At 67.5% G+C, this 54,750-nt stretch carries 57 protein-coding genes, 2 tRNA genes and 1 pseudogene (1 of these 60 only partly in view); 31 read left to right on the top strand and 29 right to left on the bottom strand.

Translation table 11 applies throughout. The features are described from left to right. From LK10_RS05325 to LK10_RS05310, 5 genes are all read left to right on the top strand, one after another. Nucleotides 1-461: the 3' portion of a DUF3566 domain-containing protein gene (locus tag LK10_RS05325; protein ID WP_052206986.1), read on the top strand. Its footprint begins 163 nt before the window's first position; only the last 461 of its 624 coding nucleotides appear in the window; the start codon falls outside the window, past its left edge; the stop codon is at nt 459-461. Between the two features lie 87 nt (nt 462-548). Then, nucleotides 549-622, top strand: a tRNA-Ile gene (locus LK10_RS05320). A 33-nt stretch (nt 623-655) separates the two neighbouring features. Then, nucleotides 656-775 (top strand): DLW-39 family protein, encoded by a 120-nt coding sequence (locus tag LK10_RS22550; RefSeq protein ID WP_231567618.1) that lies wholly within the window; start codon nt 656-658, stop codon nt 773-775. 21 nt (nt 776-796) lie between these two features. Further along, nucleotides 797-869 (top strand) — tRNA-Ala (locus LK10_RS05315). Between the two features lie 222 nt (nt 870-1,091). Next, nucleotides 1,092-1,997: a DMT family transporter gene (locus LK10_RS05310; protein WP_043120762.1), complete on the top strand. Its 906-nt coding sequence runs from the start codon at nt 1,092-1,094 to the stop codon at nt 1,995-1,997. On the opposite strand, the gene LK10_RS05305 is transcribed toward LK10_RS05310, so the two are convergent. Both LK10_RS05305 and LK10_RS05300 read right to left on the bottom strand, forming a co-directional pair. Continuing rightward, entirely contained in the window at nt 1,994-2,866 is an 873-nt protein-coding gene (locus tag LK10_RS05305; protein WP_052206985.1) for a glycosyltransferase, read from the bottom strand. The two genes, LK10_RS05310 and LK10_RS05305, sit on opposite strands and share 4 nt — an antisense overlap. Before the next feature lie 98 nt (nt 2,867-2,964). After that, complete coding sequence (locus tag LK10_RS05300) at nt 2,965-3,918, bottom strand: hypothetical protein (RefSeq protein WP_043120760.1); 954 nt, start codon at nt 3,916-3,918, stop codon at nt 2,965-2,967. 165 nt (nt 3,919-4,083) lie between these two features. Here LK10_RS05300 and LK10_RS05295 point away from each other — a divergent pair, with 165 nt between their 5' ends. After that, nucleotides 4,084-4,629 (top strand): peptidylprolyl isomerase, encoded by a 546-nt coding sequence (locus LK10_RS05295; protein ID WP_043120758.1) that lies wholly within the window; start codon nt 4,084-4,086, stop codon nt 4,627-4,629. An 8-nt stretch (nt 4,630-4,637) separates the two neighbouring features. Further along, nucleotides 4,638-5,513, top strand: coding sequence for a rhomboid family intramembrane serine protease (locus tag LK10_RS05290; RefSeq protein WP_052206984.1), 876 nt, complete (start codon nt 4,638-4,640; stop codon nt 5,511-5,513). Nucleotides 5,514-5,733: 220 nt separating this feature from the next. Here LK10_RS05290 and LK10_RS05285 read toward each other — a convergent pair whose 3' ends face one another. Both LK10_RS05285 and LK10_RS21190 read right to left on the bottom strand, forming a co-directional pair. Next, complete coding sequence (locus LK10_RS05285; protein ID WP_043120755.1) at nt 5,734-6,219, bottom strand: SRPBCC family protein; 486 nt, start codon at nt 6,217-6,219, stop codon at nt 5,734-5,736. Next, nucleotides 6,185-6,574, bottom strand: a complete 390-nt coding sequence (locus LK10_RS21190; protein ID WP_081998295.1) for an ArsR/SmtB family transcription factor — start codon at nt 6,572-6,574, stop codon at nt 6,185-6,187. The genes LK10_RS05285 and LK10_RS21190 overlap by 35 nt, the downstream gene beginning before the upstream one ends. Nucleotides 6,575-6,897: 323 nt before the next feature. On the opposite strand from LK10_RS21190, the gene LK10_RS05275 reads away from it, so the two are divergent. From LK10_RS05275 to LK10_RS05260, 4 genes are all read left to right on the top strand, one after another. After that, nucleotides 6,898-7,956 carry a pirin family protein gene (locus LK10_RS05275; protein ID WP_043120750.1) on the top strand — a complete coding sequence of 353 codons (1,059 nt, stop codon included), beginning with the start codon at nt 6,898-6,900 and terminating at the stop codon, nt 7,954-7,956. Continuing rightward, on the top strand, nt 7,953-8,267 hold the full coding sequence (locus LK10_RS05270; RefSeq protein WP_043120747.1) for a GNAT family N-acetyltransferase: 315 nt from the start codon (nt 7,953-7,955) through the stop codon (nt 8,265-8,267). Before LK10_RS05275 ends, LK10_RS05270 begins: the two co-directional genes overlap by 4 nt. Nucleotides 8,268-8,561: 294 nt before the next feature. Then, nucleotides 8,562-9,170, top strand: coding sequence for a hypothetical protein (locus LK10_RS05265; RefSeq protein ID WP_052206983.1), 609 nt, complete (start codon nt 8,562-8,564; stop codon nt 9,168-9,170). Nucleotides 9,171-9,213: 43 nt separating this feature from the next. Next, nucleotides 9,214-10,008 carry an SDR family oxidoreductase gene (locus LK10_RS05260; protein WP_052206982.1) on the top strand — a complete coding sequence of 265 codons (795 nt, stop codon included), beginning with the start codon at nt 9,214-9,216 and terminating at the stop codon, nt 10,006-10,008. Here the strand turns inward: LK10_RS05260 and LK10_RS05255 are convergent. Continuing rightward, nucleotides 9,976-11,505 carry an MDR family MFS transporter gene (locus LK10_RS05255; protein ID WP_081998294.1) on the bottom strand — a complete coding sequence of 510 codons (1,530 nt, stop codon included), beginning with the start codon at nt 11,503-11,505 and terminating at the stop codon, nt 9,976-9,978. The genes LK10_RS05260 and LK10_RS05255 overlap by 33 nt on opposite strands. 1,014 nt (nt 11,506-12,519) lie before the next feature. On the opposite strand from LK10_RS05255, the gene LK10_RS05250 reads away from it, so the two are divergent. Next, complete coding sequence (locus LK10_RS05250) at nt 12,520-13,107, top strand: uracil-DNA glycosylase (RefSeq protein WP_408021437.1); 588 nt, start codon at nt 12,520-12,522, stop codon at nt 13,105-13,107. Between the two features lie 42 nt (nt 13,108-13,149). On the opposite strand, the gene LK10_RS22215 is transcribed toward LK10_RS05250, so the two are convergent. Next, nucleotides 13,150-13,293, bottom strand: coding sequence for a hypothetical protein (locus tag LK10_RS22215; protein WP_197061860.1), 144 nt, complete (start codon nt 13,291-13,293; stop codon nt 13,150-13,152). A 61-nt stretch (nt 13,294-13,354) separates the two neighbouring features. On the opposite strand from LK10_RS22215, the gene LK10_RS05245 reads away from it, so the two are divergent. Beyond that, nucleotides 13,355-13,762: an RNA-binding S4 domain-containing protein gene (locus tag LK10_RS05245; protein WP_043120744.1), complete on the top strand. Its 408-nt coding sequence runs from the start codon at nt 13,355-13,357 to the stop codon at nt 13,760-13,762. Here LK10_RS05245 and LK10_RS05240 read toward each other — a convergent pair. Beyond that, on the bottom strand, nt 13,759-14,988 hold the full coding sequence (locus tag LK10_RS05240) for an aminotransferase class I/II-fold pyridoxal phosphate-dependent enzyme (RefSeq protein WP_043120742.1): 1,230 nt from the start codon (nt 14,986-14,988) through the stop codon (nt 13,759-13,761). The two genes, LK10_RS05245 and LK10_RS05240, sit on opposite strands and share 4 nt — an antisense overlap. A gap of 60 nt (nt 14,989-15,048) precedes the next feature. Between LK10_RS05240 and LK10_RS05235 the strand changes: the two genes are divergently transcribed. Both LK10_RS05235 and LK10_RS05230 read left to right on the top strand, forming a co-directional pair. Continuing rightward, nucleotides 15,049-15,870 (top strand): oxidoreductase, encoded by an 822-nt coding sequence (locus LK10_RS05235; RefSeq protein ID WP_043120740.1) that lies wholly within the window; start codon nt 15,049-15,051, stop codon nt 15,868-15,870. A gap of 52 nt (nt 15,871-15,922) precedes the next feature. Beyond that, the gene (locus tag LK10_RS05230; RefSeq protein WP_043120738.1) at nt 15,923-16,432 is read left to right on the top strand and encodes an SRPBCC domain-containing protein; all 510 of its coding nucleotides are present in this window, start codon (nt 15,923-15,925) and stop codon (nt 16,430-16,432) included. 158 nt (nt 16,433-16,590) lie between these two features. Here the strand turns inward: LK10_RS05230 and LK10_RS05225 are convergent, their stop codons facing one another. From LK10_RS05225 to LK10_RS05200, 6 genes are all read right to left on the bottom strand, one after another. Further along, entirely contained in the window at nt 16,591-17,010 is a 420-nt protein-coding gene (locus LK10_RS05225; protein ID WP_043120735.1) for a hypothetical protein, read from the bottom strand. Beyond that, on the bottom strand, nt 17,007-18,212 hold the full coding sequence (locus tag LK10_RS05220; RefSeq protein ID WP_052206981.1) for a serine/threonine-protein kinase: 1,206 nt from the start codon (nt 18,210-18,212) through the stop codon (nt 17,007-17,009). Before LK10_RS05220 ends, LK10_RS05225 begins: the two co-directional genes overlap by 4 nt. 27 nt (nt 18,213-18,239) lie before the next feature. Then, nucleotides 18,240-18,653: a hypothetical protein gene (locus LK10_RS05215; RefSeq protein WP_043120734.1), complete on the bottom strand. Its 414-nt coding sequence runs from the start codon at nt 18,651-18,653 to the stop codon at nt 18,240-18,242. An 86-nt stretch (nt 18,654-18,739) separates the two neighbouring features. Next, nucleotides 18,740-19,216, bottom strand: coding sequence for a DUF6789 family protein (locus LK10_RS05210; RefSeq protein WP_052206980.1), 477 nt, complete (start codon nt 19,214-19,216; stop codon nt 18,740-18,742). Between the two features lie 244 nt (nt 19,217-19,460). Further along, nucleotides 19,461-20,810 carry an aldehyde dehydrogenase family protein gene (locus LK10_RS05205; protein ID WP_408021436.1) on the bottom strand — a complete coding sequence of 450 codons (1,350 nt, stop codon included), beginning with the start codon at nt 20,808-20,810 and terminating at the stop codon, nt 19,461-19,463. A gap of 184 nt (nt 20,811-20,994) precedes the next feature. Beyond that, a complete protein-coding gene (locus LK10_RS05200) occupies nt 20,995-21,561 on the bottom strand; it encodes a TetR/AcrR family transcriptional regulator (RefSeq protein WP_043120731.1) in 567 nt (188 codons plus the stop codon). A gap of 350 nt (nt 21,562-21,911) precedes the next feature. On the opposite strand from LK10_RS05200, the gene LK10_RS05195 reads away from it, so the two are divergent. The 3 genes from LK10_RS05195 to LK10_RS05185 are packed head-to-tail and all read left to right on the top strand — an operon-like array spanning nt 21,912 to nt 23,715. Then, nucleotides 21,912-22,637 carry a GAF and ANTAR domain-containing protein gene (locus LK10_RS05195; RefSeq protein ID WP_043120727.1) on the top strand — a complete coding sequence of 242 codons (726 nt, stop codon included), beginning with the start codon at nt 21,912-21,914 and terminating at the stop codon, nt 22,635-22,637. Between the two features lie 44 nt (nt 22,638-22,681). After that, nucleotides 22,682-23,398, top strand: coding sequence for a GAF and ANTAR domain-containing protein (locus LK10_RS05190; protein WP_043120959.1), 717 nt, complete (start codon nt 22,682-22,684; stop codon nt 23,396-23,398). Nucleotides 23,399-23,406: 8 nt separating this feature from the next. Next, the gene (locus tag LK10_RS05185; protein ID WP_043120725.1) at nt 23,407-23,715 is read left to right on the top strand and encodes a hypothetical protein; all 309 of its coding nucleotides are present in this window, start codon (nt 23,407-23,409) and stop codon (nt 23,713-23,715) included. Between the two features lie 24 nt (nt 23,716-23,739). Here LK10_RS05185 and LK10_RS05180 read toward each other — a convergent pair whose 3' ends face one another. The 3 genes from LK10_RS05180 to LK10_RS05170 all read right to left on the bottom strand — a co-directional run bounded on the left by LK10_RS05180 (nt 23,740) and on the right by LK10_RS05170 (nt 25,891). Further along, on the bottom strand, nt 23,740-24,531 hold the full coding sequence (locus LK10_RS05180; protein ID WP_043120722.1) for an anti-sigma factor: 792 nt from the start codon (nt 24,529-24,531) through the stop codon (nt 23,740-23,742). Next, nucleotides 24,524-25,102 (bottom strand): ECF RNA polymerase sigma factor SigK, encoded by a 579-nt coding sequence (gene sigK, locus LK10_RS05175; RefSeq protein ID WP_043120719.1) that lies wholly within the window; start codon nt 25,100-25,102, stop codon nt 24,524-24,526. Before sigK ends, LK10_RS05180 begins: the two co-directional genes overlap by 8 nt. A gap of 108 nt (nt 25,103-25,210) precedes the next feature. Continuing rightward, nucleotides 25,211-25,891 carry a fasciclin domain-containing protein gene (locus LK10_RS05170; protein ID WP_043120716.1) on the bottom strand — a complete coding sequence of 227 codons (681 nt, stop codon included), beginning with the start codon at nt 25,889-25,891 and terminating at the stop codon, nt 25,211-25,213. A gap of 130 nt (nt 25,892-26,021) precedes the next feature. Between LK10_RS05170 and LK10_RS05165 the strand changes: the two genes are divergently transcribed. Further along, entirely contained in the window at nt 26,022-27,749 is a 1,728-nt protein-coding gene (locus tag LK10_RS05165) for a cytochrome c biogenesis protein CcdA (RefSeq protein WP_043120714.1), read from the top strand. Nucleotides 27,750-27,767: 18 nt separating this feature from the next. Here LK10_RS05165 and LK10_RS05160 read toward each other — a convergent pair whose 3' ends face one another. Continuing rightward, the gene (locus LK10_RS05160; RefSeq protein ID WP_043120713.1) at nt 27,768-28,481 is read right to left on the bottom strand and encodes a FadR/GntR family transcriptional regulator; all 714 of its coding nucleotides are present in this window, start codon (nt 28,479-28,481) and stop codon (nt 27,768-27,770) included. A 114-nt stretch (nt 28,482-28,595) separates the two neighbouring features. Here LK10_RS05160 and LK10_RS05155 point away from each other — a divergent pair, with 114 nt between their 5' ends. From LK10_RS05155 to LK10_RS05145, 3 genes are all read left to right on the top strand, one after another. Beyond that, a complete protein-coding gene (locus LK10_RS05155; protein WP_231567615.1) occupies nt 28,596-29,450 on the top strand; it encodes a carbon-nitrogen hydrolase family protein in 855 nt (284 codons plus the stop codon). 68 nt (nt 29,451-29,518) lie between these two features. Continuing rightward, nucleotides 29,519-30,865: an APC family permease gene (locus LK10_RS05150; protein ID WP_043120711.1), complete on the top strand. Its 1,347-nt coding sequence runs from the start codon at nt 29,519-29,521 to the stop codon at nt 30,863-30,865. A gap of 17 nt (nt 30,866-30,882) precedes the next feature. Beyond that, on the top strand, nt 30,883-31,677 hold the full coding sequence (locus LK10_RS05145) for a carbon-nitrogen hydrolase family protein (protein ID WP_043120709.1): 795 nt from the start codon (nt 30,883-30,885) through the stop codon (nt 31,675-31,677). A gap of 8 nt (nt 31,678-31,685) precedes the next feature. Here the strand turns inward: LK10_RS05145 and LK10_RS05140 are convergent, their stop codons facing one another. Continuing rightward, nucleotides 31,686-31,892, bottom strand: coding sequence for a twin-arginine translocase TatA/TatE family subunit (locus LK10_RS05140; RefSeq protein WP_043120707.1), 207 nt, complete (start codon nt 31,890-31,892; stop codon nt 31,686-31,688). 208 nt (nt 31,893-32,100) lie between these two features. Between LK10_RS05140 and LK10_RS05135 the strand changes: the two genes are divergently transcribed. Further along, nucleotides 32,101-33,189, top strand: a complete 1,089-nt coding sequence (locus tag LK10_RS05135; protein WP_052206978.1) for a lactonase family protein — start codon at nt 32,101-32,103, stop codon at nt 33,187-33,189. Here the strand turns inward: LK10_RS05135 and LK10_RS05130 are convergent. The 3 genes from LK10_RS05130 to LK10_RS05120 all read right to left on the bottom strand — a co-directional run bounded on the left by LK10_RS05130 (nt 33,174) and on the right by LK10_RS05120 (nt 36,829). Next, entirely contained in the window at nt 33,174-34,181 is a 1,008-nt protein-coding gene (locus LK10_RS05130; RefSeq protein ID WP_043120706.1) for an acetamidase/formamidase family protein, read from the bottom strand. The two genes, LK10_RS05135 and LK10_RS05130, sit on opposite strands and share 16 nt — an antisense overlap. 1 nt (nt 34,182) lies before the next feature. Beyond that, the gene (locus tag LK10_RS05125) at nt 34,183-35,655 is read right to left on the bottom strand and encodes an APC family permease (protein WP_081998307.1); all 1,473 of its coding nucleotides are present in this window, start codon (nt 35,653-35,655) and stop codon (nt 34,183-34,185) included. Between the two features lie 82 nt (nt 35,656-35,737). Continuing rightward, on the bottom strand, nt 35,738-36,829 hold the full coding sequence (locus LK10_RS05120) for a substrate-binding domain-containing protein (protein ID WP_156144047.1): 1,092 nt from the start codon (nt 36,827-36,829) through the stop codon (nt 35,738-35,740). 47 nt (nt 36,830-36,876) lie between these two features. Between LK10_RS05120 and LK10_RS05115 the strand changes: the two genes are divergently transcribed. Together LK10_RS05115 and LK10_RS05110 are read left to right on the top strand one after the other, a co-directional pair. After that, entirely contained in the window at nt 36,877-37,347 is a 471-nt protein-coding gene (locus LK10_RS05115) for a MarR family transcriptional regulator (protein WP_197061859.1), read from the top strand. A 113-nt stretch (nt 37,348-37,460) separates the two neighbouring features. Next, on the top strand, nt 37,461-38,252 hold the full coding sequence (locus LK10_RS05110; RefSeq protein WP_043120703.1) for a carbon-nitrogen hydrolase family protein: 792 nt from the start codon (nt 37,461-37,463) through the stop codon (nt 38,250-38,252). Between the two features lie 9 nt (nt 38,253-38,261). Here LK10_RS05110 and LK10_RS05105 read toward each other — a convergent pair whose 3' ends face one another. Continuing rightward, the gene (locus LK10_RS05105) at nt 38,262-39,887 is read right to left on the bottom strand and encodes a PucR family transcriptional regulator (protein ID WP_043120946.1); all 1,626 of its coding nucleotides are present in this window, start codon (nt 39,885-39,887) and stop codon (nt 38,262-38,264) included. 96 nt (nt 39,888-39,983) lie between these two features. Here LK10_RS05105 and LK10_RS05100 point away from each other — a divergent pair, with 96 nt between their 5' ends. Together LK10_RS05100 and LK10_RS05095 are read left to right on the top strand one after the other, a co-directional pair. Then, entirely contained in the window at nt 39,984-41,456 is a 1,473-nt protein-coding gene (locus LK10_RS05100) for an APC family permease (protein WP_043120700.1), read from the top strand. Continuing rightward, on the top strand, nt 41,453-43,174 hold the full coding sequence (locus tag LK10_RS05095; protein ID WP_408021432.1) for a flavin monoamine oxidase family protein: 1,722 nt from the start codon (nt 41,453-41,455) through the stop codon (nt 43,172-43,174). Before LK10_RS05100 ends, LK10_RS05095 begins: the two co-directional genes overlap by 4 nt. A gap of 9 nt (nt 43,175-43,183) precedes the next feature. Here the strand turns inward: LK10_RS05095 and LK10_RS05090 are convergent, their stop codons facing one another. Then, complete coding sequence (locus tag LK10_RS05090; RefSeq protein ID WP_231567613.1) at nt 43,184-44,455, bottom strand: chloride channel protein; 1,272 nt, start codon at nt 44,453-44,455, stop codon at nt 43,184-43,186. 81 nt (nt 44,456-44,536) lie between these two features. Then, on the bottom strand, nt 44,537-46,663 hold the full coding sequence (locus LK10_RS05085) for a transglycosylase domain-containing protein (RefSeq protein ID WP_231567612.1): 2,127 nt from the start codon (nt 46,661-46,663) through the stop codon (nt 44,537-44,539). 121 nt (nt 46,664-46,784) lie between these two features. Between LK10_RS05085 and LK10_RS05080 the strand changes: the two genes are divergently transcribed. After that, nucleotides 46,785-47,267 carry a MarR family winged helix-turn-helix transcriptional regulator gene (locus tag LK10_RS05080; RefSeq protein ID WP_043120698.1) on the top strand — a complete coding sequence of 161 codons (483 nt, stop codon included), beginning with the start codon at nt 46,785-46,787 and terminating at the stop codon, nt 47,265-47,267. Nucleotides 47,268-47,360: 93 nt separating this feature from the next. Next, on the top strand, nt 47,361-47,846 hold the full coding sequence (locus LK10_RS05075) for a hypothetical protein (RefSeq protein WP_156144045.1): 486 nt from the start codon (nt 47,361-47,363) through the stop codon (nt 47,844-47,846). A gap of 8 nt (nt 47,847-47,854) precedes the next feature. On the opposite strand, the gene LK10_RS05070 is transcribed toward LK10_RS05075, so the two are convergent. After that, a complete protein-coding gene (locus LK10_RS05070; protein WP_043120696.1) occupies nt 47,855-49,069 on the bottom strand; it encodes a zinc-dependent alcohol dehydrogenase in 1,215 nt (404 codons plus the stop codon). 36 nt (nt 49,070-49,105) lie between these two features. Further along, nucleotides 49,106-49,711: a LysE/ArgO family amino acid transporter gene (locus tag LK10_RS05065; RefSeq protein WP_043120695.1), complete on the bottom strand. Its 606-nt coding sequence runs from the start codon at nt 49,709-49,711 to the stop codon at nt 49,106-49,108. 69 nt (nt 49,712-49,780) lie between these two features. On the opposite strand from LK10_RS05065, the gene LK10_RS05060 reads away from it, so the two are divergent. Further along, nucleotides 49,781-50,695 (top strand): ArgP/LysG family DNA-binding transcriptional regulator, encoded by a 915-nt coding sequence (locus LK10_RS05060; protein ID WP_043120694.1) that lies wholly within the window; start codon nt 49,781-49,783, stop codon nt 50,693-50,695. Nucleotides 50,696-50,961: 266 nt separating this feature from the next. Here the strand turns inward: LK10_RS05060 and LK10_RS05055 are convergent, their stop codons facing one another. Next, on the bottom strand, nt 50,962-51,651 hold the full coding sequence (locus tag LK10_RS05055; RefSeq protein WP_043120693.1) for a histidine phosphatase family protein: 690 nt from the start codon (nt 51,649-51,651) through the stop codon (nt 50,962-50,964). 35 nt (nt 51,652-51,686) lie between these two features. On the opposite strand from LK10_RS05055, the gene LK10_RS21185 reads away from it, so the two are divergent. Continuing rightward, entirely contained in the window at nt 51,687-52,571 is an 885-nt protein-coding gene (locus LK10_RS21185) for a ribonuclease Z (protein ID WP_081998291.1), read from the top strand. A gap of 1 nt (nt 52,572) precedes the next feature. Here LK10_RS21185 and LK10_RS05045 read toward each other — a convergent pair. Next, nucleotides 52,573-54,168: pseudogene (locus LK10_RS05045) on the bottom strand (DHA2 family efflux MFS transporter permease subunit); the annotation flags it as partial. Next, entirely contained in the window at nt 54,165-54,695 is a 531-nt protein-coding gene (gene idi / locus LK10_RS05040) for an isopentenyl-diphosphate Delta-isomerase (RefSeq protein WP_043120691.1), read from the bottom strand. The pseudogene LK10_RS05045 and the gene idi, both read right to left, overlap by 4 nt. Nucleotides 54,696-54,750: the final 55 nt, after the last annotated feature.

Raw genomic sequence — 54,750 nt, 5'->3', positions numbered from 1 at the left:
CGGCAGCGGGTCAGCGCCCGGCGGCCCGTCCGGCTCAGCGGCCGCCTCTCGGCGGTGCCCCGACTCAGGGCCTCGTTCGCCCTGCGCCCAAGGCCAAGCAGCGGCGCGCTCGACTCCTGGTGAGCAAGGTCGACCCGTGGTCGGTCCTCAAGATGGCGTTCCTCCTCTCGGTGGCCCTCGGGATCGTGACCGTTGTCGCCTCGATCGTCCTGTGGACCGTCCTCGACATCACCGGCATCTTCGACAAGATCAATGGTCTCCTCGGGCAGGTTGCCGGGTCGGAGAGCGGTGGCTTCGACCTCAAGAAGGTTGCCTCGCTGGGCCAAGTGGCCTCGTTCGCGACGATCATCGCAGTGGTCAACGTTGTGCTGCTCACTGCCCTGTCGATGCTCACGGCAGTGCTCTACAACCTCGCTTCGGCGCTCGTCGGTGGCATTGGAGTCACCCTCACTGACGACTAGTCCGGATTTGGCCGGGCTGCCCTCGGTGCTGTAGAGTCTTATCTCGGCCCGAGGGCGATACGGACCTTAGTGTCGTACGGTCGATCGGGGCGTATAGCTCAGGCGGTTAGAGCGCTTCGCTGATAACGAAGAGGTCCCAGGTTCAAGTCCTGGTACGCCCACGGAACCTGCTTTTCCACCTTCGGAGGTGCCTGTTGAAGAAGCTGATTGCACTCGCGATCGCTGCTGCTGCGGGCGCCTTTGTTGTCAAGAAGATGCAGGAATCCGAAGCCCAAAAGAAGGTCTGGAGCACCACGACGGACAACGTCGAGTAGCTCGAGTCCTGCGGGTACCGCGGGGGCATGGCGCAATTGGTAGCGCACCTGCTTTGCAAGCAGGGGGTTAGGGGTTCGAGTCCCCTTGCCTCCACCGCACGGTCCCGGTTCCACTTGAAGAGAGTGGAGCCGGGACCTTTTTTCGTGCCGTCACCCGCGCTCCCGCCCGGTTGTGAACTCCCAATCAGTCTCGCATCCGCGTGTCTAGCGGAGACACGGAACCCGAGCGGGCACAAGCGGGCCGGAGCGTTGAGCCGACCCTGACGGGCGCATGACGGGCGCACGGCTTGAGCTGGCCAGAGCCTAGAGTGGTCGGGTGACCCTCCTTCTCGCGGCCCTTGGCGTGCTCGGCGTCTCTTCTTCCGGCCCCCTCATAGCAGCCACGATGGCTGGCAGCTCGGTCACGGCGCTCGCCATCGCGTTCTGGCGCAACGCTCTCGCAGCCGTCGTAATGGCCGCGCCGGTGGCGATCCGCGAGCCGCGCCAGTTCCGCCTGCTCGGGCGGCGCGAGTACCTGTGGTCCTCTCTTGCCGGCACCGCCCTCGCGTTCCATTTCGTGTGCTTCATCCTCTCGTTGACGCTGACCTCGGTCGCGGCCGCCACCGCCCTCGTCTGCCTCCAATCGGGGTGGATTGCCGTCTTCTCGCTACTGCGCGGCCGGCGGCTCCCGCGGGCGGTGGTCGTCGGCCTGGGCATCTCCTTCCTCGGAGTCGTAGCCATCACCGGATTGGACGTCGGCGGCACGCACGAGGCCCTGCTCGGAGATCTGCTCGCCGTGGCAGGCGGAATCCTGGCAGGCCTCTACACAATGGCCGGAGGCCAAGCGCGGCGGACCATGGGCACGGGGACCTACACAACCCTTTGCTATGGCGTGTGCGCGGCCATCGTCGCGGTGCTCGCGCTCATCTCCGGGCAACGCTTGGGTGGGTTCGAGCCGATCGGCTGGGCCGGGATCTTCGCGATCACGATCGCAGCGCAGATCGTGGGGCACACGGCCTTCAACCATCTGGTCGCGATGCTGAGCCCGCTTGTCGTCTCGATGATCATCCTGCTCGAGATCCCCGGCGCGGCTATTCTCGCAGGGGTCTTTCTCCATCAGGTGCTGCCAGCCGGGACCTACGCGGGGCTCGCCTGCATTCTGGCCGGGCTAGCCGTTGTCGTCCTCGGACAGCGCAGGGCCAGGCGCGAGCGCCCGGTCGAGCCGGAGCTCGGCGCGGACTAGCCGATTCCCGCCCGCTTGGCCGCCGCCGTGTTCGCCGTGTGCACTGCACGGAGCAGCTTCGCCGGGAAGTAGATGGAGAAGAAGACGACCATGGGCGCCTTGAGTGCAATCTTCTTGACGTTGTGCGCCTTGTAGGTTCTGTCGAAGCGGGTCACGTAGTAGCGGTAGTCCCGCGGCGAGTCCTCGAGCCGCCGGGCGGACATGCCGGAGACCATCTCGGGCCAGTACTGGATGCGCATGCCGCGCTCGGCGAGGTGAAGGGAGAGATCGATGTCCTCGTGCATCTCGTCGTTCTCGTCCAGGCAGACCTCCCCGCGAATGGCCTCCCATGCGCTCTTGCGCAACGCCATGTTCGAGCCGAAGAGGAAATGGTACTGGTGCCTCGCGAGCCTAAGCATGAGCTGCCGCACCTTGTCGTCGGCCTTGAGCCCGAAGCGACGCATCGGCATGTCGTAGTAAACGACGGGACCCGTAGCAGCCTGCACTGAGGGGTCAGCAAACGCCCAGATGACCTCCTCGACCCAGTCAGGTTCGAGGACGGAATCCGCGTCGATGCGACCGATGATGTCACCGCGTGCGGCATCGAGCCCGAAATTCCGGGTGGGGATCAGCCCCTGCTCGGCGTCCTGGGAGAGGAGACGGACTCCCGCTTCGGGGTACTCCTGTTGCAGTTGGTCGACGATCTTCGCGGTGGCATCGGTGCTGAGGTTGTCGACGACGATGATCTCGAGGGCGGGCACCGACTGGTAGATCGCCGCAGTGACGCACTGCCGGATCACGCTCTCCTCGTTGTACGCGGGGATCACGATCGACACGCTCGGGCGTCCGATCGCGTAGGTCGACGCGGAGAGGGCGGGTCTGGGTGCCATCACTGGCCAATCTAGCAAAGGCAAGGAGGGGACCCGCCCGTGTGAGCGGATCCCCTCCGTGTCAGCACGGAAGTCCTCCGTGCCTGCGTGCGAGGTGTTTAGGACTCCCCGTCCTGGCTGGCGTTGTGGATGTCGCGCATCGCCGCCGTGGCATCCTTCGCGACGTGCTTGGCTTCGCCCTTGGCATCGCTTTCCTCGCCTTCTGCGGCCTCCGGGCCCATCGAGGTGTCGACGGCGGAGACAGGGGCGGGCTCGGCGGCGGCACCGGAGGCGTCGGTGGCCTCGGATACGACGGTGTCCTCAGCCGTCTCCTTCGTCGGAGTGGAGGCCGTAGGAGCCGAGGTGCTTCCTTGAGGCGCCGAGGCCACAGACTGCGACGAAGATGACGACGGCGGCGTCACCGGGACGGGCTTGACCGGAACGGGCGTCTTCCACGGGTCCTCGACCGGCTTCGCCGCGCGCCAGGCAGCGACGCCCGCGGCGACCGCGGCTGCCACCACACCGAACACGAGGAAGCCGCGCCCCTTCTTCTTCCCGGGCTGGCTCGTTGCCTGATGAGCGGCTTCTTGCGCCGCGGCAACTGCCTGCTTCGTGGCGGCGTCGGCCTGGCGCACGATGCCGGACTCTGCGAGCTTCTGAGCAACGGCGTCGACCTGCCCCGGAGCCGAGGAAAGACTGCGGTTCACCGTCTCTGCCGCGGTCGCGAGGCCCTCCGAGATGCGGGGAAGCATCTGGTCAGCAGCGTCCTTGATCACGGGACCGGCCTTGTCCACAGCCTCATGAATGCGCGGCGAGGTGGTGTCGACGAGTTCGCTGATCTTCGGGCCGAGGTGCGAAAGGCCCTCCTGGATCCTTGGGGTCACGACTGCCACGCCCTCAGCCAGGCTGTTCGCGGCGGTTTTGAGGCCCTCTTGGACCTTCGGGGAGGCGGCATCGAGACCCTGCTGGATCTTCGGGACGGCCCACTCCACGGCCGCGTCGACGCGGGGCTGGGCCCAATCGCGCGCGTTCTCGACGCTGGTCGTGACGGTCTTCTCCAATGATTTCTTCACAGCTACCTCCAGATATCTGCTAGGTCCATCGCCAGCCTACGAGAGCGAGACGCCGTATGCTACGAAAACGAGGCATTCCGTGCCATGGGGTTCCCGGATTTCACCCACCGCAGAACGCCCGAGGGTGCCCCGCAACCTCTGACGTGCCCGTGGAACAATGGCGGCATGAGTGCTAATGCAACCGCCAAGGCCACCATCCACACGAACCACGGCGACATCGTGGTCAACCTCTTCGGCAATCACGCGCCGAAGACCGTGAAGAACTTCGTGGGACTCGCGACGGGCGAGCAGTCCTGGACCCACCCGGAGACCGGCGAGGACAAGACGGGGACCCCTCTCTACAACGGCACGATCTTCCACCGCATCATCAAGGACTTCATGATCCAGGGCGGCGACCCGCTCGGCAAGGGCATCGGAGGCCCCGGCTACCGGTTCGACGACGAGATCCATCCGGAGCTGAACTTCAAGGAACCGTACAAGCTCGCCATGGCGAACGCGGGCGTCCAGGGCGGCAAGGGAACCAACGGCTCCCAGTTCTTCATCACGACCGTCGACACGAGCTGGCTCTACGGCAAGCACACGATCTTCGGCGAGGTTGCGGACGAGCAGTCGAAGAAGGTTGTGGACGAGATCGAGGGTGTCCGCACGGGCCTTCAGGACCGCCCGGTCGAGGACGTCGTCATCAGCTCGATCGACGTCGAGCAGCTCTAACCCTCCGCATGAGCTACGGAATGCCCCCCGCTGAGCCGGCCGCTCCCCCGGTTTGCCCACGCCATCCGGACCGCGTCTCCTATGTGAGGTGCCAGCGGTGCGGGCGTCCGGCATGCCCGGACTGCCAGCGGCCGGCCGCGGTGGGCATTCAATGCGTCGACTGCGTGCGCGAACTCGCGGCGCAGGGGCCTCGTGGTCCGTACGGAGGAAACCTCCGGCGGTCGGGCCAGCCCGTCGTGACCTGGGCGATCATCGGCCTGTGCGTGCTGGTCTACGTTCTCGAGTGGCTGTTGCCGAACGACGTCGTCTTCCAGGACTTCGCGTACGCGACCGTCCTCACCGGCACCGAGCCGTGGCGCATGCTCACGAGCGCCTTCCTGCACTCGCAGAGCTTCATCCTTCACATCGGGCTCAACATGTACACCCTGTGGATCTTCGGGCGGGTGCTCGAGCCGGTGCTCGGACGATGGCGCTATCTCTTGGTCTACCTGATTTCCGCGCTCGGCGGCTCGGTCGGATTCTTCCTCCTGACCCCGGTCTCCATGACCGCTGTGATCGGGGCTTCGGGCGCGATCTTCGGGCTCTTCGGGGCGCTCTTCGTCGTCGTTCGCCAGCGGGGAGGCAGCGTCCGCCAGCTCCTCGTCCTCATCGCCCTCAATGCGGTGTTGGGGTTTGTGGTCCCGGGAATCGCCTGGCAGGCGCACCTCGGCGGACTTGTCACCGGAGGGGTGACGACGGCGATCATTGCCTACGCGCCCCGCGGCCGGTACCGCCTCGCAGTCCAGATCGGCGGAATGGTCGCGGTGGTGGCGATCCTCGTGATCGTGACCGCCGTCCGAGCCGGAGGCCTGGGCCTCACGCAGCCCTCTACCGTCGGCACGTAGTCCCGCTGTGGACACTTGGTCCCGGTTTTCCACAGTGGCTATCCACAGTGTGCACAACTTACAGATCTGTAGTTAGACCACGGGGATCCCAGTGCTGACGGGAGCTGGAGCTCCTTGTGAGAGCCCAGCTCCCACCGCGCATTCCCCAGCTGTGGATATCGCTCCTGGAGTGGCTGTGGACTCAGCAGGCTAGGGACTGATTGGGGCTCAGACCCCGCGCTCAGGCCTCGCGGCTCAGGAGTTCGTCGAGGCGCTCGTAGCCCTCGTTCATTCCGTCCGTCATTCCAGCCTCGAGCATCGCATCGCGCGCGGCGACGGACTGGAACGTCGAGTGCACCGTGAGGCGGCAGCGCCCGTCTTCGAGCGGCTCGATCTCGGCTGCGTCGAGTGAAACGTGGCCCGGCGCCCCTTCGAACTCGAACGTCTGCACCATCCGGCGCGGCTCCGTCAGTTCATGGAAGGACCCGTGGAAGGCGAAGGAAAGCCCGTCGTCGTCGGATTGGACGAAGCGGTACGAACCGCCGCTCCGGGCGTCGAAGCGGTCGATCGTCGTCGCGTATCTGCGGGGCCCGATCCACTGGCTGAACAGTTCCGGATCGACGTGCGCCCGGTAGACGCGCTCTGCGGGGGCGTCGAACTCGCGGATCACATCCACAAACGGGAGTCCGGGCTCAGCGCTGACCTGGGTGGTCTTGGTCGTGGTCATGATGGTGTTCCTCCGATGCGAGAAGGGCGTCGAGGCGTTCATAGCGCTCCTCGACCAATTGGCGGTAGCCGTCCAGCCAAGCCGTGAGGCGGCCCAATGCGGCGGCGTCCAGATGGCAGGGGCGGCGTTGGGCGTCGCGACTGCGCGTGATCAGGCCGGCTTCTTCGAGCACCTTGAGGTGCTTCGAGACGGCCTGCAGGGTGACGGCGAACGGTTCGGCAAGTTCGTTCACCGTGGCGTCTCCCTGGGCCAGACGTGCTACAAGGCGCCGGCGCAGGGGATCCGAGAGAGCAGCGAAAGCGCGGTTGAGTCGGGTTTCCTCGGCGGTTTTGGGATTAGCGGTTGCAGTCTCCACAGGATGCCTTTCGGATGGACCATCAGGTAATCAACCGCTCTGTTTATCAACGATTTGGTTGAATAAAACCAGCTTAGGTCGCCGTATCGCGAAGGTCAAGAGGCTCTCGCCGCCCCTTGTCCACACGGGTTTTCCACAGTGTGGGTAACTTACAGCGCTGTAGTTTTCCCAGCTTTTCCCGCTCTGTAGGGCCTTCCAGGCGCCCAACCCCCTTAATGCAGCGGCTAATCCACACCTGTGGATAACTTTGGGGATACGGCCTGTTGGAAAGTGCACAACCCGAGCCCACTTCGGATTAGGCTCGGGCGGAGGAGGCCAGTGCCATGAGCAATCTCGAACTCGAGCCCCAGGAAACACTGTGCGGGGCGGACAACGTGGATAGCGCCGCGGTCGAACTGATCGTTCCCCGCGATGTGCCCCTCGGCGGCCCGCGGGCCATGGCCGTCCGGCGGACCCTGCCTTCGAAGGAGCGGAGCCTCATCGGCGCGTGGTGCTTTCTGGACCATTACGGCCCAGACGATGTCTCGCGCACAGGAGGGATGCGTGTTCCCCCTCATCCGCATACTGGGCTCCAGACGGTGAGTTGGCTGTTCACGGGCGAGATCGAGCACAGAGACAGTGCGGGTCACCAGGCGCTCGTCCGGCCGGGGGAGCTCAATCTGATGACGGCCGGCCGTGGAATCAATCACTCCGAGTATTCGACGTCTGGAACCACCGTTCTGCACGGCGCCCAGCTCTGGACAGCCTTGCCCGATGCCTCCCGCCACACCGACCCGGGATTCGAGCGCTATGTGCCGGAACCAGTCGCACTCGTGGACGTCCGAGGCGGACACGGAGGCGAGGCGCGCGTGTTCCTCGGATCCCTCCTCGGGTCCGTCTCCCCTGTGCGGACCTATTCGCCCCTCCTCGGCGCAGAGCTCACGCTCGAGCCGCACACCGCCGTCGTGCTTGATGTCGACCCCACCTACGAACATGGCGTCCTCGCTGACAACGGCGACGTCACCGTGGAGGGGACGAGGGTGCCGCAGGGCGTGCTTGCCTATCTGGCCCCTGATCGGGCCGCCCTTCGGCTCGCCAATGAGGGCGACGAGCCGCTGCGTCTTCTCGTTCTCGGCGGGACTCCCTTCGGGGAGGAGATCACGATGTGGTGGAACTTCGTCGGCCGGGACCACGACGAGATCGTTGGATACCGCGCGGCATGGCAGCGCGAAATCGGGGCCGAGACAGCGAGCAGGGGCGAGGAAGAGAGCGCGGCGCACGACGACGCGCGGTTCGGACCCGTCGTCGAGCTCGCCCGCGGGGAGGGCCCCCTTCCAGCTCCCGCGCTCCCCCACGTCCGCCTTCGCCCCCGCAGAGGCGCACGAGAAAGGAATCACGGATGACCGACCAGATCGACATCGTTCACGTGCCGGAGCGGCATCGCTACGAGCTTCGCGACGCGGACAAGCGCATCGGCATGGAGCTCTACCGGATCCAGGACGAGGGGTCCGTCTACGCGTTCGACCACACTGAGGTCGACGAAGGCTACTCCGGCCTCGGCCTGGCGAGTCGCCTTGTGAAGTTCGCCCTAGACGACATCCGATCGAAGGGCGCGCGGATCCGGCCGTACTGCCCCTACGTCCGAGCGTTTCTGCGGCGCCACCCCGAGTACCGCGACCTTGTGGTCGACGGCTTCGTGGAGCCTGAGGACTGAACTTCTCCACAAAGTTGTCCACATGAGTGGATAACTTACAGAGTTGTCATTCCTACCTCCTCTTCGGGCTTTCCCCCGCAATGGCGAGTGAGAGAGCCAGCTGAGCTGAGTTCGTCCGCTCTCTCCTCCACAGCCTGTGGATAATTTGCCACGCAAGACTCACATGCTGTGGACTCTTGTGAGGGCCTATGGGGTTAGGGGAACCCGAACCGGGAAATGGACTCGTAGTTTTGGAAAGGCAAATCGCAGCGCTTCGCTGCAGCAGGTATCAGCCATCACCGGAAGGCAGGACCGATGAGCCCCGAACATCGCAAGCCGGATAACGAGCACGATCCCGGTTGGGAGACCGACGAACAGGCGATTGTCAGCGAGCAGAGGCGGCGCTTCGGCGGGATGAAGGCCGGATCGGCCTTCTTCGGCTGGCTGAGCGCCACGGGCATGTCCGTGCTCCTGACCGCTCTTCTCACAGGCGCCGGCGCAGGAATCGGCATCGGCACCCAGACGGACCCGACGAAGCTCGCCGGGCAGGCGGCACCGACCGTTGGAATCGTCGGTGCCATCGCCGTAGCGGTGATCCTGTTCGTCTCCTACTACTGCGGAGGATATGTTGCGGGCCGAATGGCGCGCTTCGACGGAGCAAGGCAGGGCGTGGCCGTGTGGCTCTGGGCTGTTGTCATCGCCATCGTCATCGCCCTCCTGGCCCTGGCAGCTGGAGCCCGGTTCAACGTCCTCTCCAGCCTCAACAGCTTCCCCCGCATCCCAGTCGACGAAGGCACCCTGACCACGGGTGGAATCATCGTCCTGATCGTCGGAGCGCTCATAACCCTTGCTGGCGCCGTCCTCGGCGGGGCGGCGGGGATGCGCTACCACCGAAGGATCGACCGCACAGCTATCGACCTCTGAACGGGGCGGGAGCAGGCCCGGCGAGGGACTACGCTCGGGGAGCATGACCGCCATACCTCAGCCCCCGCCGTCGTCCGTCTCCGAGGAGCGTCCCCTCGCCCTCCTGACGGGCGTTGGACGCCGCGTTGGGATCGCTGCGGGCATCGCCCGTGTGCTCGCGTCCCAAGGATGGGACTTGGCGCTTTCGCACTGGTCCGCCTACGACGCACGCCTCCACGGCCAGGCTCGCCCCCAGGAGGTCGAGGAGATCGCAAGCGAGCTCCGCGCGCGGGGTGCGACGGTCGAGGTCTTCGAGGCCGACCTTGCGCACCCCGATGTCCCGGGCCAGCTTCTTGCATCGGCTGGCCGGCGCTCGCCGGTTCGCGCGCTCATCCTGAGCCACGCCGAATCGGTCGACTCCTCGATCCTCGACACGAGTCTGGACTCGTTCGACCGTCACTTCGCCGTGAACGCCCGTGCCTCGTGGCTGCTTGTGAAAGCCTTCGCCGAGCAGTTCCCCGAGAGCCTGCGGGGGCTCGGGCGCATCGTCGCGCTCACAAGCGACCACACCGTCCACAACCTTCCCTACGGTGCGAGCAAGGGGGCCTTGGATCGAATGGTCCTCGCGGCTGCCCGCGAATTCGGCGATTTGGGAATCAGCTCGAACGTCCTCAATCCCGGGCCGATCGATACGGGCTGGATGGACGATTCAACTCGTGCGGCCCTCACCGCCCGCCAACCGGGAGGCCGCCTCGGCACGCCGGAGGACGTCGCCGCCGTCGTCGCCTTCCTCGTGAGCGGGCCTGGGGGTTGGATCAACGGACAGTTAGTGAAGGCCGACGGCGGGTTCTCGGCCTGAGGCGACTTCGGGTGCTTCGGCCGCCGGGCGATTGCGGAGGAAGGCGGCGAGGACTATCGACGCGATCGCTACGAACGCGGCAACGAGGAACGCCGCGCGGAAGCCAGCCATCTGGGCCTCAATCGCGCCCGTAGCCGCGCCGGAAGTCGCAGCCGCCTGCGCCTGCGAAGCCATGACGCCCACGAGCAGCGCGGTGCCCGCGGCGCCTGCGACCTGCTGGAGGGTGCTGAGGATCGCCGAGCCGTGGCTGTAGAGGTGCGGCGGGAGTGGGTTCAGCCCGCTCGTGAAGGCCGGCGTGAACAGAAGCGCGAGGCCGAGCGATAGCCCGACGTGGAGCGCGAGGACCGCCCAGATCGGAGTCCCGGCGGCGAGGAACGCAAAGAAGAAGAGGACCGCCGTCATCAGCGCCGTTCCGGCGAGGGTGAGCGGCAGCGGACCCACACGATCGAACCATCTGCCCACGAACGGTGCGAGCAGGCCCATGACGAGCCCGCCCGGGAGGAGCAAGAGGCCGGTCGAGAGGGTATCGAGCCCGCGGACTTCCTGCAGGTAGATCGGCAAGAGGATCACGACGCCGAACAGCGCGATCATGCCGACGACAAGAAGGGCGGTGGCCACCGTGAACATCGGGTGCAGGAACGCCCGGAGGTCGAGCAGGGGCGATCCCGAGCGCTGGAGGCCGAGCTGCCGGAGGACGAAGAGCGCGAGGCACACAAGGCCGACGGCGAGCGGCACCCCTGGCCCGAGGCCGTTTCCCTGACCGCCGAGCTGGCTCAAGCCGTACACGAGGCCCCCGAACGCCGGAACCGTGAGCACCACGGAGATGGCGTCGAGGCGCGGGCGCTCCTGCTCGGACGCACCGCCCAGCTTGCGCGCACCGAAGACGAGCGCAGCGAGGGCAATCGGCAGGACCGTGAGGAACATGAAGCGCCATGAGAAGAACTGCAGGATGAGTCCCGAGATCGTGGGCCCGATCGCCGGCGCGACCGAGATCACGATGCTCACGACGCCCATAACCTGGCCACGGCGCGCGATCGGAACGAGCGAGAGGACGCTCGTCATGAGCAACGGCAGCATGACGGCGGTACCGCAGGCCTGGACGACCCGGGCGAGGAGCAGGACCGGAAAGCCGGGCGCGAGGGCAGCGAGCAGCGTTCCCGCGCTGAAGAAGCCCATTGCGAGGATGAAGACGGTCCGGCGCGTGAGCCTCTGAAGGAGAAAGCCCGTGGTCGGGATGACGACGGACATGGTGAGCATGAAGGCGGTTGCGAGCCACTGCACCGTAGGGGCATCGATGTGCAGTTCGGCCATGAGTCGCGGCAGGGCGACGTTCATGATCGTCTCATTGAGGATCACGACGAACGTAGCCGTGACGAGCGCGGTGATCACGAGACGGTTCTCGCGGGAGATCGGATGGTTGGACGCGGGCGTCACGGCTGCTCCTGAGGAGGTCGGGCGCGGAACTGGGAGAGGCGAGCCCTTGAAGGGCGACGACAAGGCACTGTGTGCAACATCAAGTCTGCCCGAAAATTCCCTGACAGACCGCGAGTTGCTGGAACGCGGGGGTTGCGTTGAACGCCGAGCGAACCGGAGGCGAACCCGAGCTTGCTAAGCTCTTAAAGCCCGACCGCCCCCAACGGCCGGCCCATCCCCCTCTTCCGTTCGAGTCGGACGCCTTCTGGCGCGCCGTCGGACACTCGCGCTGACCTCGAGGAGATCCTGCAACAGATGACAGTCTTGGCCTCGCGCTTCGCCTATGACGACTACGACGAGGACTACCGGTCCGACCTCGACGCCAAGTACGAAGAGGGCTTCGGCCAGAGTCCCGAGCCTGCCTACGACGACGAGGATGAGTTCGACGACCTGTTCGCCAACCTCTTCGACGAGGACGACGACGATGACGCACCTTCTGCGACACGGAGCGCGACGCGCGCGTCACGGAAGTCCCCCGCGAGCAAGATGTCGACTTCGAAGGCTTCGACCAGCAAGGTCGCACCCGCCCGCACCCCGGAGGTGGCCGTTGTGGCCGCTCCTCAGGGCGATCCGGTGATCGGCGCACTGGCCGAGGCAGCGACCCGTGCTCGGGTCGCGGCGGAGTCTGCGGGGAAGGCAGCCAAGCGCGCGGTTTCCGAGGCGGTTGCAAAGGCAGCAGCGGCGAAGGCGGCGGCCGCGGAGGCTTCCGCGGCCGAGGAGGCCGCCCAGCTTGCGCTCGCCCGTTCGACGGAGGCCGAGGAGCTCGCCCGGGCCGCTGCCGAGCGTCTCGCTCAGGCGAAGGAGGCCGAGGCGAAGGAGGCTGCGCGGCAGACGGCCGAGGATGCCCTCGCGCAGACAGAAGCCGGGCTCGCGGTCGCAGAAGCGGAGACCGAGACCGAACCCGCCCTGGCAGAGGAGGCGGACCCCGAGGAGGCGGACCCCGAGGTGGCGGACCCCGAGGAGACGATCACCCCGGCGACGAACGCGCCCGAGCCGGCGCTCGCCGTCGTCCGTGATGCCCTCGAGGTGACTGACCCGCTGCGGGCGCCCGCGATCGTATCCGTGACGGAGCACGTCGAGTTCTTGCGCAAGCTCCGCCCGGGCTTCGAGGTCCCCTACGTCGACCCGATGCACTCAGCCGAGGAGTGCCGAATAGTAAGCCTCTTCTCGAACACCGGTGAGGCCAGCCCCCAGGGCTTCGTGTGGGCGGGGGACGACGCTGCAGCGACCCGGCTCCTAGGGCTTCAGTACCAGCTCGGCCTGCGTCCGGAGTGGATCATGCCTTGGAACACCCACCCTTGGTTCACGCCAGGCGAGGCAAACGGAAAGCTGACGCCGGATCAGGTTCAGGCCGGGCTCAAGCCGCTCCTCGCGCTCCTCAAGCTGCTGCCGCGCGCCTCGGCGATCGTCGCGCACGGCCCCGAGGCGAACCGGCTCGCCCAGATGCTCCTGAAGACGAGCAACCCGCTCATCTGGCGCCGTGGCCTGAAGGTCTACAAGGCGCGTTCGCTCCACGGCCGCGCGTTCGCTGGGTCGAAGGAGCGCCAGACGGAGTGGCTCATCGAGATGGGCAAGGCGTATGCCGACGCGATGGCGCGCGCCGGCCTTCAGCTCCGCAAGGCATAGAAAAAGGCCCGCCCTCCGGGCTGAGGCTGGAGGGCGGGTCGGTCAGCGGGTCCGCGGCTTGCGCAGATGCGCGACGGGGTCGGAATCGAGAGCTACTTGGCGTTTAGCCTTCTTGACTGCGCGCTGCTCCTTGATCGACTTCGACGGCTTCTTGTGTTCGTTCTGATGTGGCTGCTTGTCCGGCATTTCAGCTCCTCAGGGTCGTCCCCCCATGAGCTGACGATACGCCGCTAGACTGCTGCGCACCATGGCCTTTTCGCACGCTCCTGCTTCCGGTTCCTCGTCCCCGGCCGCGGTCCGCATCGACTCGTGGCTGTGGGCCGTGCGCGCCTACAAGACGCGTTCCGCTGCCACGGCGGCGTGCCGAGCAGGGCACGTGAGGCTCAACGGAAACCCGGTCAAGGCCTCCCAGACCGTAGTCCCCGGGGACACGATCCGCGTCCGGCAGCCCGGCTTCGAGCGGATCCTCGAGGTGCACGTCCTGATTGCCAAGCGCGTGGGCGCCGAGGCCGCCTCCCGCTGCTACACCGATCACACCCCCGAGCGGCCTCCCGCGCCGTTCCTGGGCCTCCCACAGCGGGACAGGGGCGCGGGCCGTCCCACCAAGAAGGACCGCCGCGAGATGGAGAAGCTGCGCGGCCAGCGCGAAGGCTAGGCTCCGCGCTCCTGGAACCGGAGGATGCGTTCGACGGCGGTCGTCACCGCCGTCGACCCCGCGGCGAAGCTGAGGCGAACCGAGCGGCCGCCGGATGCGGCATCGAAGTCCGTGCCCGGGACGATGGCAACGCCCTCGGATTCGAGCAGTTCGCGGCAATAGGCCCGGGAGTCCTCGAACCGTTCGAGGTGGGAGCCGAGCTCGGCGTAGAGGTAGAACGCCCCGTCGGCTGGCGCTGCGGGTCCCCAGCCGAGGGCATCGAGACGGCCGAGGAGGGCCCTTCGCGTCTCCGCATACTGCGCGACCCAGGCGTCCGCCTCCGCGTAGGAGGCTGGAGAGAAGGCCTCGACGGCCGCGAGTTGGGAAGGTGCGGGCGGGCAGAGGGCGATGTTGCCGGCGAGGGCATCGACGGTTCCGACGAGTTCTTCTGGGAGCAGCATCCAGCCGAGGCGCCAGCCCGTCATTCCCCAGTACTTCGAAAAGCTCGAGATGACGATGGTGTCTCGCGAGAGATCGCTCGCCAGCTCCCACGCACAGACGCCGCGCGGGCTGTGCCTGTCGAGGACCGCGTCCGGGTAGGTGATGCCGTGATAGATCTCGTCGCTCACGAGCCGAGTCCCGTTGGCCGAGCACCAGGACGCGATGGCTTCGAGTTCGGACCGGCTCACCATTGTTCCCGTGGGATTCGCGGGGGAGGCGAGGATTAGCCCGGCGAGCTGGCCGTGCTCTCGGGCCGCCGAGTCGAGCAGTTCCGGCGTCGGCTGGTACCGGGTCTCAGGACCGCAGTCGATCTCGACGACCTCGCAGCCCAACGCGGCGAGGATGTTGCGGTACGCGGGGTACCCCGGTCTCGCGAGGGCGACGCGGTCCCCCGCCTCGAAGGCCGCGAGGAAGCCCAGCACGAAAGCCCCGGATGAGCCGGTTGTCACGGCGATCCGTGCCGGGTCGATTTCGAGGCCGTACCAGCGGCGGTAGTGCCCTGCGATCGCCGAACGCAGTTCGGCCGTGCCGAGAGCCGGCGTATACGTGAGCGGGCGCTCGGACGCATGGATCGCGGCCGCCTTCGCGGAGACGCCGGAAGGCGCGCCACCTGACGGTTCGCCTGCACACAGTGAGACGACGTCCCGCCCAGCGGCTCGGAGCTCATCGACGCGCGCGAGGATGTCCATGACCGCGAATGGGGCAACTTGAGAGCGGGACGAGGCCGCGAGGTGTCGGAGGCTCATGGGCTCCAGCTTGTCACAAGCCCTCGTGTGTGGGCCGGGCGCTCAGGTAGCGTGAGGCCCATGGAACAGGTTGCCCTCGTCACGGGCGCGTCGAGCGGAATCGGCGAGTCCACCGTGCGAGCACTCATCGCGGAGGGTTTCACCGTGTACGCCGCGGCGCGCCGGGTCGAACGCATGCAGAGCCTCACGGAGCTCGGCGCCCGGATCCTCTCCATGGACGTCACTTCGGATGAATCGATGACCGACGGCGTCCGGCGCATCCTTGCCGACGCCGGCCGGATCGACGTCCTCGTCAACAATGCGGGCTATGGCTCCTATGGGGCTCTCGAAGACGTGCCGATGACTGAGGCCCGGCGCCAGTTCGACGTGAATCTCTTCGGCCTCGCTCGCCTCACGCAGCTCGTGCTGCCGGGGATGCGGGCCAGACGCTCGGGGACGATCGTCAACATCTCCTCAATCGGCGGCAAGTTCTACGAGCCGCTCGGCTCGTGGTACCACGCCGTCAAGTTCGCGGTTGAGGGCCTCTCCGATTCGCTCCGGATCGAGCTCAAGCCCTTCGGGATCCGTGTCGTGGTGATCGAGCCCGGCCCGATCCTCTCCGAGTGGAGTGCGATCGCGAGCGAGTCCCTCTTGGAGAACTCAGAGGGCACGGCCTATGAAGGCAACGCGCGGAAGGTCGCGGGCGTCTTGGCCCAGGCCTACAAGCCGGGACGAGCGAGTCCGCCCGACGCCGTGGCGCGGACGATTGTCCGGGCGGTTCAATCGAAGAATCCGGCAGCCCGCTACCCAGTCGGGGGAGGGGCATGGCCCATCCTGGCGGCGCGGAAGGTGCTTCCGGACAGGGCGTTCGACGCGATTGTCCGCACTGTCTACGGGCACTGAGCCCACTGAGCCCACTGTGCAAGGGCACTGACTGGCGAAAGGCAAGCGCATCATGGAAGAGCTCGACGGGCAGTACAGCGAGGAAGAGGGCCGCGCTTCCGTTACTTTCGTTCGCTCGTACCCGGTGGGCACTGAGAAGGTGTGGAACGCCGTGAGCAGCGCCGACGGCCTGGACGGATGGTTCCCCTCCGCCGTCGCGATCGATCTTTCAACGCACACGGTGACGCTGACCGGCGATCCGAACATGCCGCCGTCGTCCGAACGGATCACCGCTTGGGAGCCCCCGAAGCGCTGGGCCTTCGACTGGGGCGAGGACACGCTCGAGTTCCTGGTCCAGGGTTCGGGTACCGATGCGGAGCTGACTCTGCGCAACTGGCTCGGTGATCGCACGGCCGCCGCCCGCAACGCAGCTGGCTGGCACGTGTGCCTCGCCGAACTCGCGGTCAAGCTGGGCGGGGAAGAGCCTGGCGGCCCGCACAGTGCAGGTGCTCTCGCATGGCAGCCCCTCTATGACGGCTACATTCGCGAGGGCCTCCCGTTCGGCGCGCCGATACCGGGGTAGTGGTCGCCGCCTTCTCCATGGGGGAAGCCGCTCGGGTAGTTCGGTTCTCGCAGGGAAGTGCACTTCCGGCAGAGGTGGAGTTCCCTTTTCGTCTGGAAGTTCCCTCATCGCAGGCTTCTGTGCGAGAGAGGAACTTTGCGCGACTGGCGGCCGGCGGGCTAGTGGTCGCCCGGATCCTTCGCCTCGTCCTTCTTCTTTTCCTTCGGAGATTCGCTCGTGCTCTGGGAGGAACTCGACGTTGAGGTGCTCGGCGACGGGGTGCTGTGCGAGCCCGAGGCCGTCTCGAGGTCCGTCCTGACGAGGGCGACGGCGGTGAGCACGTCCTGCTTGCGAGCCGCACTCAGTTTGCCTTGGGCCGCGGCTTCATTCGCTTGCCGTTCGATGTCCGCGAGCTCCTGCAACGCTTGGCCGTAGTGGCCCGCGGCGGCCTCGGCCCGCACGTTCTGCGCCGCCGATTGGAGGTCCGCGGCGACCCCTGAATCCATGTCCGACGCGTTCTGGGCGCAGCCAGAGAGGGTTGCGGCGGTGAGGCAGGCGGCTGCGGCAGCGAGCACGATGCGTTGTCGGCTGACGGTCACGGTCTGACACTCCGTTCAAGCTGGGCGATGTGGCTCCCGAGCGGTCCCGGGATATGAGGTGAGCCGGGCGCGATGGGTGCGGGCCCGGAGTCGGGCGACGCCGTGCGCAGAGCGAGCGGAATCACCGTGATGAGTGCAAGGACGACGACGGCGGCAGCCACCCACACGAGAGGCCGGCGGAGGAGCGGGTTGCGGCGAGGGGGCGCAGTCGATGTGGCGACCGGACGGGTTGCGGGGACGCGCTGGGGCACTGGGATGTGCCGCGTGGGCGCGTGCTGGAACTGCGCGTGCTCGGACGGGGCGTGCTGAGGGATCGGCGGGATGACTTCGGTGGGTGCGGAGTGCTCTGCTTCGAGCGTCTGGGCGACCTCGATCGCCGTCGGCCGCTCGGACGGTTCCTTCGCCATCATTCGCGGCAGGAGCGCGGTCCAGGGCGCTCCGAGTTCGGCGGGCACGCGCGGTTCGCGGAGCAGGCGGGCGACGGCGGACTCGACCGCACCGCCCGGGTATTCGATCCGGCCGGTCAGGGCTTCGAGAAGCACGAGCCCGAGCGAATAGACGTCCGAGGGCGGCCCGACGGCCTCTCCGCGTGCCTGCTCGGGACTCAAGTAGTGAGCAGTACCGATCGTGGTGTTCGTCTGGGTCACGCGCGTCGCGTCGATCACGCGCGCGATCCCGAAGTCCGTGAGCTTGGCAGGCCGGCGCGGGCCGACGGCAACGGCCGGGTCGGGGACGATGACGTTCGCGGGCTTGATATCGCGGTGCACGATGTCGAGGGCGTGGATGTAGGCGAGGGCGCTCGCGAGATCGGCGCCCAGACGCTGCACCTCCTTCCCGTTGAGGGGACCCTGACGAAGGCGTTGACGCAGATCGGTGCCTTCGAGGAACTCCATGACGAGGTAGGTGACCTGGGCCTTCCCGTCAGCGCTCGTCTCGGTCCCGACGTCGTAGAGGCGGACCAGGCTCGGGTGGTTGAGGCGGGCGAGGACTTCCATTTCGCTTCGCCTGCGGCGGCCGTTGCTCGGGTCAGGGGAATGCGCGCGGAACACCTTGACGCCGACAATCCGGCCGAGGACTTCGTCGCGTGCCCGGTACACGGTCGCCATCGCACCGCTTCCCGCGACCTCGAGAAGGCGGTACCGGCCCCCCATGAGGGAGGGCTTGAGCCCGGTGTCGCTCTCGGCCACGATCTGCCCTTCCATCACCGGACTTTTTCTCTCGGTCCAAGCCTAGTCGACCACCCCGTCCGCTCCGTGCTCGAGCACGGAGCGGAGGGTGTCGAGATCGCGTTGGACCGCCGCGGCGTCGGCCTCGAATTGCTCGTCGGTGACGCCGGCCTCACGGCGGAGATGGAAGACCGCAAGGCTGTGGGGGCCGTCGTGCAGGACGCGGAACTGGTTGAGGACCGTCGCGCCGGTGGGAAGGGTGACCTTGTGGTCGAGGATTCCCTCGGCGAGATCCCCCACGAAGCTGACTTCGACGTCGCCCATCGGCGACGAGGCGATCCAGCGCTCGCCCTCGGCTCGGATGCCACCGGCGAGTCCCTCGGCCCAGAGGGGGAGGTTGGCGGGATTGCCGGCGAAGGAGGCTACGTCACCGGCGGGCAGGGCAATGGGAGTGGTCAGGTGGCGGAACTCTGACATATCACGAGGGTAGCCCTCACGGCTTCGTCACCTCGTTCATTCGCAGCGGAGGGTCGCGAACAGGGGGCGATCTCTCAATTGAGGAATCAGGGCCGATCGAGGGACTTCGCCTGGTTGTCCGACTCTCGCTTCTCACGCAGGCGCCTCGCGGCCCAACCCAACGTCCAACCGTAGACGAGGTGTGCGACGAACACGTTAGCGGCTCTGCCGGGCCTGTCTTCGTGGGCCGGTGGGAGGATGCCCATTGCGGGGAGCCACCCTTCATACCCGGCGAGCCAGACCATCGCTCCGAAAAAGGTGCCGGTGCCTGGGTCTTGGAACCGCGGCGGGACGAGGCATGCGTAGAGGGCTCCGCCGCTCATCCCGTAGCCCACATGGGAAGCGAGGGCGAGAGCTTCCTTGCCCGTAGTGGGGAGGGATGGGAAGAGGGTCCGGACGATCTTCTCCGGTGGCTGGCGGTGGATCAAGCCGGAAGCTCCGGCGGCTCCGAAGACTGTAGTCATGGCCGCCGTGGCCGCGGCTCCCGCACCAGCACCGCGGATCGCCCGCCGTATAAGTCCCATTGTTCGACGCCCTCCAGCCGAGAATCTTCTCACCGGCGCACTACCCGCGCCCGCTTGCCTCAACCCGGCTTGCAGAAAGCGGAGGACGACGACGCACGCGGCGGTGCGTCGTCGTCCTCCGCTTCTTTCCGTTCCGGGTGCCCGAAAGCGCGTTAGTTCGCGTACCCGAGTTGCTCCTAGGGAGGATTATCTGTACCCGAAACGGTAAGGGGAGGGGAGGATCGCTTAGGGGGCTGGGGGAGGGTTAGCCGTTGATGATTTGGGGTTGGGCGAGGTGCTTCAGGCCTTCGGCGCCGAATTCGAGGCCGTAGCCGGATTGCTTGGCTCCGCCGAAGGGGATGCGGGGGTCGACGACGCCGTGGGCGTTGATCCAGACGGTTCCGGCTTGGAGGCGGGCGGCGACTTCGCGGGCCTTGTCGGGGTCGGTGGACCAGACGGAGGCGCCGAGGCCCACCTCGAGGGCGTTGGCCCACTGGATGGCCTGATCGAGGTCGGTGTACTTCACGATCGGGAGGGCGGGGCCGAACTGCTCCTCGGCGACGAGGGGGTTCTCGTTGTCGATGTCGGCGACGAGGGTGGTGGGGTAGAAGTAGCCGGGCTGGTCTTCTTGGGGGTTTCCGCCGAGGAGGATCCGGGCGCCGGAGGCCTTGGCGGCCTCGACGAGGTCGGCGACGATCTGGTACTGGGCCTTGTTCTGCAGGGGGCCCAGGACGTTCTGCTCCTCCAGGCCCACGCCCATGGGGACGTTGGCGGCGTAGGCGGTGAGGGCCTCGCAGACCTGGTCGTAGATGTCGGCGTGGACGTAGAGGCGCTTGAGGGCGGCGCAGGTCTGGCCGGTGTTGATGAACGCGCCCCAGAACAGGCCCTCGGCGATCGCGGCGGGGTCGGCGTCGGGCAGGACGATGCCAGCGTCGTTGCCGCCGAGCTCGAGGGTCAGGCGCTTCACGGTGTCCGCGCTGGAGCGGATGATGGCCTTGCCGGTGGGGGTGGAGCCGGTGAACATGACCTTCCCGATCGCGGGGTGGGTGGTGATCGCGGCCCCGACCTCGCGGTCGCCGGCGAGGACGTGCAGGACGCCTTCGGGGAGGGCTTGGTTGACGACCCGGATCAGGGCCAGGACCGAGAGGGGGGTGTAGTTGGAGGGCTTGACGATCGCGGCGTTGCCCATGCGCAGGGCGGGGGCGATCTGCCAGACGGTGATCATCATGGGCCAGTTCCAGGGCCCGATGGCCCCGACGATGCCGATGGGGCGGTAGTGCAGGACGGCCTTGGTGGTCCCGTCGTCCACGAGGGTCTCGGGCTCGAGGGGGGTGGTGGCGGCGGAGCGGAGCCAGGCGGCGCAGGCGCCGACCTCGAAGCGGGCGTTGGGGCCGTTGAGGGGCTTGCCCTGCTCGCGGGAGAGGATCCGGGCGAGTTCCTCGGCGTGGGCCTCCACGGCGTCGGCGGCCGCGAGCAGCGCCGCGCTGCGCGCCTCGTGCCCGGCCGCGGCCCAGCCGGGCTGGGCGGCCTTGGCCGCGGCGACCGCGGCCTCGAGCTCGGCGATCCCGTGCATCGGGCTCACCCCGACGAGCTCCCCGGTGGCGGGGTCGAGCATCTCCCGGCCCGGCTCGCCCGGGGACGGGGCGATCGCATCGAGAAGGGAAACCGTCTGCTCCAAAGTGGTATCCATCGAAACCTCCACATCGAGTCCGCTGTTGGTTGTCTCCAGTCTCGGAGCCGACTGTGCGCGGAGGCTTGTCTTGGGGTGAGCGATGGTTGTCATCGGGCGCAGAGGTGGTCTAGGCCCGTACCTCCTTGGGTGCGAGGTGGTGCCTGATGAGCGCTTCGGCGAGGATTCCGGCGTCGTGCATCGCGCGCGGGCTGTCCTCGGCGAAGGAGAGAATGACGCCGTCAAGGAGCAGCCGATAGTCCTTCGCAAATTCGCCCGGCTGGCTGAGGCCCGCGGCGTCGGCCAGCTCCGCGATGTGAGCAGTCAGGCGCGCAGAGAGTTCAATGCTTGCGCGCCCCAGAGGATCGGCGGGGCCGAACTCGGCCAGGACGCGGACCAGAGACGCATGCGGGCCGCCTTCGCTGTCCTTGCCGCACAGCGTCTCGGCGGCGTCGAGCACCCCCAGCAGGGCTTGAGGACCTTCGCCGCGCGCGGCGACCGACATTTCGAGGGCGTTCGCCCAACTCCGGTAGAGGTGCTTGAGATAGGCCAATGCGGCCTCCTCTTTGGAGGGGACATAGCTGTAGAAGGTGGCCCTCGCGACACCTGCGGAAGCTACAAGATCTTCCACACTGGTTTTGCGGATACCTTGCCGGGCAAAGAGATCGAAGCACGCCTTGAGGATTTGCTCCCTCATGAACCGCTCCTAGCTGCCCCCGCTGAGGGGTGGAGATGCCAAGCTCGGCTGCCGAATTGCAGATAAGCAGAGGGAATGGAGGTGTCTTCGCCGGGTGCTATGGCGATCATGCGGAGCCAGGCCTTCCGGGATTTCCCGTAGGGCAGATGCGGCGACGACCGCCCCTGCCAATGGGCTTCCAGATGGAGCAGGCTCCTTCCGCTCCTTCGTTGAGCGTACGGCTATCCGCGCGCTCATGTCTACGCGGGGATCCCTGCGCGGGCGAGGAGGGGCTCTTCAGGGCGCCCGGGTGTAGCGTTCTTGTAGGGGTGACGGACTGACGTTTCCGAGGCAGGGGAGGCTGGCGGAACATGCGTTCTGAGTGGACGAAGTTCGATGTGGCTGAGTTGCAGGGCCTCCTTCTTGAGAGCTCGGACCTCAAGTCCTTCCTGTTCCGTCTGACCCAAGTGGCCGCTCAGGAATTGGCTCGAAACGGCACCGCCTACTGCAGCGTCACGGTGCTCCGCGAGCGGCGCTGGGCGACCGTCGGGTTCAGTGAGGAGGTCGCCGCGAGTCTGGATGACCTTCAGTATTCGACCGGTGAGGGCCCCTGCATGACCGCGCTCAAGACCGGAAGAGTGGTTGATGTGCCGGATCTGGTCCACGACGACCGATGGCCCGCGTACCGGCGTCCTGCGCTCGAAGCAGGCATTCGAGCCGTCCTGGCAGTACCCATCGTCCTTGAACTCGGCGCCCAAGCCGCCCTGAACTGCTATGCAGAAGAAGCCGGGGCCTTCGACAACGAGGACAAGGCAAGCGTGGAGGCATTTGCCGATCTGACGGCGTCCTCTGTGCGCCTTGCAGTGCGGCTGGAAACCGAGATGGAGCGATCCTCGGACTTGAAGGCGGCCCTCGAATCGAGGACGGCGATCAATCTTGCTTCGGGAGTGATCATGGCCCAATCGGGATGCACCCAGGAACAGGCGGTCGAGATTCTCCGACGTGCTTCGAGCAGCCGGAACGTCAAGCTTCGCGACGTGGCGTCCCAGATCTTGGCTCGGTTCAATGAGATCGACCCGGCCACCCATTTCGACTGAAGGGCAACGATGTCCATGTGCAGGTGCTTTCAGGGGAGTTGGCGATGAGGACCGACCTTCCACTCGCACAGGAGCTTGCCGAGCTGACCGCCAGGCTCGCCGATCTTCTGCTGACGCGGGAGTCCGCTGAGGACGCCGTCCAGTCGCTCGCGCAGGCCGCGAAGGAAGCCATTCCCCATGCCTCAGGGGCAGGAGCAACCCTCATCGATCCACGCGGACGCAAGACCAGCACCGGGGCCACCGACGACGTGGTGCTCGAGGCCGATCGGCTTCAGTATGAGATGGGGCAGGGGCTCTGCCTGAGCGCTTGGGCCGAAGACAGGACCCAGATCATCGCGGACATCGAAACCGAGACGCGGTGGCCCGAGTGGACGGAAGCAGTTTCAGCTCTCGGGGTGCGGTCCGCGCTGAGCACGCCGCTGACGGCAGGTGCAACACCGATCGGGGCGCTCAAGGTTTACTCGGACAAGCCGGGGACGTTTACCGACCGCGACGTCCGCCTGCTGGAGATGCTCGCTCGCCCCGCGGCCGTCATGCTGGCGAACGTGCAGGCCAGGGACGCGGCCGAGCGGGCCAGCGCCATGATGTCGGAAGCCGTGGCGGACCGGGACGCGATCAATCTGGCGACGGGGATCCTGATGGAGAGGGAGCGTCTCGGTCCCGACGACGCGCTCTCGCGGATCATCTCCCTTTCACGGCTCAGGCAACGGGCCCTTCGAGACATAGCCCAGGACCTTGTCTCCGGGCGCCCTGTTCTCTGAGGACGCGGATGGGCACTGGCAACGACGATGCTGAGCGGCAGTGGAGGCTCACCCGTCAGGCCATGGACGAGGCCGGGTTGACGATCGGAATGGTCTGGTTGCGATACTTCAGCCTCACCGGGAAGGCGGGCGAGTACGAGGTCGACGCGTACCTGAACGGCCTGCTCGTACTGCCTGAGTTGCAGCGCGATCTCGTTTCCCATGCCGTGAACGAGCTCATTGACGAGAAGTCCGGCCCGCGGCGGGCGCCCTACAGCCGTGGTGCCGATGGAGACGGCAAGCTTCACGAGAGGCAGGACGAGTCCGAGGACAAGTGAACAGGGCGTGTCTCGCGCGGGCCGTCAGGCAAGGCTCTGGAGTACGAACGGCTTCGTTGTCGGCTGGGACGATCCGCCTGCCGGTTCGACCGTGACGCCGAGGTACGCGGCATTGCCGAGACCTCCCGAGAGTTCATTCCACGTGGAGCCGTCCCCTGCCTTGAGGAGCCCTGCCGGCTTCGCCGCGCCTGCAGAATCGATGAGCCAGAGCTCGTACGACTTGCCTTGAGGCGGCGACGCCATCCCGATCGTCACCACGCCGGCGAGCCCGGCGTCCTTCGAGTGAACGATGAGCATGGTTGCGCCCCCGGGGGCCGGGACCTCCTGAACCTTCGCGTCGGGGGACGAGAGGATCCTGTCGATGACCGACGAGCGTGAGTTCTGCGAGGCGGCCAGCGTCCGCATGGCATCGTCACGTTCGCGCTGCTGCTGAACTCCCCACAGCCCGGCCCCTCCGGCCGCGACGAGAAGGACGGCGGCAGCTGCCGCGAGCCAGCGTGCGCTCGTGGGGAAGGCACGACGGCGGCGCTCGGCGAAGCGGTCAGCGCCTGCGCTCGCGGGGCTGGTCTCCTCCTTTGCTCCCACCTCAGCCTGGGGCGTGATCGCGATCTGGGCCATGAGCCGTTCCTTGAGAGCGGGTGGCGGGGCGACCGGCGTCGTCCCTGCGGCGAGCAGCGCCGCCGTCTCGCTCAGCTCGCGCGCCTCTTCCGCCGTCGGATGCCCGAACGGAAGGCTTTTCTCGAAGCGGCCCCGCTCTTCGCCGTCGAGCGCGTTGAGCGCGTAGACGCCGGTCAGCAGGTGCAGCTGGTCATCCATGGCTCACTCCCAACACGTCTCTCAGACGGATCATGCCGTCGCGGATCCTGGTCTTCACGGTGCCCAGGGGCAGTCCTAGGGCGTCGGCCACTTCCCCATACGTATAGCCGCCGTAATAGGCGAGGCGGATCGCCTGCCGCTGAACCTCGGTAAGCGACTCGAGCGCCTTGTGCACCCGCTCGCTCTCGAGCGCCACCTCGACGCGGTGTTCGACGTCGTCGTAGCTCTCGCGGAAGTCCTTGGCACCTTCGCGGAGGTCCCTGTCCGCGGACGCTTGGGCGGCGCGGACGCGGTCGACGGCCCGGCGATGGGCCATGACCGTGATCCACGCCCGCGCGCGCCCGCGGTCGGAGTCGAAGCGCTTGGCCTGTTGCCAGACCTCGAGGAAGACTTCCTGGGTCACTTCCTCGCTCTGGGCCGGATCCCGCACCACACGCAGCACGAGGCCGTGCACGAGCGGGGCGAGCGCATCGTAGAGGTGCCCGAAGGCTTCCTGATCGCCGTTCGCAACGCGCGCCATGAGCGCGTCGACGTCGGGGGCAGCGGCGTTGCCCGCGTCTCGATACGGCATGCAGACAACTGTCTCACGTCTCGGCACTGGGGCTCCCTCGGCTCGGCGGTTACAGGGGCGGGCGCCGCCCGGCTACCCGCCCGGACGGCGCTCGCACGGCGGGTCTCCCTAGTTCGCGGGGGGCATGAGGACCGAGTCGATGAGATACACCGTGGCGTTGGCGGTGTGCACGCCGCCACAGATGACGTTGGCGCCGTTGACCTTGAGGCTGTTGCCCGAGCCGGTGACGGTGAGCTTCTGGCCCTCGACCGTCGTGTGGTCGCCGTCGATCGACGAAGGTTCGATCTGGCCCGCCACCACGTGGTAGGTCAGGATCTTCTTCAAGGTCGCGTCGTCGGTCTTGAGGCTGCCGAGCGTGTTCGGGTCAATCTTGGCGAAGGCCGAGTCGACGGGCGCGAAGACGGTGAACTGGCTCGAGTCGAGCGTGTCGACGAGGTTGACCTTGGGGTTGAGCTTGCCCGACACCGCCGAAACGAGGGTGGTCAGCATCGGATTGTTCGACGCCGCAACTGCGACTGGGTCTGCCGCCATCCCTTGAACCGAGGCGGGCCCGCTGGGGTTTGACTGGGCGTACGAGGCGCAGCCCGGCCCCACAAGGCCGGCTGCTGGGTCAGCCGTTGTCGTAGAGGAGGCCATCGGGGACATCGGGCTGGTCATGGCGCTCGGAGAACTGGCGGCGGACGACGTCGACCCGCCGCTCGCCGTCGTCGAGCCTCCGCAGGCGGCAAGGCCGAGGGCCGTGAGGGCGGCGAGGCCGACGACGGCCGAGGTGCGCTGGATGCTCTTCATGGCTTCACTCCTGTTTCATCGGTTTCCCCGCCGGTCGGCTGGGGTTGCACGGGAGGTTCGGAGCGGGTGCGCGAGCGGATTGGAATGGCTGATTCCAATCCGGCAGGGGTGATCGTTTCGAACGGTGGGCATGGGCGCGAACATTCTCATCGGCTTCCTCGGTGGCCTCATCACCGGCATCTCGCCGTGCATCCTCCCGGTCCTCCCGGTGATCTTCGTCTCCGGTGGCCTCGACAGCGCGCGTCCAGGGGCGCCGTCGTCCGTTCAGGTGCGTAGGGCCTCCCGATGGCGGCCCTACCAAGTGATCGCGGGACTCGTGCTGAGCTTCAGCGCCTTCACCCTGCTCGGCTCGCTCATTCTCGGCCTTCTCGGACTCCCGCAGGACTTCTTCCGGTGGGCGGGGATCGGGGTACTCGCTGCTGTTGGCCTCGGACTCATGGTTCCGCGCTTTGAGGAGCTGCTCGAGAAGCCCTTCTCCTGGATTCCTGCCCGCAGGGTCGACGCGCGGCGAGGCGGCCTCGGCCTCGGGCTAGCCCTCGGGGCCGTGTTCGTCCCATGCGCCGGGCCTGTGCTGGCAGCTATCACCGTCTCCGGGGCGACGGGGAGGATCGGACCGGAGACCGTAGCGCTGACGCTCTCATTCGCGCTCGGCGTCTCGGTCCCGCTGCTGTTCTTCGCCCTCGCTGGTCGCGGCCTCGCAGAGCGGCTGAAATCGTTCCGCCGCCGCCAACGCACCATTCGCATCACCGCCGGGGTGCTCATGATCGCCCTCGCGGCCGGACTCGCCCTAGACCTCCCGGCCGCCGTGCAGCGTCTCATCCCCGACTACACCGCGGGACTCCAAGACCGGCTAGCGCCCTCGGCCGGCAGCCCCCTAGACCTCGGAGGCCTCGTGACCAATGAGAACCGCGGGCTCGACCGATGCACCCAGAACGCGACCGTCCTCCAGGACTGTGGACCGGCGCCGGCCTTCCACGACGTCACGGCGTGGCTCGGTTCCCAGCCGCTCACCCTCGCACAGTTGCGGGGGAAGGTTGTGCTGATCGACTTCTGGGCGTATTCGTGCATCAACTGCCAGCGCTCGCTGCCGCACATCGTCCAGCTAAACGACACCTACCGCTCGGACGGGCTCGAGGTGATCGGGATCCACACGCCTGAATACGCGTTCGAGCGCGTTCAGGGCAACGTCGAAGCCGGGATCGCTCAGCACGGCATCGACTACCCGGTTGCGATGGACAACTCGTACGGGACGTGGACCGCGTACCGGAACAGGTTCTGGCCGGCGCAATACCTCATCGACGCGAACGGCAACGTACGGCACGTCCAGCAGGGAGAGGGCGGGTACCAGACCACGGAATCGCTCGTGCGGCAGCTGCTCGACCAGGCTCACCCCGGCATCTCGCTCCCACAGCCGGTGGAGGGCGCCGACACCGCGCCCGCGCCTGGAAGCACGACGCCGGAGACATTCCTCGGCGTCGCCAAGCAGGTGAACTACGCCGGAGCCCAGCCGTATTCGCCCGGGACGGGCAACTTCTCGTACCCGGCGTCACAGCGTCCGGACTCGTTTGCCCTGGCCGGGCCTTGGATGCTCGACACCCAGCGCATTGTCGCCCCAGCGTCGAGCGGGCCGTCGGAGCCACCTTCGCAGGTTCGGCTGCGGTTCCACGCCCGCCGGGTCGAAGCCGTCCTCGGTGGGACGGGGACGCTCACGGTGCATGAGCCCGGGGGGCAGAAGACTGTCACCGTATCCGGGGCCCCGCGCTCATATCTGCTGTTCGACGCTTCGTCCGGGCAGAGCGGGACCCTCGACGTGGCCGCGAGCCCTGGCCTCGAGCTCTACTCGTTCACGTTCGGGTGATCAGCGCGTCTCGGGGCATCACTCCTTGAGCAGCCCGACCACCATCGTCCGGTGCAGCGTCTCGACGTGCTTGCGGGAGACGGCCGCCGCGGCGACAGCGTCCTTGGCGTGGAGCGCTGCGGTGAGGGCGGCGTGGTCGCGGTTGGCGACGTGCAGCTGCTCGATCGGGTACGGGACGAAGAAGGCGTAGAGCTCGTCGAGCGAGTGCTGGTACTCCTCGACGGCGGTGCCCAAGCCCGAAGCCTGCCCGACGACCTCGTGGAAGGCTGCGTCGGCCTGGTGATATTCGGCCCATCCGGTCGTCGCCGCCATTCGCGCGGTGAGCGCTTCGAGCTCCGAGAGCTGCTCCTCGCTCGCGTTGAGGGCGGCGAAGTGCCCAACGGAGGTCTCGAAGAGCATTCGCCGGTCGATCATCCTGTGGATCTCCGAGAATTCGGACGCCGGCATCGTGAGATCGCGGAGGATGTCCGCGGGAGGATCCTCGGCGACGAACGTGCCGCCGCCGCGTCCCCTGAGACGGACGACGACGCCGTCCTCGGCCAGCGAGGCGAGGGCCCGGCGGGCGGTCATAGGGCTCACGGAAAGGCCGAGCGCGACGTCTTCCTTGTCGGGAAGCCGCTCGCCGGGCTTCAGGAGTCCCAGGCGGATCGCGACGCCGATCCTCATCCGCACGGCGTCGATCGCGCTCCGGCGCCCGATGCCGGCGAGTGAGGCGTCGTCGATGAGCGTCACTTCAGGCTCCTGTTCCCTCGAAAAGCCGGGCTTCTTTTAATAGCTCAGCTTGATCTATTATGGCTGACGTCAGACCGAAAGACGAGGTCAGCCTTGCAACGTCATCTTCCCCTCGTGGCCGTCCAAGCGCCGCCGCAGCTCATCGGGGCACCCCTCGATGGCTTCGCCGACGAAGCGCGCCGAGCGCTTGAGCGGCATCCCGAGGCCAAGCTACTCGCCTTCCCCGAGCTCCACCTGTTCGGCGACGGCTTTCCAGACCGCCAGCGTGAGGAGGCCCTTCGGGGAGCCGCCGAACCGCTGGACGGGCCGCGCGTCGAGGCCCTGGCCGCGCTCGCGTCCGAGCTCGGCGTCTGGCTCGTTCCCGGGAGCGTCTGCGAACTCGGCGAACACGGCGAGCTGTTCAACACGCAGATCGTCCTCTCGCCCGAGGGAAGGCTCGCGGGCAGCTACCGCAAGGTCTTCCCCTGGCGCCCGCACGAGCCGTACGTGCCGGGTGACCGGTTCGTCGTCGTCGACCTCGACGGCATCGGCCGGGTCGGGCTCAACATCTGCTACGACGCGTGGTTCCCCGAGACCATGAGGCAGCTCGCTTGGATGGGCGCCGAGGTGGTCCTCAACGTCGTGAAGACGACGACGGCGGACCGCGCCCAAGAGCTCGTGCTCGCCCGGGCGAATGCGATCGTCAACCAGGTCTTCGTGGTGAGCGTCAACTGCGCGGGACCCACGGGAATGGGGCAGAGCATCATCGTCGACCCCGAAGGGGGCGTCATCGCCGAGGCTCCCGACGCGGAGCCGACGCTTCTCGCCACGGACCTCGACCTCGCCGTCGTCGACCATGTGCGTACCAACGGGACCGCAGGCGTCAACCGCATGTGGTCCCAGTTCCGCCCCGGGGAACCCGCCATCCCACTGCCCGTCTATGGCGGGCGGATCGATCCCGAGACCTGGCAGCCCTCGAACTTCTCCTAGCCAACCACCGGCTCATAGCCAACCACCGGCCACGTAGACGTGGCTCCCGCCATAGTCAGGAGCGTTTCATGACCGATTCGTCGGCAACCCTCACCCGGACGCTGCGGCTCCCGTCGCTCGTCCTCTTCGGGCTCGCGTACCTCGCGCCGCTCATCGTCCTCGGCATCTTCGGCGTCATCGCCCAGACGACGGCCGGTGCGACGCCGTCGGCGTATCTCGTGGCCCTCGTCGCCATGCTGTTCACGGCGCACAGCTACGGGCGCATGTCCGTGGCCCACCCGGTCTCGGGATCCGCCTACACGTACGTGCGCAAGTCGATTGATTCACGCGTGGGCTTCCTCGTCGGCTGGGCGATGCTCTTGGACTACATGTTCCTTCCCATGGTGATCTGGCTCATCGGCGCCTCGTACCTGGGTTCGGCCTTCCCCGGCATCCCGACCCCGGTCTGGATCGTCTCCTACATCGTCCTCACGACGGCGCTCAACGTCCTCGGCATCAAGGTCGCCGACAAGGCCAACTTCCTCCTCATGGCGTTCCAGATGCTCGTCATCCTCGTGTTCGTCGTGCTCTCCATCGGCTCGATCATGGGCCCGCACGGCACGGGGAGCCTCTTCAGTGCAACGCCGTTCGCCAACCCGGGCACGGGCCTCGGCCCGATCACTGCCGGCGCCGCGATCGCTGCCTACTCCTTCCTCGGCTTCGACGCCGTCACAACCCTCACGGAGGAGACGTTCGAGCCCCAGAAGACCGTCCCGCGGGCGATCATGCTCGTCGCGCTCATCGGAGGCGGGATCTTCATCGTGGTCTCCTACGTCGCGCAGCTCGTGCACCCAGGTGGCGACTTCGCGAACGTCGACTCGGCCGCAACCGAGATCGCCGTCCAGATCGGCGGCAACCTCTTCGCGGCCGTGTTCCTCGCGGGCATGGTCGTGGCCCAGTTCGCCTCGGGGATCGCAGCCCAGGCAAGCGCTTCGCGCCTCATGTACGCGATGGGCCGTGACTCGGTGCTGCCGAAGAAGGTCTTCGGCCGCCTGAACCCGCGCTTCCGCACTCCGGTCATCAACATTGCCATCACCGGCGCAGTGGGGCTGATAGCCATGCTCCTGGACGTCTCGACCTCGACCTCGTTCATCAACTTCGGCGCGTTCACCGCGTTCACCCTCGTCAACGTCTCGGTGATCTTCCACTACTTCCGCCAGGCCAAGCGCGGGATCCGGCTCAACCGGATTAGCTACCTCCTGGTGCCTGGGGTTGGGACGATCATCTGCGCGTACCTTCTCTCGCAGCTCGATTCGAACGCGCTCACCCTGGGCCTCTCGTGGCTCGTCGTCGGGGTCCTCGTGCTCGCCACCCTCACCCGCGGTTTCCGCAAGGCGCCGCCGGAGATGCAGACTGCTGAGGCAGCACTCGTCTGACCGAGAGGAACCCAACCGTGCGCGTCGCCGTCGCCCAGCCCGCCTCCACCGATGATGTCGCGGCGAACCTTGCCGAGATAGCGCGGCTCTCCGAGGAGGCGGCGGGGCTCGGGGCCGAGGTGGTCCTCTTCCCCGAATACGCGACGTACGAGAAGAAGCGCCTCGACGAGACCTTCGCCCGCGCGGCCCAGCCGCTCGACGGTCCCGTCTGCGCCGAACTGGCCTCCACCGCCCGCCGCCACGGCATCACACTCGTGGCGGGGGTGGTGGAGGCCAGCCCCGCACCCGACCGCCCCTACAACACGCTCGCGGCCTTCTCGCCTGACGGCACGCTTGCCGCGGCCTACCGCAAGATCCACCTCTTCGACGCCCAGGGGCAGCGCGAATCCGACTTCATCTCACCGGCTCCTTCCGCGGAGCCGGTGACGTTCGACGCCGGAGGGGTCACCTTCGGGCTCATGACCTGCTACGACCTGCGCTTCCCCGAGCTTGCCGCAGCTTTGGCGGAGGCTGGCGCGCAGGTACTCGCGCTCGGTGCGTCCTGGGTGCCGGGAGAGCTCAAGACGCAGCAGTGGCGGACCCTCTCGGCCGCCCGGGCCATCGACAACGCCGTCTTCGTGGCCGGCTCGTGCCAAGCGCCCCCGATCTCGATCGGGAGCAGCCTCATCATCGATCCCCAGGGCGACGTACTCGCCCTACTCGGTCCCGATCCCGGCGTCGTCGTGGCCGACCTCGACCTCGCCCGCATCGCGTCGACCCGGCTCGAGTTCCCGGTCGTCGAGCAGCGCCGGATACCGTCTTCCAGGCCCTAGCTGCGCCTTCAGTCCTGCGCTTCAGGGGTCTTCGGGGCGGCTGTGAAGTCCGCCGTCGAGGCCTCCTCCTTGAACTGCTTCACCTCGGTCTTGAAGACGCGGAGGGACTGGCCCACGCTCCGCGCGATACCCGGCAGCTTGGGTGCCCCGAAGAGGAGCAGGGCCGCAAGGATGAGGATGCCGATGACCCACGGTTCTTCGAAGAGTCGTGCCAATGGAGTGCTTCCTCTCGGGAAAGGCTGAACGGGCAGTGAGAAAACGGTTTCCCGTCCTGTACGAGCCTAGGAACCTCTGAGCCGAAAGGCAAGGGGCCCAAGGGACGAACGTTCGCCCGGAGAGGGCACGTGTCACCCCGGACGAGCGGGGTATGGAGCCCTTAGTCGACCTCGTCCAGCCGGTGAGGCGTTTCGGAAAGGCGGATCATTGACCGAGCAGAGCATGCCCCAGCGCACCCTCGTCCTCGTCGCGTGCCCGGGGGCCGGCGCCGTCGACCTTCTCGAACTCGACGCCGGAACGGGGGCCCTCAAGGCCCTCGCACGAGCCGAGGGCCTTCCCGGTGTCGCGGCGCTCGCCCTTGATCCGCAGGGAACGGCGTACGCCGCCTGCAATGGCGACGGGACCGATGGAAGCCGGCCACGCGCCGTCGCCCTCTCCCTCGATGCGACGGGCGCGGTTGCCCAGGGCGCCGCCCGGGACCTGCCGGCGTCGGCCTGCTTCGTCGCGCTCGGCCCCGATGGAGGCAGCCTCTTCAGCGCATCCTACGGAGACGCCCGGCTCGACAGGGTGCCGCTTCCCGGGACCGAAGGCGGCAAGGCCGCTCGGTACGAAACGGGAGCCAACACGCACTGTGTCGCCTTCAGCCCCGACGGCCGTTTCCTCTACGCGACCTCCCTAGGGGATGACCGGGTGAGCTGGTTCGAAACGGCCGCGAACGCCGAAACGCCGGCGGACGACGACGGCGCGATCGGCCCGAGCGGTTCCGTCGCCGCCGAGCGGGGCTCGGGACCGCGATACCTGCGCCTCAACAGGGCAGGTGACCGCGTGTACGTGGTGCACGAGCTCACGGGGGAGATTGGCGTGTACGCGAGGGACGCGGAATCCGGTGGGCTCGAGCTCCTCCAGCGCATCTCGGCCGTTGAGGGGCTCGGGCTGGTGCCGGGACCGGTGCGCTCCGCGAGCACCCCGGACCCCGGGACCGGCGTGGTGTGGGCCGCGGACCTCCGCCTGACCCCCGACGAGCGCTTCCTCTACACGACAGAGCGTTCAACGAGCACCATCGCGGGTTTCGCCGTCAAGGACGATGGGACGCTCGAGTTCGTGTCCCGGACCTCGACCGAGGCACAGCCGTGCGGGAGTGCGATCGACCCGTCGGGCCGATTCCTCCTCGTGTGCGGCGAGGCGTCGGATCACATCTCGTCCTACTGGATCGGGGACGACGGGTGGCTGACACAGGGGTCGAGGTCCGAGACGAGCGCTGGACCGCTCGCGATCGAGTGCTATCGAACGCTGTAGTCCTCTGCCGCGGCTCGGAGGCGTCGGTGGACACCTCCGTATGCCTCGGCGGACTTCAACGACCACTTGGGCAGCTTCGCGAGCATCGTGTAGTTCGGGTCGCAGACGTTGGCCGCCGGGGCGAGGCCGAGCTGGCTGACGAGCTGGTACGCGTCCAGCGTGTCCAGGCCTGTCAGCTCTGAAGTCCAACCGATGAGGTCGGTCTGGCTGATCCGATAGGCGTCCTCGAGCGGGCGGACGGAGCCGGTGCTCATGATGAACTCGTCGTCCTCGAGACGCGGCCAGCTGAGGGCGCCGCCCTTGACGACGTCCACCGCGATCACGCTGTTCATGGCCGATTCGAGACCCGTGCCGCACACCTCGCCCTCGCCCTGCCGCGCGTGGCCGTCACCGAGCGAGAGCATCGCCCCGGGAACGTTGACCGGCAGGTAGAGCGTGGTTCCCGCCCGCACCTCGGGAGTGTCCATGTTCCCGCCGTGGGTCGAGGGTGTCACGACGAGGCGGACCTCCCCGCTCGCGGGGGCGACGCCGACCGTGCCGTGCATCGGGTCGAGCGGCAGGGAGAGCTCGTAGTCGGAATTTCGGGCCCGGAAGGTGGCCGTCCAGGCTTCGAGATCGATGTCGTAGAACCAGACGCGCTCCTCTAGCGGGTTGGCGAGCATCGAGGTCTCGTGCGTCGGGGTCAGAGCGCCGAAGTGGGGGAAGGTGCTCGAGATCGCGTAGGGGCGAGCCGGGACGATCGAGACGAAATGCACCGCGAGGATGTCCCCGACCTCGGCCCCTTCCACCTCGATCGGCCCGGACACCGGGTTCAGCTCTGAGAAGGGAACGACCTCGCTCGGGAGATCGTCCGGGGAGTCCACGCGCCCGCCGTAGCAGTCTTCGGTGCTCACCTCGACGATGTCCCCGGGCTTGACGCTCAGGAGAGGCTTTGCCCCGCCGAAGACGTAGGAGTACTGCTCCGGGGTGGGCTTGAGCTGGTGGATCGCCATGTCAGCGAACCTCCTTTTCGTCGAGGGGGGAGGCGGCCGCAACCGAGGGGTCGGTCATCCGCCCGGCCTTGAGCAGGAAGAACGCCAGGATGAGGCCGACGACGAGCCAGAGGACGCCTAGGACCTGTGCCGCGATGTTGGCGTTGATGATGACGGCCACGAGGATCGCGAGACCGAGGAGCGGCAGCACGAGGTGCACGAACCACCGGCGCGACTTCTGGCGGATCACGAACCACCAGACGACGGCGATGTTGAGCAGCGAGAACGCGGTGAGCGCCCCGAAGTTGACGAGCGTCGAGATCTCGGTGAGGCCGTTGGGCTGGGTCACGAGGTAGAGGCCCAGCACGAGCGAGATGGCTGCGACCAGGAACGTCGCGTTCACCGGCACGCCCCGCTTCGGGTGCACGCGGCTGAGGAACGCCGGGAGCTGGCGGTCGCGGGCCATCGCGAAGAGGAGCCGGGACGTTGCAGCTTGGGCGACGAGGGCGTTCGCGAAACCCCACGCGACGGCGGTCGCCGCAGCCGTGAGGATGAAGAGGAACGCACCGCCGGCGTTCTTGGCGGCGTCGTAGAACGCCGTGCCGTTCGGATCGCCGTTGGCCAGGAGCCCGGCCGGATCGTGCACGAGCATCGAGGCGACCCAGGTCTGGACGACGAAGAGCACGCCCACAAGCAGGAGCGACGCGATCATCGAGCGTCCGAGGGACTTGGTCGAGCCGGCATTCTCCTCGGCCAGCGTCGAGATGCCGTCGAAGCCGAGGAAGGAGAGCACCGCGATCGAGACGGCGCCGAAGATGAGCGATGGGTTGAACGTGTGCGGGTTGAAGAAGGCGTCGAAGCTGAAGGTGCCCTGACCGTTGGCGACCGCCACGAACCCGATGACGAGGAAGATCGCGAGCACGATGAGCTCAAGCACGAGCATGATCTTGTTGACCTTTGCCGTGAATTCGATCCCCAGATAGTTGATGAGGGTGTTGAGCAGCACGAACGCGACGAGCCACGCCCAAAGGGGCACAGCGGGAATCATGCCGTTCATTGCGATTGCTGCCGCTAAGTACAGGAGGGCAGGAATGAGGATGTAGTCCAAGAGGATCATCCAGCCCGCGACGAACCCAAGGATGCGCGTGATTCCGCGCCCCACGTAGGTGTAGACGGAGCCCGACATCGGGAACGCCTGGACCATCTGGGCGTAGGAGTTCGCCGTGCACATCATGGCGAGCATGCCGACGATGTACGCCATCGCCACCATTCCGCCGGAGGCCTGGAAGACGCTGCCGAAAATGGCGAAGGGGGCAATCGGCACCATGAAGATCAGGCCGTAGACCAGGAGGTCGGAGAACTTCAGCGTGCGCTTGAGTTCTTGGCGGTAGCCGAATTCTTCGATCCCGCTGCCTGTGGCGGGGCCTGTGTCTGTGCCCTCGTTGTTCGCGGTGAGAGCCGGGGCGTCATAAGGTTGACGAGGTTCTGAGTTCATCGCCGTTGAGTCGTCCAATGCTCGGCCACGGACCGCTGCGTCCGCGGTGTCCAAGTTATTTCCAGATGGAAATAACTTGATGCTACATGCTCCTCTGCTCGATGACCACTAGTTCCGTGCCTTCTGCGCGCGCCAGACGGCCGCCGGGGGGACGGCCGACGACGGCGGGTCCGGTGCTCTTGGAGTCCCCGGCGAGGGTCAGGGCGGCGTGCGCGGGCGGCATGGAATCGAGGAGGCCGCTCATCCAGAGCTCGGCTAGCAGCAGTACGCCGTCGTAGCATCCCTCTGCGTACGAGGCGGGCAGTGGGGCGATCATGCCGAAGCGCCGCAGATAGAGTTCGAGGAAGTTCTGGTGCTCGTCGTCCTGCTGGAGGATGAACGAAGGCATCGCGGAGTAGAGCGTCCCAGTCGTGTCCCCGCCCACGGCCAGCAAGCAGTTCTCGTCGAGGGCCGTGCAAAGGCGGACAAATTGCTTGTTGGCACCGTATTCGGCAGCGTCGCGGTGGAAGGTGATCCCGTCGCGGCCGACGAGCGAGACCAGGATTGCCTCAGCGCGGCTGCGTCGGGCCTCGTCCACGAGGCGCTCGGTGTCCACGTCTCCGAGGGCAACGAACCTGTCCATGACTATCTCCTGCCCGAGAGCCCGCAGGATCCGCCGCGCCTCGCGGTGCACTTGCTGAGGCCACACGTAGTCGCCGCCTATGAGCGCCCACCGGCGCACGGAGTGGTGCCGGATGATCCATTCCAGGGGACGCCGCAGCTGCAGCTGCGGCGCCGAGCCCGTGAAGACCGTGCCGGGCCGGCCTGGCCCCGTCTCGTGGGGCGGAGTGAAGACATAGGGCACTTCTTGCGGTACGACGCTCGAGACTGCGACCCGCACGTCGGACGTGTGTGCCCCGACGAGGCCCTGGACCAGGCGGGCGTCGAGGAGCTGGCGGACGGCCCGCGCGACCTCGGCAGGGCGCTGGCCGGCGTCGATGGGAACGAGTTCTGCGTGGAAGCCGGTACGCTCGGCTACGTGCTCTGCCGCGAGCTGGGCGCAGTTGATGATCGAGGGCCCGGCTATGCCCATGACGCCTGAGAGCGGCGCGAGCAGGCCGATGCCGAGCGTTCCCGGCATGGGGCCGCGAAGCAGCAGCGTGCTCGGAAGCACTAGGCTGACTGGTGAAGTCACAGAAGGTCCTGCCGCATCGAATGGCTGGGGCGATCGAGGAGGATGCCATGCCCGCCTTACCGGGGGACAGCGAACACAGCGTATCCCTGTCGCAAGTCATCGTTACCCTCTCAGGAGTCGGGACACGCATGCTCGAGGGCCTCACCCTGGCACTCGGCGAAGAGGGTGCAACCGTGGATCAGTGGCGCATCCTGCAGCTGGTCTCGCAGCTTGAGGCACCGACCATGGGGGATCTCGCAGGGTTCTCGGGCATGCCCAACGCATCCCTCAGCAGGATCGTCGATGCCCTCGAGGACGCCGCCTCCGTCTACCGTCTTCCCACGCCCAATGACCGCCGTCGGATCACCGTCCGGCTCTCCGATCACGGAGCGGGAAGACTCGCCCGCATGAACACGATCGTCTCTGCGTGGGAGTCGTCCACATGCGCTCTCATCGGCGCGGAGAACGCTCAGGCCTTGGCGGCGGCCGTCAACGGCACTGCCGAGCGGCTCGGCATCCACCGCGTGCAGCCGGCCTGACGAGCCTTGGACGATCCGTCCCTCGAACGGTCGGCAGTGGTGCAATTCGTCCACCGCCCGGACTTCCTCGCGCGCTCTAGTCTGGAGCTTGCACTCGAGTAGAGGAGGGGCCGATGCGACTCGGACTCATGCAGGCGGAGTCGGCCGTGCTGGACGTCGATGCAAACCTTGCCGCCGTCGAAACGGCTGCCCAACTGGCCCGTGAGGGCGGCGCCGATCTGCTCGTGACGCCCGAGCTCTTCCCAGTGGGCTACGCCCCGCGCCGTCTCAGGGACGAGCTCGACCCGCGGCTGCTGCCTGAGATCGCGCAGTCGCTTCTGGACGTTGCCCGACGTCAGGGGATCGGGCTGCTCTACAGCCTCCCTGAGAAGGGCGAGGGCCAATGGCGCATCACTGCGAGCCTCGCCGGTGCAGACGGGACGCTCCTTGCCCACTACGTCAAAGTGCACCTGTTCGGGTCCCAGGAGCGGGAGGTCTTCACTCCTGGAACCGCCCCGCCTGCTGTCGTCGATTTCTCCGGAATGCGACTCGGCATTGCGGTCTGCTACGACATTGAGTTCCCGGAAACGGCTCGCGCGGCCGCCCTTCGAGGAGCTCAGGCGCTCCTCGTCCCGACGGCGTTGGGCATGGGATATGACCGAGTTCCCGAGCGGCTAATCCCTACACGTGCGCTCGAAAGCCAGCTCTACGTCGCCTACGCGAACCACTCCGGAACCGAGGACGGCTTCGCGCTTTCAGGGGGAAGCGCCGTTGCAGATCCGTTCGGCGAGCTGATCGCCCACGCCGGGAGAGGGCCGCAGCTGCTGTTCGCCGATCTCGACCCCGAGCGCGTCGAGGCGGCACGGAGGGATGTGCCGTACCTTCACGACCGCCGCCCAGAGGTCTACCGCGGATGGGGGCATTGAGGGGTGCACCTAGACGAAGTGGAGTGCCAACCAGAGCTCGGCGCGGACACCGGCGTCCTGTAGGTCCTTGCCGAGCAGGTCGGCGATCGCGCCGATGTGCCGCCGCACGCTGTTGCGGTGCAGGCCCAGGGCTGAAGCAGAGGCGTCCCACGAACCATTCGCGCCCAACCAGGCGCGGAGGACGCGGAGGAGGAGCTCCGTGCGCGGGCCGCCTGCCTCAGTGAGCGGAGCAAGAAGTTCTTTCGCGAGAAGGCGCCCGGCTTCGGGGGCGAGGAGTCCCAAGAACGACGGCGGGACGTCGTCGGCGCTCATGCTCCGGCGTTCGTCGAGGGCGCGCGGCAGCACAGCAAGCGCCTGTTCGCGCAATTGGGAGAAGGATCCGGGCTGCGCCGAGGGCTCGCCAGCGGCTGAACTCATGGCGGCAGCGGCTGAGCTCACGGCGACGACGTACCCGGCCTTCTGTGCCGCCGCGAACGATTCCTCCGACGGATGGACCCTCGTGAGAGCGCAGAGGTGCTGACCCTCGTGGACCACGAGCTTGGTGTCCCACAATCGCCGCCATTGGAGGACCTCGGGCATGGCTTCGAGACCAGGCTGGCTTCCTTCCGGCGTCCCGGATTCCCGCTCGATTCGCGCACCGACCACTACGCGCAATGGGGCCCGTCGAGGGCCGCCGACGCTCTCGGCGAGGAGCTGCTCCGAGATCTGCCCGGGGACGGCCTCCGTGCCAAGAAGCAGTACCGTGGCGAGCTGGCTCGGTGAGAGGTCTCCAGCCGTGCGCTGCCGTGCGAGGACCTCGAGAAGCCCGACCGCCATCGTTACGATGCTGTGCTCGGTGGGCGAGAGGGTGCCTGTGAGCGCAAGGAGAAGGGCTCCGAGGGTCGTTTCGGGCAGTCGATTCCGCGGGCGGCCGCTCCGCAAGGGGAAAGCAACCACCTCGCCGGTTTCGAGGCCTCGATGCTCGACACGCGGTGCTGAACTGGCGAGCGTCGTCGCGACCAGTTCGGCGATCGCATCCTCGGCCTCGCGCCAATTAGAGGGTCCTTTGCTGCGTGCGCCCGCAGTGAAACGGAGCTGGCCCCGCGCACCGTAGAGCTCGAGCCGTGCACCGATGCGCCGCGAGAGCGCCTCGAGCAGATCCTGCTCGGGCCGCTCGCCGAGCACCGAACGCAGGAGCTGCCGGCTCATGTCGGCGACGTCGCGCAGCCTCCGTGCATTCTCGGATTCGAGGAGGCGCGAGAAGGAGAGCCCGATCGCCGCGAACGGCAGCGAAGGCGGGATCTCCCACAGCGTGAGTCCGTGGCGCGAGCAGGCTTCGACGAGCGATTCGGGAACCTCGCTGAAGTACGGCTCGAGCCCGAACCCCAGAGCAGAGACCTGCGCCGCGACAAGCCGCCGCACAAAGCCGTCCGCATCGAAGGGATCCGCGCCGGAGCTGCGAAGTGGGAGGCCGGAGGTCAGGAGCAGTTCGTGGTCCACGAGGTAAGGGGTGGGGTCTGCGAGGTCGCTTGGCTCCACCCATCGCAGCGGCTGATCGCCCGCGTCGTGCAGAACCCGAACATCCCCGGGCAGCTGCTGGAGGAAGCTTGAAACCCGGAGGGTGGGGGACTCAACCTCGGGTGCATTCGATCCCATGAGAAAGGATTCTAGGTCACTTTGCACCGCGCTGAGAGCTGTCTCACACACTTAGCGTTGTCTTCGGACTGAAGCCGACCAAAAGAGGATGTCCCCATGAGCACGTTGACTGAGGCGCGTGAAGACTCGAAGACGAGTCTCGGCCGCCAGCTCCTCCGCCGCAAAGCGATCACGACGATGGAATCCGAGGCCGCCGACGGGGGCAGCGGCGGTACGCTCCGCCGAAGCCTCGGAGTGCTCCAATTGACGATGATCAGCATCGGCGCGACCCTCGGAACCGGCATCCTCGTGATCCTCGGCCAAGCCGTTCCCGTGGCCGGCCCGGCCGTGTGGATCTCCTTCGTCATCGCCGGCGTCGCCGCCCTGCTCTCTGCCGTGAGCTACGCGGAGATGGCCGGAATGGTGCCCGTGGCCGGTTCGAGTTACTCCTACTCCTACGCGACGATGGGGGAAGGCACCGCGTGGGTCTGCGGCTGGTGCCTCGTGCTCGAATACGCAGTCTCCGTCGCCGCAGTCGCCGTCGGCGCAGGCCAATACGTCAACGAGACGCTTTCCGTCGTCGGGCTCCAACTGCCGGACGCCCTCTCCCAGCCCCCCGGCTCAGGAGGGCTGGTCAACATACCGGCGCTCGTCGTCGTCCTCCTCGCCACCGTCCTCCTTGTGCGGGGAGCCAAGGAGAGTGCCGTCGTCAACACCGCCATCGTGGCGGTCAAGATCGTGATCCTCGTCTTCTTCTGCGCGGTGGCCTTCACGGCCTTCAACGCGGGCCACTTCGCCCCGCTCATGCCCATGGGTGCCGCGGGCGTGAGCGCGGCTGCCTCTAAGGTCTTCTTCTCCTACATCGGCTTCGACGCCGCATCGACAGCGGGAGAGGAAGCCCGGAACCCTAAGAGGGACATGCCACGTGCGATCCTGCTGTCCATGCTGATCGTCACCACTCTCTACGTCCTCGTCGCGGTCGCCGCCGTCGGCGCGAAGGACTGGCAGTGGTTCGGCGACAGCGAGGCAGCGCTCGTGCAGATCCTCGCCGAGATCACCGGCCAGGCTTGGATCGCCGTCGTTTTCGCGATCGGCGCGGTCCTTGCGATCTGCTCGGTAGTCCTCACGGTCCTCTACGGCCAGACCCGCATCCTGCTCACGATGTCCCGCGACGGCCTCGTCCCCTCGGTCTTCGCCCGCGTCTCCCCACGGACGCACACCCCCGTTGCAGGGACCTGGATCGTCGGGATCCTCGTCGCGGTCACGGCGGCGCTCGTTCCGCTCGGCGCGCTCGCAGATGCCACGAGCATCGGGACGCTGTTCGCGTTCGCACTCGTCAACATCGCCGTCATCATCCTCCGCCGCACCAGGCCGTCCTTGCCCCGCACGTACCGCGTCCCGCTGTACCCGGTGGTCCCGATCCTCGGCGCCGTGGCCTGCGTCTTCCTCATGGCCAATCTCGACGGCATCACCTGGGCGGTCTTCGGCGCATGGATGGCCGCCGGCGTCGTCCTCTATTTCGCCTACGGGCGCCGGAATTCTCGCATCGGAAAGCTCGCTGAGACGGAGTACCAGGAGGCCCGCGCATGACCATGGCAGCCAATTCGGCAGATTCATTCGAAGGCGACAACGCGGCGCCGTCCGCTCGCCTGACGATGCTGAACCCCGACTTCCCGTTCAGCTACGACCTGTACCTCGAGCACCCCGCGGGCCTCGGAAGTGTGCCGGAGGAGCTCCACGGGAGCGAAGTCGCCGTCGTCGGGGCTGGGCTCTCTGGCCTCGTGACCGCATACGAACTCATGAAGCTCGGCCTCAAGCCGGTCGTGTACGAGGCCGACCAGATCGGCGGCCGGCTCAGGACGGCGTCCTTCCCCAGCGCGGAGGGGGTCACGGCCGATCTCGGTGGGATGCGCTTCCCGGAATCGGGGCGTGCGCTCTACCACTACATCGACCTCCTGGGCCTCGAGACGAGAGAGTTCCCCAACCCCCTCTCACCCGTCACGTCGAGCACCGTGATCGAGCTCGCGGGCAAGAAGTTCTATGCCGAGACGGCCGAGGACCTCCCGGCGTTCTTCCACGAGGTCGCTGCTGCCTGGAAGGCGGCGCTGCGCGACGAGGCACACTTCGAACAGATGCAGGAGGCGATCCGCTCCCGCGATGCCCGCAGGGTCAAGGAGATCTGGGACCGCCTGGTCGAGGATCTCGACGAGGAGACGTTCTACGGGTTCATTGCCGGCAGCAAGGCGTTCAAGGACGCCGGGTTCGCCCACCGGGAGGCGTTCGGCCAGGTCGGTTTCGGGACAGGCGGCTGGGACACGGACTTCCCGAACTCGATCCTCGAGATCCTCAGGGTGGTCTACACGGACGCGGACGACCGGCATCGACTCATCGTCGGTGGCGCCCAGAGGCTCCCGCAGGCCCTCTGGCACCACTCGCCGGCGAAGATGGCACATTGGCCCGCAGGCACCTCCCTCGCCTCGCTTCACGGTGGCTCGCCGCGAGGTGCTGTTGCGAAGATAGCGCGCGCCCACAGCCCCGCCACCCCGGCCGGGGAAAGCGCCCCGATCACGGTGACCGAGACCTGGGGGCGGCAGCGGAGCTATCCCGCCGTCGTCACGACCTGCCAGTCCTGGCTCCTCTCCACGCGGATAGACACCGAGGAGGGCCTGTTCCCGGCCGAGCATTGGACGGCGATCGAACGCTCGCACTACATGCAGTCGTCCAAGACCTTCGTGATGGTCGACAGGCCGTTCTGGAAAGAGCGGGACTCGGAAGGGCGGGAGGTCATGTCGATGACGCTCACCGACCGCCTCAACCGGGCCACCTACCTTCTCGACAACGGCCCAGACCAGCCTGCAGTCATCCTGCTCTCCTACACGTGGAACGACGACGCGCTCAAATGGCTCGCGCTCGATGCCGAACAGCGCGTGGAGCTCATGCTGCACTCCCTCGAGAAGATCTATCCCGAGACCGACATCCGCAGCCACATCATCGGGCAGCCGATCACGGTCTCGTGGGAGGCGGATCCCAACTTCATGGGGGCCTTCAAGGCAAACCTCCCCGGGCACTATCGGTATCAGGAGAGGCTCTACACGCACTTCGATCAGTCCGGCCTGAGTGCCGAGCACCGCGGCATCTTCCTCGCGGGCGACGACATCTCCTGGACGGCAGGTTGGGCGGAAGGTGCCGTGACGACGGCGCTCAACGCCGTGTGGGGCGTCGTCAAGCACCTGGGCGGTTCGTCAGCCCCGGAGAATCCGGGCCCCGGCGATGCCCTGGGGGAGTGGGGACCGGTCCGGCTGGGCTAGGCCGCGAGCTCAGGCGATGTCGGAGAGTCGAGTCCGCTCGAGGAAATAGACGACGGCGAGGGCCCCGGCGATCGCTGCCATCCCCGGGACGAGGAGCTCGGGGCCCTGGCCGGTGAACTCGGTGACGAGGATCAGGCCGGTCATCGGCGCGCGCATCGTGCCGGCCAGGAAAGCGGCGGCGCCGACGAACGCAAAGGCGGCCGTCGATGTCCCCGGCATGACAAGGTTCACGACGCTGCCGAGGGCGATGCCGAGCATCGCCCCGACGGCCACGGAAGGGGTGAGGGTCCCGCCAGCCGCACCCGCCTTGATGGTGCCGACTGTCGTCGCTGTCTTGGCGATCAGCAGGACGGCGACGAGGGCGAGCGGCGCCGTCCCGGTGAACACGGTCTGGGCGGCCGCCTTTCCGTTGCCCAGCACCTCGGGCAAGAAGAGCGCGATGGCGCCGACTCCGGCGAAGATGAGCGGCATGGCCCAGAGGATGGCCCGGCCGCGAGGCTTGGTCGAGGCGGCAAGCTGGGTAAGGCGGACGAAGCCGGATGCGGCCAGCCCGATGAGGGGGCCGGCGACGACGGCCCATCCGACCAGCTGGGGTGTCATGACGACGTGCGGCAGCGCGTACATCGGCGAAACGGGGACGACGACGCGGGCGACGGCTGCGCCGATGGCCGAGGCCGCGAACGCCGGAAGCAGCGTCGCGAAGCTCACCTCGGCGAGGAGGATTTCCACGACGAAGAGCGCGCCGCCGAACGGCACGTTGTAGACCGCGGCCAGGCCGGCGCCGGCACCGCACGCGACGAGGATCTTCGTTTCACGCTCGCTCAGGCCGGCCGCCCGAGAGACCTTGTCCGCGAACAGGGCGCCGAGCTCGCGAGGCGCGGCTTCGCGGCCGATCGATGCACCGAGGCCCACGATGAAGATCTGAAGGGCTGCATTCGCGATGGTCGTCTTGAGCGGCATGGCGGTCCCCTTGGCGGCGCGCTCGACCGAGACGACGTGGGGCCCCCACTTGCGCAGAGCCCACCAACCGATGCCGCCGACGACGCCGGCCGCAACCAGCGATGCGAACCGCCGCCAAGGCGGGGCTTGGGTCACGCCCTCGAGAAGGGACCCGCTCGAGTAGCCGAAGGCGAGATGCTGGAGGAGCTGGAGAGCCAAGTCGACCGCGATTCCGACCACTCCGGCGCCGAGGCCCACAAGGAGGGTCACAACCGTCAGGCGCAGGAGCCACGCGCCCTCGCTCCGCAGGCGCGAAGTGCTTGCAGCCGTCGTGGAGCTCACTGTCTGCTCCGGACTCTGCCACAGAATTGTTCTGGCATAGACCTATTCTAGGCCAGAACTAGATCGGTGGCAGAACTATCGTCAGCCGATGAGGTTCGGGGGCGGCGGGTCGAAGTCTCCGTGGTCGTAGTAGCCGACGGCCTGCTGCATGTACTTCGCCCACTGGGGGCCTGCGATGTAGGCACCGTCGACGACCGGGTAGTACTGCCCATTCACCGTGACGTCGCGGCCCAAGCGTGCGGTCGCATTGAAGGGGTCCCCGAAGAACGATGCAGTCGAAAGTCCCCTCGTGTACCCGACGACCCACGTCTGGTTGTTGTACTGGTTGGTACCCGTCTTCGCCGCATCCGGGACGCCGAGCTTCTGCGGGATCAGGAGCCCGGAGCCCTTCGTGATGACGTCCTGGAGGACGTTCGTCGCGGCTTGCGCGACGCCGGGCTTGAGGGCATTCGCCTGACAGCTCTGGTTCTGGCCGCCGATCTTCTTGCCCTGGGCGTCGTCCACCTCCGTGATGGAGATCGGCGTGCAGTAGGTTCCGTCCGCGGCGAACGTTGCGAAGGCATTGGCCATCGTGAGCGGCGCGACGTTCATGCCGCCGAGGAGGTTGCCGAGGGTCGAGAGGTCGAGCTTCTGGCCGTTGCCCGCACCGTTGTGCATGCCGAGCGCGTCAGCGGCGCGCTGGATGTCGCAGAAGTCGTTCAGCCCCGCGGCAGAGGCGAAGGTCGCGGTGTTGATCGACTGGGTGATGCCCTCCCGCACGCTCATCGGGTAGTACCAGTTGGGCTCGTCGTTCTGGAGGTCGTTCGCGGCACCCAAGCTGACCTCGGCGTCGTCGTACGCGCCGGTGACCTTGGTACACGTGTCCCTCCAGGGGTAGTTCAGGGGGTACACGCGCTGGGCGGCGTCGACGATCTGGTTGGTGGGCTTGCCCTCGTCAAGCCACGCTGCGAGGGTGACCGGTTTCATGGTCGAGCCGGGCTGCATGCCGCCGACGCCACCGAGCGGGTTCCCGCTCGCATCCGAGCTGTCGACGTTGAAGTTGTAGGTCGTGACGAAGCCACTCCCTTGGCCGTCGAGCATGCGGGAGTTCTGGGCCATCGCCACGATCTTGCCCGTGCCGGGTTGGACCGTCACGAGGGAAGCGCCCCACTTGTCCGGGTTCGCCCCCGCCGTAGCATCAACCTGCTGCTGGGCAGGCCCCTGCAGGCGGGGATCGAGCGTCGTCTTGATCGTGAGGCCACCGCTCGTGACCCTCTGCACACGGTCCTGTTGGGTCGCGCCGTACGCGGGATCGTTCTCGATCTGGTGCAGCACGTAATCGCAGAAGTAGGGGGCCTGCGTGGCGTACTGGCAGCCCTGCTTGGGCGGATTGAGCTTGAGGGTCAGCGGGGACTTTACCGCTGCGTCGTGCTGGGCCTTGTCGATGTAGCCGTGCGTGAGCATCGCGTCGATCACGAGGTTCCGGCGCGCCACGGCCCTGTCCGGGTACGCAGTGGGGTCGTAGTAGCCGGGCCCGTTGACGAGGCCGGCGAGGAGAGCGGCCTGGGGGATGGTCAGATCTTTTGCGTCCTCAGAGAAGAAGTACTGGCTCGCGGCTTCAACCCCGTAGGCGTTGCCATTGAACGGGACGATGTTGAGGTAGCCCTGGAGGATCTGGTCCTTCGAGTACTGCTTTTCGAGCGCGATGGAGAGCTTCATCTCGCGCAGCTTGTCGCCCACGCCCTTCTGGCCGTTGAGGACGACGTCGGCGCTCTTGCCCTGCGTGACCAGATCCTCGTTGAGGACGTTGGTCACGTACTGCTGGGTCAGGGTCGAGGCGCCCTGCCGGGCACCGCCGGCGTCCACCGTCAAGGCGCGCAGGATGCCCATGGGGTCAACGCCGCCATGCTGGTAGAAGCGGTAGTCCTCGATGGCCACGATGGCATTCCGCATGTTCATCGACATCTGGCTCAGCGGGATGTCTGTCCGGTTCTCCGTGAAGACCGTCCCGATCGTCGAGCCGTCGGCCGCGAGGATCCGGGTGGACTGCGAAGGCGGGGTCACCGTAAGGTCGCTCGGAAGGCTGTTGAAGAACTGCACCGACCCGTTGGCCGCAGCGCTCGTCAGGGCAACGGCGGGGGACATGAGCCCCGCGACGAGGACGCCGCAGACAGCGCTGATGCTGAAGAAGGCGAGTACCTTCCCGAGCGCTGTGGTCGTGTCGATCAACGGTTTCCTACGCGGGGCCATGCCGCGAATGTTACCGAGCCTGAATCGGTGAAACCTGAGAGCAGGGATGTTCCGTAACAGAACTGGTCTCCGTGGGGGGCCTCTCGTCTAGGCTTGAGAGATGACTTCAGGAGCCCATGGCGCAGGCGACGCGTGGTCTCTGACGGACGTCATCACACGCCTGCGGAGGACGCTCCGCGCGAGCGTCCGCGAGGAATTGCCCTGGGAATCCCTGCCGATGGCGCAGGTCGAATTGCTCCAGCGGCTCGCGGAAGAGCCCGGGCTCGGGGTGAGCGAGCTGGCCGTTCGGCAGCACTTGGCCCGGAACACGGTGAGCAACCTCGTGCAGCAGATGGTCACTTCCGGGCTCCTCGAGCGCCATGCCCACGAAAGTGACCGCCGCGCCGTCGTCCTCAATCTGACCGCCGACGGCCGGGAGCGGCTCCTGGCCTGGAAACAGGCGAACGAACGCCGCATCCGCCGCGCCCTCGAGGGGCTCAGCGCCGAAAGCCGCCACGCGATCGATGAGGCGCTTCCTGCCCTGCAGACGCTGGCCGCGCAGCTCGAGGCGCAGGAAGAGGCCGGCGCCGAGCAGGCCTCCTAGCCTGACATTCGCACATATTTTCGCTCTTTACAGGCGGAATAGACCTGTCCAATGATGGGATCCTATATGTCTCGCGGAGGAGGAGACCTGAGGATGGGTGGACTTGGGCTCGTAGCTGACGCGCGCAGGCTCGGCGCATCGCGCGGGGGCGGCGCAGCGGCCTTATGGAGGATGAGCGCGGCGGCCGATGAGCGCGCCCTCTTCTGGCGTCCGAGCAGTCGCGAGCAGGCACGGGTCATCGGGCTGTTGCCCCAGGCTTCGTTCCTTCCGCCCGAGGGCGGCGAGAGCGGCTGGTGGAAGATCGACGCCGTCATCGACTTCATGGCCCTCCGCGGCCTCGACCGTGTGGTGTGGCTCGACGGAGAGCTGCCGACGTACGATCACCGCCTCGGCGTGACCTATCGCGAGGCCGCCGAGGACGCCCTCGCCGACGCCGGGATCACGCCGTTCCTCTTCGCTCCCGATCCGTCGCTCGGCCTCACGGTCGGGATCGCGGAACTCGTCGAGGACTTCGCGGCACGGCGGCTGTGGTCGCTCCCCTCGTACCGGCTCAGCGTCCCCGCGTTCGAGGCCGTCTAGCTCCAGCGCTAGCTCCCCAGCGGCGCGAGCTCGACCTTGATCCAGCCGGCCTCACGACGGTCGAAGGCCTCATAGGCGCCGATTGCCGAGCCGATGGGCTCGTGCTCCGTGATGAGAGCCGTGGGGTCGAACTGCCCGGCGGCGACCATGTCGATGAGCGGTGGTGTGACGGAGTGGTGGTCGCAGTTGCCCATGCGGACGGTGAGGTTCTTGTTCATGGCCTTCCCGATGGGATACGTCTCGACGGTCGGCGAATACACCCCGATAATGCCGATCCGCCCGCACTTTGCGACCACCTCGACCGCCCAGCGGGCAACCTGAGAGGGGCCATCGCCCGGCTTCCACTGTCCGTCCTGCGGAGCGGCGTCGGGAGCGATCTGCTGCACCTCGCCGTCGAACTTCGCCCCCTCATCGGGCGAGACCGCGGCAGGCCCCTGCTTGGGACGCTCGGCATCGACCCCCACGGCGTCGATGACCGCGTCCGCACCGATCCCGTTCGTGAGATCCATGATCGCCTGCACGGGGTCCTCCGTGTTGTAGTTCACGATCTCGCAGTTCTGGGCGAGCGCCGCGGCAAGGCGCGTCTCTTCGCCGTCGACCACGATGACCCGCCCCGCGCCCTGCTTGAACGCGGACGCAGCGGCGAACTGGCCCACGATCCCGGCGCCGAACACAACAACGATGTCTCCACGCCGAACCCCAGCGAGCTCGGCCCCGAACCACCCCGTGGGGAAGATGTCCGAGAGCAGGATCGCCTGCTCGTCGGAGACGTTGTCCGGAAGCGGGTGCATGGTGTTCTCTGCCCACGGGATCCGCGCATACTCGGCCTGGAGCCCGTCCACCTGTCCGGTCATCGCAGGGCCCCCGAAGAAGCTCGTCCCGGCCTGGGGCCCGTTCGGGTTGGCGACGTCGCACTGGGCCGTCCGGCCCATCCGGCAGTAGCGGCACGCGCCGCAGGAGATCGTCGAGTTGATGAGGACGCGGTCGCCGGGGCTGAAGCCGCGGACGCTGTCCCCGACGGCGGTCACGATGCCTACAGCTTCATGCCCGAGGACGGTGCCCTCCTGCATTCCGGGCATCGTCCCCCGGACCAGATGCAGGTCGGTTCCGCAGATCGCCGAGCGCGTGATGCGGACGATCGCGTCGTGCGGATCCTGGAGGGAGGGCTCGGGAACTTCGTCGAGCCGGATGTCGCCTATGCCGTGCCAGACCACTGCCTTCATGCGTGCCTACTACCTCGCGGTAGCGAGGCCCAAACCTCAGGCTTCGGCGGCGAGGACCACCGCGAGTCCGAGCATGAGCACGGCGACGCATCCGTCGAGGATCCGCCAGGACGCGGGGCGGGCGAAGAAGCCTCGCAGCCCGCGGGCGCCGAAGCCGATGAGCGGGAACCACAGGGCGCTTCCCGTCGCGGCACCGATTCCGAAGAGCCACTTGCCCGGGGAGCCCTGGGCGTTCGCGAGCGACCCGAGCAGCACGAGGGTGTCTAGGTAGACGTGCGGGTTGAGCCATGTGATGCCGGCGGCCGTGAGCACGGCCGTCCACGCCGTCATGCCGCGCGGCGCGGTGGCGGCTTCGAGGATCCCCGGGCGGAGCGCACGCTTGGCGGCGAAGGCTGCGTACGTGACGAGGAATGCCGCACCCACCCAGCGGATGACGACGAGGAGGGCCGGAGCGCTCTGAATCAGCGCGCCGATTCCCGCGACCCCCGCGAAGATCAGGATGGCGTCACTCGCGAGGCACACGAGGACGACGGGCAGGACGCCCTCGCGCTTGATCCCCTGACGGAGGACGAACGCGTTCTGCGCGCCGATCGCGACGATGAGGCCGAGGCTGGCTCCGAGGCCGGTGAGGAAGGGGGTCACCCTTCGACGGTACGTCCGGGCTTGATGAAGAACAATTTACTATTTTTGCATCCGCATTAGAATATCTTCATGGAACTGGACCAGCTCCGGGCGTTGGCCGCCGTCGTCGACAATGAGACCTTCGAGGCCGCGGCCGGCGAGCTCAGGCTCACTCCGTCTGCCGTGAGCCAGCGGATCAAGGCGCTCGAGCGGTCGGTGGGCAGCGTCCTCGTGCGGCGGCTCAAGCCCGTCCGGCCCACGCCCGCGGGGGAGCAGCTCCTGCGATCGGCGCGGCAGCTGCTCCTGCTCGCCGATGAGGCGGTGTTGGCCCTTCGAGGCGCTGGGCAGGGCGGCGCGGACGACGACGGCGCCCCTCGCCTGAGTGCCGAGCGGCTAAGGGTTCCGATCGTCGGGAACGCTGATTCGATCGCGACCTGGCTGCCCGCGGCCATTCGCGAGATCGCCCTCGGCGGCCGCGTTGCCCTTGAGCTGCTGCGCGACGACGAGCACGCCACGGCGGACCTCCTCCGCTCAGGGGACGCGGTCGCCGCCGTCACGGCTGAGCCACGGCCCGTGCAGGGGTGCACTGTCCGGCCTCTCGGTTCCATGGTCTACCGGGCGAAGGCATCGAGGGAGTTCGTGGACCGGTGGTTCTCGGAGGGTCCCACTCCGGCTGCGCTCGCGGTCGCCCCCGTCATGCAGTACGACCGGAAGGACAGCCACCAGCTCGCCCTCCTCGCACGCGTCGCTCCCGAGGCCGCCCCTCCGCAGCATTTCATCCCCGACTCGGTCCAATACGTCGAATCGGTCCATGCCGGGCTCGGCTGGGGCATGGTCCCGGATCAGCAGGATCCCGACGGCGCCCTCGTGGAGCTCGATCCCGCCTGGTCGGAGGAGCTGCGGCTCTACTGGCAGGTGTGGACGCTCGACTCGCCGGGCCTCGAGGAGGTGACGCGCGCCGTCGTCCGCGCCGCCGCCCGGGGCCTGACCCGCCCGGCTACCTAACCTGCCCCGCCCCCGTTTCGGGTACACAAACTCACCCCAAATTCCATCTCGGGTACGGATAATCCCGCCCAGAGCCATTTCGGGTACAGATACTGCGGCAAGCCCGTGGAATATCCGTACCCGAAACGGTCGGGGAGGGGATTATCCGTACCCGAGACGGTCGGGGAGGAGATTATCTGTACCCGAGATGGTCGGGGAGGAGATTATCTGTACCCGAGACGGTTTGGGAGGGGAGTATCTGTACCCGAGACGGTAGACCGAGGGGGCTAGGGGTGGCGGGGCTCGTGGGCGGCGTCGTCGGCGCTCTCGCCGGTGACGTCGTGGGCGGTGAGGTCCTCGAGTTCGAGGCCGCCGAGGGGCTGGCTCCGCCATTCCTCGAGCGCCCAGCCGGACTCCGGGCTGCCCTCGAGCACACACATGCCGGTGTTCATGATCCTGAGCTCGGCGGCGGCGTCGCCGTCCATCCGGGAACTCACGGCTCCGTAGACACGGATTGCGGCTCCGTGGCTGAACAACGCGATCGTGTCGCCTTCGGAGTGCGTCGCAGCGATCTCCCGCACCGCTGCGTCATACCTTGCGAGGAAGTCCCTGCCCGTCCGGCCTTCCGGCATCCGCCGATCCAACTCACCTCGCATCCACGCGATGAGGCACTCGCCGTAAGCTTCCACGGCCTCGGAATCGTTGCGCATCTCGAGGCCCCCGGCGGATATCTCTTCGAGCCCGGATTGAACCTGCACACTCGCGCCCAAGGTTTCGCTGAGCGGGCCGGCTGTGAGCTGGGTGCGGACAAGCGGCGAGGCGTAGACGCCCGCGATGCGTTCGTGTGCGAGCGCGTCCGGGACGGCGCGGGCCTGCGCCTTGCCGAGGGCCGTGAGGCCCGCGCCGGGGAACGCTGTGTCGAGCGCGCCCCGCACGTTCGAGGGGGTCTGTCCGTGACGGATGAGAAGCAGGCGCACGGTTGCCAGTCTAGGCGGCGCATACTCTAGGCAGCATGCGCGAACTCGTGGTCCTCGGCACTGCCTCCCAGGTACCGACCCGGACCCGCAACCACAACGGTTACCTCCTGCGGTGGGACGGCGAGGGCCTCCTGTTCGATCCCGGCGAGGGGACGCAGCGCCAGATGATCTACGCCGGCGTCGCGGGCACCGATGTCACACGCATCTGCCTCACACATGTCCACGGCGACCACTGCTACGGGCTCCCAGGCGTGATCTCGCGCATGGCCCTCGATCGCGTCGAGCATCCCGTCCACGTTCACTACCCCGCCTCGGGGGAGCTCATGGTGCGGGCTCTCGTCGCTATCGCATCGCCCGGCGTCGACCTCCGCCTCGTGCCGCACCGCGCGCCCGGAGACATCGCGCCCGGCCTCGAGGTCCAGCCGCTCAAGCACCGCATCGAGACCTACGGCTACCGTCTCTCCGAGCCGGACGGCCGTTCGCTCGTGCCGGAGCGCCTCGCCGCCGTGGGCATCGCCGGGCCCGACGTCGGCCGCCTCCAGCGCGAGGGCCGGCTCGGCGAAGTGCGGCTCGAGGACGTGAGCGTGCCCCGGCGCGGGCAGAGCTTCGCGTTCGTCATGGACACCGCGCAGTGCGAGGGCGCCGAACAGCTTGCCGAGGGCGCGGACCTCCTCGTCGCCGAGAGCACCTTCAGCGACGACGACGCCGCGCTCGCCGAGCAGTACCGGCACCTCACGGCGGGGCAGGCTGGCGAGCTCGCTGGCAGTTCAGGGGCCCGGAACCTCGTGCTCACCCATTTCTCATCCCGCTACCCCGAGGTGACCGAGCTGGAAGCGCAGGCTCGGCGGAAGGCTGGCTCCGCCGTCGTCCGCGCGGCAGAGGATCTTGACCGCTTTGGGTTCCCGAAGCGCCGGGCGTGACTTCGTCGCGAGCGTTCCCGAGCGACAGGGTAGCGGCGAGGCCGACGACGAGGAACGCCGCCGCGGACCACGCCGCGTAGCGTGTTCCGTCCGAGAAGGCCTCCTTCGCGTCGCCGGCGGCGGGGGCCGTGGCAGGCGACGCCGCGAGCTGGGAGATCGCGGCCCCGGAACTGTCGACGACGGCGGAGACCAGGCTGTCACGCTGCGCCGCCGGGATGCCCCGTTGGTCGAGGGCGTTCGAAAGCAGGCCCGAAGCGGAGGAGAACAGCACCGTGCCAAGCACCGCGATGCCGAGGGCGGAGCCGATCTGCCGCGACGTGCTCTGTGTGCCGGAAGCCTGGCCGCTCGCGCTGACCGGAACGTCGGTCAGGATCACGCCCGTCAGCTGGGCGGTCGCAAGCCCGACCCCGAACCCGTAGACGAACAGGAACGGCACGAGGGCGGCCCAAGGAGCATCCGGCCGGACGACGTCACCCAGCCCAGCAACGCCGACGATCTCCGCCGCAAGCCCGACGCGCACCACGACGATGGGCCGAACCCGACCACTGAACGCGCCTGCGAGGCCGCTCGCGCCAAAAGAACCCAACGCGAGGGCGAGGAGGATGAGCCCAGTGTCGAGGGCCGTGAAGCCGAGCACGTTCTGCAGCCAGATCGGAAGCGCGAGGATGATGCCGAATTCGCCGAGCGAGACGATCATCGCGGCGAGGTTGCCGTTCCGGAACGAGCGGATCCGGAGCAGCTCGATCGCGAACATGCTTCCGAGCCCACGGCGTTCCCGCGCCCGGGCCCAGGACACCCACGCAAGGATCGCGAGGAGGGCGACCCCGAAGGCGAGGGGGATCGGCGAAACGCCCCCGGGCCACTCCCACGAGCCGAGCCGCGGCCGGTGGTCCACGGCCCACCAACCGTAGTTCCGGCCTTCGATGAGCGCGAACACGAGCGACGCAGACGCGACGACGGAGAGCACCGCGCCCACGGGATCCAACCTCCGCCGCGCGTCGTCGCGGGACTCCGCGACCGCGAGGAGGGCCCCCGTGACGATGACGATGCCGAGCGGGATGTTGATTCCGAAGGCCCAGCGCCACGAGTAAGCCGTGGTGAGCCAGCCGCCGAGGAGGGGGCCGACGGCGGTCATCCCGCCGATCGTCGAGCCCCACACCGCTAAGGCGATGGCCCGCTCGGGGCCCGCGAAGCCTGCGTTGATCAGGGAGAGAGTCGAGGGCAGCACCATCGCCCCGCCCACGCCCTGGACGAAGCGGGCCGCGATCAGGAGCTCGCCCGATGGCGCGAGCGCGGCCACGACGGACGAGAGCGCGAACACGACGACGCCGACGATGAGGACGAGGCGGCGGCCGTAGCGGTCGCCGAGGGTGCCGAACACGAGCAGGAGAGCTGCGAAGACGAGCGTGTAGGACTCCTGGACCCACTGGACACCAGTCGAATCGACCCCGAGGTCCTTCACGATCGAGGGGATCGCGACGTTCACAATCGTTGAGTCGACGATGATGAGCGAGACGGCGAGGCTGATGACGACGAGGCCCACCCAGCGCCGTCGTCCGCCCTCGGCGGTGCTCGGAGCTAAGCCAGCGGTGCTCACAGCGACGCCAGATCGAGTTGCTGGAGCTGGAGACGGAGCCACGGGCTGAACGCGTAAGGCGCGGCGACGACGGCGGTGCGCAGCCGATCGGGGCTCGTCCACTCCCACTCGCACACCTCGTCGGGCGACGGCGCAGGCTCGTTGACAGCCAGGGCGCGGAATACGGGACAGATCTCGTTCTCGACGAGGCCGGAGGCGTCCGTCGCACGGTACCGGAAGCCCGGGAGGATCGGGGTGAGCGCCTCGAGTTCGAGGCCGAGTTCCTCGCGCGCCCTCCGCAGCACGGCCTCCTCGACGGGCTCCCCAGGGGCGGGATGGCCGCAGAACGAATTCGTCCAGACACCGGGCCACGTGGCCTTGGCCAGCGCGCGCCGCGTGACGAGCACCCGACCCTCGCCATCCTCGACGTGGCACGAGAAGGCAAGGTGCAGCGGAGTGTCCGTCCCATGGATGCTCGCCTTGAGCGCCGTCCGAAGGGGCGCGCCGTCGTCGTCCACGACCTGCACAAGCGTGTAGTCGAATTTCATGCCAGCCCCCTGTTCTCTGCGGCCGCGGTGATCCGCTCGGCCATGCCCTTGAAGA

The sequence above is a fragment of the Sinomonas humi genome (genome assembly GCF_000802235.1).
Lineage (GTDB): Bacteria > Actinomycetota > Actinomycetes > Actinomycetales > Micrococcaceae > Sinomonas > Sinomonas humi.
Note: the sequence above shows the minus strand (reverse complement) of the source record. Positions and strands in the feature narration are given on the sequence as shown.

Bases quoted from the DNA above. Each gene is read 5' to 3' on its own strand.
- LK10_RS05305 (WP_052206985.1), bottom strand. From the start codon at position 2,866: ATGGCACCCAGACCCGCCCTCTCCGCGTCGACCTACGCGATCGGACGC.
- LK10_RS05295 (WP_043120758.1), top strand. From the start codon at position 4,084: ATGAGTGCTAATGCAACCGCCAAGGCCACCATCCACACGAACCACGGC.
- LK10_RS05290 (WP_052206984.1), top strand. From the start codon at position 4,638: ATGAGCTACGGAATGCCCCCCGCTGAGCCGGCCGCTCCCCCGGTTTGC.
- LK10_RS05285 (WP_043120755.1), bottom strand. From the start codon at position 6,219: ATGACCACGACCAAGACCACCCAGGTCAGCGCTGAGCCCGGACTCCCG.
- LK10_RS05275 (WP_043120750.1), top strand. From the start codon at position 6,898: ATGAGCAATCTCGAACTCGAGCCCCAGGAAACACTGTGCGGGGCGGAC.
- LK10_RS05270 (WP_043120747.1), top strand. From the start codon at position 7,953: ATGACCGACCAGATCGACATCGTTCACGTGCCGGAGCGGCATCGCTAC.
- LK10_RS05265 (WP_052206983.1), top strand. From the start codon at position 8,562: ATGAGCCCCGAACATCGCAAGCCGGATAACGAGCACGATCCCGGTTGG.
- LK10_RS05260 (WP_052206982.1), top strand. From the start codon at position 9,214: ATGACCGCCATACCTCAGCCCCCGCCGTCGTCCGTCTCCGAGGAGCGT.
- LK10_RS22215 (WP_197061860.1), bottom strand. From the start codon at position 13,293: ATGCCGGACAAGCAGCCACATCAGAACGAACACAAGAAGCCGTCGAAG.
- LK10_RS05245 (WP_043120744.1), top strand. From the start codon at position 13,355: ATGGCCTTTTCGCACGCTCCTGCTTCCGGTTCCTCGTCCCCGGCCGCG.
- LK10_RS05240 (WP_043120742.1), bottom strand. From the start codon at position 14,988: ATGAGCCTCCGACACCTCGCGGCCTCGTCCCGCTCTCAAGTTGCCCCA.
- LK10_RS05235 (WP_043120740.1), top strand. From the start codon at position 15,049: ATGGAACAGGTTGCCCTCGTCACGGGCGCGTCGAGCGGAATCGGCGAG.
- LK10_RS05230 (WP_043120738.1), top strand. From the start codon at position 15,923: ATGGAAGAGCTCGACGGGCAGTACAGCGAGGAAGAGGGCCGCGCTTCC.
- LK10_RS05220 (WP_052206981.1), bottom strand. From the start codon at position 18,212: ATGGAAGGGCAGATCGTGGCCGAGAGCGACACCGGGCTCAAGCCCTCC.
- LK10_RS05215 (WP_043120734.1), bottom strand. From the start codon at position 18,653: ATGTCAGAGTTCCGCCACCTGACCACTCCCATTGCCCTGCCCGCCGGT.
- LK10_RS05210 (WP_052206980.1), bottom strand. From the start codon at position 19,216: ATGGGACTTATACGGCGGGCGATCCGCGGTGCTGGTGCGGGAGCCGCG.
- LK10_RS05205 (WP_408021436.1), bottom strand. From the start codon at position 20,810: ATGCTCGACCCCGCCACCGGGGAGCTCGTCGGGGTGAGCCCGATGCAC.
- LK10_RS05200 (WP_043120731.1), bottom strand. From the start codon at position 21,561: ATGAGGGAGCAAATCCTCAAGGCGTGCTTCGATCTCTTTGCCCGGCAA.
- LK10_RS05195 (WP_043120727.1), top strand. From the start codon at position 21,912: ATGCGTTCTGAGTGGACGAAGTTCGATGTGGCTGAGTTGCAGGGCCTC.
- LK10_RS05190 (WP_043120959.1), top strand. From the start codon at position 22,682: ATGAGGACCGACCTTCCACTCGCACAGGAGCTTGCCGAGCTGACCGCC.
- LK10_RS05185 (WP_043120725.1), top strand. From the start codon at position 23,407: ATGGGCACTGGCAACGACGATGCTGAGCGGCAGTGGAGGCTCACCCGT.
- LK10_RS05180 (WP_043120722.1), bottom strand. From the start codon at position 24,531: ATGGATGACCAGCTGCACCTGCTGACCGGCGTCTACGCGCTCAACGCG.
- sigK (WP_043120719.1), bottom strand. From the start codon at position 25,102: ATGCCGTATCGAGACGCGGGCAACGCCGCTGCCCCCGACGTCGACGCG.
- LK10_RS05170 (WP_043120716.1), bottom strand. From the start codon at position 25,891: ATGAAGAGCATCCAGCGCACCTCGGCCGTCGTCGGCCTCGCCGCCCTC.
- LK10_RS05165 (WP_043120714.1), top strand. From the start codon at position 26,022: ATGGGCGCGAACATTCTCATCGGCTTCCTCGGTGGCCTCATCACCGGC.
- LK10_RS05150 (WP_043120711.1), top strand. From the start codon at position 29,519: ATGACCGATTCGTCGGCAACCCTCACCCGGACGCTGCGGCTCCCGTCG.
- LK10_RS05130 (WP_043120706.1), bottom strand. From the start codon at position 34,181: ATGGCGATCCACCAGCTCAAGCCCACCCCGGAGCAGTACTCCTACGTC.
- LK10_RS05125 (WP_081998307.1), bottom strand. From the start codon at position 35,655: ATGAACTCAGAACCTCGTCAACCTTATGACGCCCCGGCTCTCACCGCG.
- LK10_RS05115 (WP_197061859.1), top strand. From the start codon at position 36,877: ATGCCCGCCTTACCGGGGGACAGCGAACACAGCGTATCCCTGTCGCAA.
- LK10_RS05110 (WP_043120703.1), top strand. From the start codon at position 37,461: ATGCGACTCGGACTCATGCAGGCGGAGTCGGCCGTGCTGGACGTCGAT.
- LK10_RS05105 (WP_043120946.1), bottom strand. From the start codon at position 39,887: ATGGGATCGAATGCACCCGAGGTTGAGTCCCCCACCCTCCGGGTTTCA.
- LK10_RS05100 (WP_043120700.1), top strand. From the start codon at position 39,984: ATGAGCACGTTGACTGAGGCGCGTGAAGACTCGAAGACGAGTCTCGGC.
- LK10_RS05095 (WP_408021432.1), top strand. From the start codon at position 41,453: ATGACCATGGCAGCCAATTCGGCAGATTCATTCGAAGGCGACAACGCG.
- LK10_RS05080 (WP_043120698.1), top strand. From the start codon at position 46,785: ATGACTTCAGGAGCCCATGGCGCAGGCGACGCGTGGTCTCTGACGGAC.
- LK10_RS05075 (WP_156144045.1), top strand. From the start codon at position 47,361: ATGGGTGGACTTGGGCTCGTAGCTGACGCGCGCAGGCTCGGCGCATCG.
- LK10_RS05070 (WP_043120696.1), bottom strand. From the start codon at position 49,069: ATGAAGGCAGTGGTCTGGCACGGCATAGGCGACATCCGGCTCGACGAA.
- LK10_RS05060 (WP_043120694.1), top strand. From the start codon at position 49,781: ATGGAACTGGACCAGCTCCGGGCGTTGGCCGCCGTCGTCGACAATGAG.
- LK10_RS21185 (WP_081998291.1), top strand. From the start codon at position 51,687: ATGCGCGAACTCGTGGTCCTCGGCACTGCCTCCCAGGTACCGACCCGG.
- idi (WP_043120691.1), bottom strand. From the start codon at position 54,695: ATGAAATTCGACTACACGCTTGTGCAGGTCGTGGACGACGACGGCGCG.